Here is a 57,671-nt window from a genome sequence, read left to right as displayed (position 1 = left end):
AATTTATGATTTGGAACGTCTCACCGGAAGGGCGGGTTCTGGTACAGCGAATGCTAGAGATTTAGTAGCTTTGGCAGATTCCCTCTCACGTTTACCGGAATTATCCAACTTAGTAGTTGAAACGCGTTCTCCCTTCCTGAAAGCTTTGCAGAAAGTTCCAAGTGTGTTGGAAGAATTGGCACAAAAGTTACACGCGCATCTTGTAGAGTCGCCACCCATCCTAATTAAAGAAGGCGGATTAATTCGCCCCAGTGTAAATCCCTTGTTGGATGAGAGAAAGGCGACTGTAGAAGCAGACCAGCAATGGATTGCCAACTTGGAAGTTGATGAGAGAGCTAAGACAGGAATTTCGACACTGAAGGTAGGATTTAACAAAACCTTTGGTTATTATATCAGTATTTCCCGCAGCAAAGCTGACCAAGTACCCGCTAATTATATCCGCAAGCAAACCCTGACCAATGAGGAACGTTATATCACCCCTGATTTGAAGGAACGAGAAGCCCGGATTCTGACGGCGCGGGATGATTTAAATCAGTTAGAATATGAGATTTTTACGGCGTTGCGGGAAGAGGTAGCACAAGAGGCGGAAGTAATTCGCAATTTATCTCGTGCAGTGGCGGCGGCGGATGTGTTGTGTGGTTTGGCTGAGTTGGCGGTGCATCAAGGTTACTGTCGTCCTGAAATGTTGCCGGGAAGGGAGATAAATATTGTTGATGGGCGTCATCCGGTGGTGGAACAGTCTTTGCCTGCGGGGTTCTTTGTGCCGAATTCGACGCAATTGGGAAGAGAGGAAACGAACCGCAGAGGCGCAGAGGACGCAGAGGAGAAGGAGAAGAGTTTCCCTGCACCCGATTTGATTATTCTGACTGGACCAAATGCGAGTGGCAAAAGTTGTTATTTGCGGCAGGTGGGATTGATTCAGTTAATGGCACAGATTGGTAGTTTTGTACCAGCGAGGTTTGCTAGATTGGGAATATGCGATCGCATTTTCACCCGTGTCGGTGCAGTAGATGATTTAGCGACTGGTCAATCTACCTTCATGGTGGAAATGAATGAAACGGCGAATATTCTCAACCATGCTACATCTAGGTCGCTGGTATTATTAGATGAAATTGGCCGCGGGACAGCAACATTTGATGGTCTTTCCATAGCTTGGGCGGTGGCAGAATATATAGCAGTGGATATTCGGTCACGGACAATTTTTGCTACCCATTACCATGAATTGAATGAACTGGCTAGCATTATACCGAATGTGGCTAACTATCAGGTGACGGTGAAAGAATTACCCGACCAAATTATCTTTTTGCACCAAGTCCAACCAGGAGGTGCTGATAAGTCTTATGGAATTGAAGCGGGAAGATTGGCGGGTTTACCTGCTGTAGTTATTCAACGGGCAAAACAAGTCATGGGGCAAATTGAAAAACACAGTAAGATTGCGATGGGACTGCAAAATCTTGATGTTTAATTAAGTAATCAAGCGGACACAACACTTAGATATATTTAACTAGGTTTGAGAAAAATTATTCTTAGTCAAGACTTTGCTAATATTATCAAAACGTATTACACGGAACGCGTCATTTTATGCATAGTGTTGAAGCCGACGAAAACCGAGAGCATCGCATTAAAACAGAAATTATTGTAGATGCTGAAGACAAAGAAGATAGGGCTATGGGTTGGTACTATTACCTCGAAGAGACTCTAAATTTTCCCTTTCTGGCAAAATGGACTAAGAAGGGACGTAAATCAGCTTCCGCCGAGGAGAAACAAGTCGAAGTCCTGGGAATGGCCCCAGATGATGAGTGCTTAAAAGATATGTTTGTAGAAGTGGCTTATATTAATGGTAAAGATGATGATGTATATTCTGCAAGATTATCTGAAATAGCAGCCATTGACGCTGATAGTGAAACTCAAGAGGCGATCGCAGACTGGCTCTATTGGATTGCAAGAGAATATAAATTTTAAATTCTAGGATAAATACCGAATGACGCGGCAGGGATTACCGGCAGCGACAACATTCTCAGGTATATCTTTGACAACGACACTGCCGGCACCAATGGTTGTATTATCACCAATAGTTACACCTGGACAAATAATTGCACTGCCACCAATCCAGACATTATTACCAATGTTGATTGGAGCAGCTAATTCTCTGCCAGAAAGACGAATTTCTGGCTCTGTAGGATGATAAGCAGTATAAATTTGCACATAAGGAGCGCACAAGACATTTTCACCAATGTGAACTCTATTACAGTCTAAAATTACACAGCCAAAGTTCATATATAATTTGTCACCAGCGAAAATATTACTGCCATAGTCACAGTGAAATGGTGGCACAATTGCTATTTTTTCACCGATTCTGCCAAATAATTCTTGCAAAATTTGCTGCCGTTGCTCTTGCTGTTCTTCAGTCGTGGAATTATAACTTCGCAACAGACGACTAGCTCGTTTACCTTCGGCAGCTAATTCTGCATCTTCCGGCAGATATAATTCGCCTGCGAGCATTTTCTGTTTTTCAGTTTTTTCCATAACTAACTTATTTGAAGTGGCAGTAGAAAGGACTATTAACTAAAATATGGCATAAGTAGCTTTTCCCTGCCGTTTAGCTCGGTACATAGCAATATCAGCATCCCGTAGCAAAGTTGCAGGCTCCTCATGATTACTAAAATTCCAAGTAATACCAATGCTAGCTGTAGTAGATAATTGATATCCATTGAGGTTAACTGGCAATCGTAAGGAGTCTTGAATGCGTTTGGCAACATTGGTAGCATCGGTAATGTCTTTAATATCCTCCAAAAGAACAGTAAACTCATCACCACCAAATCGTGCTACAGTATCGCCCCCACGTAAACACGACTCTAAACGCCTAGCGATCGCGATTAAAAAATCATCCCCGATTCCATGCCCAAAGCGATCGTTAATCTCTTTAAAACCATCTAAATCCAAAAATAAAACTGCAAAATAATAATCGCTTCTGCGTTTACTACGTTCAATAGTTTGTCTGAGCCGATCTAAAAATAAAACACGATTCGGTAATGCTGTCAACCCATCATAAAACGCATTACGGATCAGTTGCGCCTCCGTCTGCTTGCGTTTGCTGATATCTTGAAAAATTAAAACCGCGCCAGTAATATTACCATCTTGATCGCGGATGGGTGAAACATTATCCCCAATTGCTATTTCTCTACCATCTTTTGTAATCAGTGTACAGTTTTCTGGTAAATTGAAAATTTCACCTGCTTCCATGACATCTGTGGCTAAATTTTCAATTGTTTCTCCTACATCTTTGTCAACTAAGTTAACAACTTCTACTAAATCTTTACCAAACGCTTCACTTTGCTTCCAACCAGTGATTCGTTCTGCGATGGGATTCATCATTTGAATAGAACCATTTGCATAGGTCACAATCACTGCACAGCCCATACTGTTAATAATTGTCGTCAGTCTTTGTTTCTCTTCGTATAATATCTTTTTGCTTTGATGTTTGTACAGAGCCATTTCAATCGCAAAATATAAATCTCTTTCAATCACTGGTTTGACTATGTAGCTAAAAGGCTCACTTAGCTGATTTTTATGTAATGTTTTATATTCCAAACACTCTGTTAGATATATTACAGGTACATGAAAGTGATTCTGGATAATATCTGCTACGTGTACACCGTCAATTTCCCCAGCTAGGCAGATATCAATTAATACTAAATGTGGATGAGTTTCTGCTACCTTTTTTATTGCCTCTTTACCAGACTTAGTTATTTCTGAAACGGAATAACCTAGTTTTTGTAAACTTTTTCTAATATTTGAGGTGATAATTTTTTCATCCTCAACAACTAGGATTTTGCGGGCGAGCATGTTAAAATAACCTGTTTGCTAAGGTTCAGATTTTTGCTGTCAGTGTCAACTCGATCGAAAAGTAATTATTTTATCATAAACAATATCTAAGTACTCTGTCTTCTTGCTTGATATCAATACTAAATTAACGAGTAAATAGCGTCATGTTATTAACCTCCGGTAATTTCTGTGCTTGTCAAAGCTAATTCTGATTAACCCATGTAGCTAATATCATGTTATTAACATCTAATTTAAATTACCATGTAATTACAAGCATTCAATAACTGATTTTAAAACGCATACAATAATTTTTCTTCGGAGAAGCATAAATACTAAGTATAGTATTTATGTAACAATTAATCAAGAATAAAATTTTATAAAATCACGGCAGCCTACTTTCATATCAGTTAAGAGAATTATAGAGTATGTTGTACGTAATATTATAATATACATTCACTCAATTGATATTAAAAATTAATCATTATCTGGAATTTAAGAGTTTAATATCACTTTATCTAGCAATAGTTTTTGTCTCAGTCTGGGTCTAAATTACCATCACAAACTGTCTTAAATCTTGAATGGTGAGTGAAATAGTATTACTTAGAACTATTCCTCTCTGCTGGTTAATTATTAACAAGAAAGAATTCAGGAGTCAGTAGCCAGAATTAACTTCGGAATCTCCAACGAGAGTGATTCTGAACCATTGGCACAGCTTTTATTGCTTTGCTCCTAAATTCTGACTTCTGAATTCTTGTTCAATCAAAAATCTTACGATCTGAAAATATGCAGTTTAAATGCTCATCAGCAGAACGCGGAATTTTTGAGTTTTTTGAACATGAGCCAATGCTGGGAGCAATGACAGGAAAGATTCTCTTTGTGAGATACTTCTACACTCCACCTAAACCCCTTTTTTGCTAGCTGATAGATATTGAAAAAACATATCGTGTGCCTTATAGATTGGACTTACTTTTAGTCAATTCAATGCTAATTTTGCCACTAAAGTCTGGAATAGGTGCAGCAGGTTTGCTGAGAGTGACTTGGACTTTTGTTACACAATCGCACTCTTGGAGGATAGAATCTGCGATCGTTGTTACCAATTTCTCCACCAAAGCAAATTTAGAGGTTTTGAGCAGATGTTGTATCAAGCTAATGACGCTGCGATAATCTAAAGTGTCTTCGATCGCGTCAGTCTTGGCCGCTGTGGAGATATCCAACCATAACCTCACATCCACCTCAAACCATTGTCCTAGCACCTGTTCTTCTGGTAGATACCCAGTGTAGCCATAGCCGCGAATTCCCGTTAAATGAATGCAGTCCATAAAAGTTTGAGAGCAAATTGGGCATTTTGTAGAAAGTTGAGCAAGTTTGCTTGGAGATTTTCTTTCCTCCAAACTCGCGTGGGGGTATTGGGTTCATCACCGCATTGATGGATTTTAAATTGAATTTCCCTAGACAAAATCTAAAATTTAAGATTGTTTTATCGCTATGTTTGATTTAATACCGATCGCTTATAGGAATGTTAATCAACTTTGGGCTTATATTTTAACAGAGACACTAAAGCGGTTGGGATTGACTTGTGCGATCATTTGCCCCGGATCGCGCTCTACACCCCTAGCGATCGCCTTTGCTCAACAAGTACCTGACATTGAAGCAATTTCCATTCTCGATGAACGTTCCGCCGCCTTTTTCGCTTTGGGACAAGCGAAAGCAACCGGACGCCCTGTGGTAGTTGTTTGTACTTCTGGGACAGCAGGGGCAAACTTTTATTCAGCAGTCATTGAAGCGAAAGAAAGTCGCGTACCACTGTTGCTATTGACCACCGATAGACCGCCAGAATTGCGAGATTGTCACTCTGGGCAAACTGTAGATCAGTTGAGATTATATGGAAACTACCCAAATTGGCAAACAGAGTTAGCCTTACCCTCAGCCGATTTGGGAATGCTAGCTTACCTGCGACAAACGGTAATTCATAGCTGGGAAAGGGCGCAAACTCCTACAAAAGGGCCAGTACATTTGAATATTCCCTTTCGCGATCCCTTAGCGCCCGTTCCTGATGGAACTGACTTGAGTTATTTGCGATCGCAGTTTCACCCAGAAGACTTTTTCGCAGGAATAGCAAACCCATTCCCCATTCCCCATGCCCAATGCCCAATTCCCAAAGAGTGGAAAGAATGCGATCGCGGTATCATCATCGCAGGTGTCGCCCAACCGTCGCAACCAGAGGAATATTGTAGAGCGATCGCGCGCCTTTCCCAAACTCTCAAATGGCCTGTGCTAGCAGAGGGACTTTCCCCAGTGAGAAATTATGCCGAACTCAACCCTTATTTGATTTCCACTTATGACTTGATTTTGCGAAATCAGCAACTAGCCAAGCAGTTAGCACCCGAAATAGTGATTCAGGTGGGTGAAATGCCTACTAGTAAAGAACTGCGTACCTGGATCGATGCAACCCAATCGCGACGCTGGGTAATTGATCCCAGCGATCAAAACCTCGACCCTTTGCATGGGAGGACGACGCATTTACGCATATCTGTAGAAGATATAAAAGCAGAAGAGATAAATTTATCTTTCTCCTCAGACTATGGAAAGCAATGGTGTGATGCAGAAACTAAAGTCAGGTTAGTTGTTGACCAGACGATGGGGAAAATAGATGAAATGATTGAGAGTAAAGCAGCTTGGTTAATTTCTCAGATTTTACCGCCAGGAACACCTCTGTTTATTGCCAATAGTATGCCTGTGCGGGATGTAGAATATTTCTGGAAACCGAATAATTTAGGAGTGCGATCGCACTTTAACCGGGGTGCAAATGGCATTGATGGCACATTATCCACAGCTTTAGGAATTGCCCATCGCCAGCAAAGTAGTGTGATGTTAACGGGAGATTTGGCACTGTTGCATGACACCAATGGTTTTTTAATCCGCAATAAGTTTGTGGGACATTTGACGATTGTATTAATTAACAATAATGGCGGTGGCATTTTTGAAATGTTACCCGTTGCCAAGTTCGACCCACCATTTGAAGAGTTTTTTGGCACTCCCCAGGATATTGATTTTGCTCAGTTGTGTGCAACTTATAATGTGCAGCATGAATTGATTACTTCTTGGCAACAGTTACAGCAAAGATTAAACCCACTACCAGATACAGGAATTCGGGTTTTGGAGTTGCGAACAAATCGCAAAGCTGATGCCAAGTGGCGACAGGATAAGTTACGTAATTTTGCCGCAGATATTACAATTTAATTATTTTATTCAGGGAACTCCAAGAAATAAATTATCCAATATTGTGGGGTGGGCATCTTGCCCGCCCTATGGACTGCACAAAAGTTAATTGAATATTTTTTTATTTGTCAGTCCCTAAACTATTTCACGACCCCTTCGGGGCGGGAGTAGGGAGTAGGGGAAGAAATTAGCCCTCGATTTAGGTTTAAAGCCTCGCCCCTTGTGGGCGATAAAATCCTTGTATCGCATATTGGTTGAAACCCCGCCCGATGAAAAGCTTTCTTAGTTTCCCTACTCCCCACTCCCTACTCCCCACTCCCTTTCACTTTGTTCGCTCTGCGTCTACCCTGTGGATTCTACTTTCAGCATCCTAAAATACAAAAAAAGGGATAAGCCCAAAAGCCTATCCCTCAAAAAATCAACTAATCAATCTATCAAGTTCCACTTGTCCAAGAGTTAATGTACTCAATTTGATCTGCTGTTAGGCTATCAATCGTGATCCCAATAGCCTGCAACTTTAACCGAGCAATTTCTTGATCGACTTCAACAGGAATTGAGTGCAAACCAGGGGCTAACTTACCCTTATTCTTCACCAAAAATTCACAAGCCAAAGCTTGGTTGGCAAAACTCATATCCATTACCGCGCTGGGGTGTCCTTCAGCCGCAGCTAGGTTAATCAAGCGTCCTTGTCCGAGAACGACAACTGATTTACCATTTTTCAACTTATACTCTTCAGTGAAAGGACGAACTTCTTTGATTTCCTTAGCATTAGCAGCCAAGTATTTCAAATCAAGTTCTAAGTCAAAGTGACCGGAGTTACAAACGATCGCACCGTCTTTCATGACATCGAAGTGTTCACCACGAACGACGTGCTTGTTACCAGTCACAGTGATAAAAATATCACCTTGGGGTGCAGCTTCAGCCATTGGCAGTACGCGGAAGCCATCCATTACGGCTTCAATTGCCTTGATGGGGTCGATTTCGGTAACGATGACGTTAGCACCCATCCCACGGGCGCGGAGGGCTGTGCCTTTACCACACCAGCCATAACCGACGACGACAATGTTTTTACCAGCCAACAAAATATTTGTGGCGCGGATAATGCCATCTAGGGTTGATTGCCCAGTACCATAGCGATTATCAAAGAAGTGCTTGGTGTCAGCATCGTTGACGTTGACTGCGGGGAAGGTGAGAACGCCTTCTCTAAACATGGCGCGTAACCGCACAATACCAGTGGTGGTTTCTTCCGTGCTACCAATCAAATCAGCAATTTGGTGTTGGCGTTCTTGTATCAGAGTTGCAACCACATCGCTACCGTCATCAACAATAATGTTGGGGCGGTGATCTAAAGCTATTTGGACGTGGCGGTTATAAGTTGCGTTATCTTCGCCTTTTTGAGCAAAGACGGGAATTTCGTGATCCAAGACGAGGCTAGCGGCTACGTCATCTTGGGTTGATAAAGGGTTGCTAGCAATTAAAAGCGCGTCTGCACCACCGGCTTTCAGAGCGATCGCCAAATGTGCTGTTTCGGTTGTAATGTGGGCGCAAGCTACAAGGCGTAAACCAGCAAAGGGTTTCTCGATAGCAAAGCGATCGCGGATTTGCCGCAAAACTGGCATTTCGCGTCCAGCCCATTCAATGCGCTGTCTTCCCAAGGCAGCTAGGCCGAGGTCTTTAACCTCGTGCTTTAATCGGGGAGAAGTTGCGGTCATCAAAAGTTACCTCAAAAAATTAAAAAAGCTACGTAAAATTTACGCACTCTACTAGGTTATTGTACTACTGCTGATTTTTGCTGGCAATTAGCAAATTACTAGTTAATAGTCTTCAAAACTAGCTTGACGTTTGATCATCTGAATGTCAACTTCCTTCGCAGGTTCTTCTTTTTTGTTTTATCTTTGTTAAGAGTAAGACTTTTATAACCTTCAACCCTGATTTTCAGCACTTTGTCATCTGTCTAAAGATAGAAGACAACTAAAAAAATACCGAAATTTCATCGTCTAAAAAGAAAACCTCAACTTTAGATAGGTACATCTACCCAAAGATATTGCAGAGGATAGTTATAGAAATAGTCACTAGTAGATTTTACTCAAGGAGGTGTTTGAGTGCGCTTTCAATTTTTGGCGTTGGCTTTGCCCGCCGTAGGCATCGCCAGTTCAATAGCCATAGGCGTTGTATCTGTGCCAAAAGCCACAGCCCAGATTCCTTTTTTACCGCAACTGCAAGCTCCCAGCAGTGTGAGTAATGATTCAGATAACAGAGTTGTTTCGGGCTGGATTTATTTAGATGGTCGTCGGTTATTTCAAATAGCGGCATCAAAAACCAACTTTCCTGAGCGTTCAGAAGATATTCAAAAGAAGTTGGAGAAAATTGGCCAAAATTACTTTCAATCACCAGCAACAACGCCAGTCAAAGTAGAAGTTCGGAAAGTCAACGAATTACCAGTAATTTATGTCAACGGTCAATATCTGATGACCGTTACTTCTGAAGATGCTGGACTCCGACAGGTAGATATATCAACATCGGCAAATCAAGTAGCCGAATCGTTACAAGAAGACTTGCAACAAGCAAAGCAAGAAAGGCAAACTCAATCTTTAATCGACCAAGGTAAAATTGCTGCGGGCATCGGATTGGCAATGATTGTCATGAGTTGGGGGGTATATAGCTGGCAGCAGCGTTCTCAAAAGGATTCAGAAAATCTCATTGCCTCCCAACCCCAAAGGGAACTCTTCAACTACCCAAAACCAGCAGATCAAGTAATTACAACACAACTAAATCAACAGCAAAAGAATCATCTGCAAGAAGTCAAAAGACGATTATTTCAGCTAAGTCAAGCCGGAATTTGGGGAGGTGGAAGCTTCTTTATTTTAGGTCTATTTCCCTATACACGAGGGTTTCAGGTAGGAATTCTCACAGCCGCCCAATTTCCTTTGCGATTAGGTATCGTCTTCCTGGGAACCTACGTAGCGATCCGTTTGACCTACGCCTTGATTGACCGCTTCGCCTCCACTCTAATTAGCAGTGGTGCTTTCCTCACCCCAGAAAGTTCTGCACGGCTGCAACTACGAGTTTCCACATTTTCTGGTGTGACTAAAAGTATCACTACTGCTATTTGGGTAGGAGTAGCCTTTTTGCTAGCGCTGGTATCCTTGGGGATAGATATCGTTCCCTTGCTAGCGGGTGCGAGTTTAGTTGGTGTTGCATTGTCTTTGGCATCGCAAAACTTAATTAAAGATGCGATTAACGGTTTCCTGATTATTTTAGAAGACCAGTATGCTTTAGGCGATGTGATTACTGTGGGAGACGTAGGAGGCTTAGTAGAAAATCTGAATCTGCGGATGACCCAAGTGCGGGATTCAGAAGGGCGCTTGATCACGATTCCCAATGGTGAAATTAAAATTGTTGCCAATCTTTCTAGTCGTTGGTCACGAGCCGATTTAACAATTCCCATCGCCTACCAAGCCGATACAGAAGAGGCTTTGAATTTGATTGCAACTATTGCTGATAAAATGAATCAAGAAATGCAATGGCAGCGTCAAATTTTGGAACCGCCGCAAGTTTTGGGAATAGATCAATTTGGCGATCGCGGTTTGATTATCCGTGTCTGGATTAAAACACAGCCCCTTAAACAATGGGATGTCGCACGAGAACTTCGCCGCCGCCTAAAAGTTGCCCTAGACGAAGCGGGAATTTCCATCTCTGTGCCTCAACAAGCAATTTGGGTCAATGACGATCAGTTATTAAATTTTCAAGGAAATGGCAAAGCTAATTAGAAATAGGGTACAAGCTCCCACCAAATCTACGATTTGGCGGTCAACAAGAAATTCGCGGGTTTGAATCCCCGACTGATAGCGACGCTCAAGGATTCGCTTTGCGCGTCGCTATCGAGCGTCTTGATTCTGAATTCTGAATTCTGAATTCTGACTTCTGAATTCTTCTTCAAAATAATTTTTTAGCCAAGATTACATAATCATCTAATGTATAGTGTAACTGATGCTTCTGAGCAAAATACTTTTGGAGTATTGGACTCATGTACAGTTGTTTTGGTAATTTTTCTCGAGCAAATTTACCAAATTCAGCAATGGGTAAAGGTGTTCTTGAACCTGTTGAGGTTAGATATTTATACCAGACTAACTCTAATCCCAATTCTGCCAGAAATTTATCCACTACATTTTTTTCCTGTTCTTGGTTTTCAACTTGGTGAATATCATAAATCTTGAATATTTTTTTATCTTGCACAATTAGCAGAATATAACCTGAATTTTTTAAGCTAGTGGCAAATATTTGCTTATAAGTATTATTAGCTTCAACTCTCTTGGCTTTATCTATAAAGAAGCAATGGGAAATTACGATAAAGTCGAAAAAGTCTTGGGGTAGATTATTTGATTGGCTTTTCCAAGTAAAAATATCAGTAGTAACAAAGCGGAAGAAAGTATTTATTGGCATTAGACGCGATTCTATATATCGTCGCCAAAGCTGAAGTCCGCGAAATTGGAAAGCATCTTGTTTTTCTAAAGAGTAGTAAGATATGTGCATTTGCGGGATATGAAAAAAATCGCTACTACTTTGGAGAAATAAAGCTAAACCATAAGCAACTGTTCCTGGCCCTGCTGCAATATCAAGGGTATTAACCTTACTTGGTAGTAAAGCATCCTGGTAAATGAGAAACCAAGCTAAATATATGCAATAGACATTCTCTAAAAAATACTTCATAAAGTAGACATGAGGAGTTAGACTAAAACGGTAGTCTGGATCTTGCCCAATTTTTAAGTTATTAATATCCTCAAGAGCGTCTTCTAGCTTAATAAATAACTGTTTTTCAGGAATCTTACTAAATTCTTCCTTCAGATATTCAACTAGATTTGATTCCAAATCATCAAATATACGTTCATCAATACCAGTAGATTGCAGTTTAGATTCATCGTGCTGTATTAAATTAAAAACCTTATAGATATATTTAACGAATTCCTCATCTGGGATTAATATGAGATTATCTTTTTGCTGGAATGCTTCTGTTAGTTGTTTACTTAAAGTTTCTGTTTGTCGTTTGTATTCTTGGGAATAACGTTCAAGTTGAAGTTTATCCCTAAATAGTTTTTCTAACCATGAGAATCTTGCGCCTGATTTTTGAATCTCTTGCAATAGTTGCACTGCACGTCGGATATCCCCCCGCTTTAAAGATAATTTGAACTGCTGACTTCGCCACCAATTTACGATAAGATTATTCATAACCAAATCCCTCTTTGCCTTCCATAATTTCTACACCTGGAAGCCGAGAAAGTAACTTTTCCTTAAATTTCATATAGCTTAATTGCTCATCTTCATACCACCAAGCGTATTTTTGCTTAATTTCTTCAGCTTCTTGGCGAGTTGATGCGATGAGAGAACGACTCTGGCTAGCATGAAAAGCTTGAATTACAACCCTATCGGCGATAGCTAGTTTATCAATAAAAGTAACTTCATCAGTTGCTAAAGTAGGAAGTAGAGGGGTAATAGTGATAGAAATTTTAGGAACAAAACCTTTGAAATAATCAATACTTTGTTTAATTTTTGTGATAGCATTTAGTCTAGCTTTAATACTTGGCGATCGCGGTTCAAAATCTTTTCTCACTAATTCACTCCCAGTCGGAATGCTCATATTAATTCGCAATCGCTTAAATCGTTGTAAATAATCAATATCTCTAGTAATAATTGGGCTACGAGTTTGAATTACCAAAGTTGGAGTTGGATAACCGTCAATCCCCATATCTAGCATTACTTCCAACAACCGACGAGTTAGGTGATGTTTAGACTCAAGTGGTTGATAAGGATCGGTAACGCTACTCATGTATATGCTAGGAGGAGTCTGGGGATTTTTTTCGTACCATTTTTTTAATTCTTTCGCTAAAATCTCAGCAGCATTTTCTTTAAAAATTACCCATTTTCCCCAATCTTGGCGCATTTGAGCATTAGGGGTAAATGCAGCAGCATAGCAATAACTACAACCGTATTGACATCCCCTATAAGGATTGAGAGTAAAATCATAATTCCCAATAAAACCAGTAGCTTTTGTTAAAAGTGATTTTGCATTTTGGGCATAAATATTGACATCTCCAAACTTTTCTCTGACTAATTTGGTAGGATTGCATTCGCAATAACCTTCATATTTTGGTTGTGCCATCTGAATCCTGATATTTATTGAGAGTGAATTAATGCACTCTACTTTTTATAATTCCCATTTTTCTTTTTAAATAGCTTCACCAAGGTATACGCTAGTGCGATAGACCATATAGACAAAACCATTCTCATCACGAAAGTGCTGATATAATTCTTGAAAATTGTTAATCAGCTGTTCGTATACCCAGCCTTCATGTGGGAGGTAAGAAACACTCTTGGCTCGTCCAATCAATCCAGTTAAATCTAATTGTTGCCTATAAGTAAAAGTATATTCCTGGATGTTAATAAAATGAGGAGTTACGAACAGTGGCTCTACCGACTCCATTCGAGATTCTGCTGGGTGATTATTAGATGCTTCGCGGACTAGTCGGCTATATTCTGTAGTTAAGGCATCTTCTTTATCTCGATTATTCCACACCACAGCCAAGCGTGCTGATGGTTTTAAAATACGGCGAAATTCCAATAAAGTTGGTTCGGGATTGAACCAGTGGAAAGCTTGAAAACAAGTAACTAAATCAACTGAATTATCAGGTAGTTGGGTAAATTCTGCTGTTCCATCACGAAACTCTATCAAAGGATGTGCTTGGGCAGCTTCTCGCATCGCTGCGTTTGGTTCTATGGCGATGACATTAACTTTGCGTTCAGCTAACAATCTTGAAGCAATTCCTGTACCTGCACCAATATCTGCTGCTACGAGTTGTGAATTTTCACCTAATCCTTCCAAGATAATATCAATTGCATCTCCGGGGTAACTTGGTCGATATTTTACATAATCCTCTGCTCTGTCAGAAAATCGGTTGAGTGGGTTTAAGGTATGTAAGGGAGTTGTTTCCGGATTAATTTGGTTCATGGGTTTTGATGTAAAAACTGGATTCCTATATATAAAGTAAATTACCGAGTATAGCGGTTCCTATTCAGATGTGGTACAACATTATATCGCAAGGTGTAGGGGCAATTCATGTAGACGCGGAGCGGCTTCCCGCAGGGTATTGCCCCTACGGGTGTACCTCACGTGAATGATAACCGCTATAAAACGTTTTAGATTAGTATTGCCAAGTTTTATGCTATCTAACAATCATAGTGGCGTTATCCAATAAGTAATGCCCCGAATAGCTTGTTTTTTAAAACCAAACAGGGATAAATTATCTTCAGATAAACCCACATAAGTCCAATGTGGAGTATCATTTTCTACAGTTTGAAACCAACCATTTTGATTCAGAGCTTTTCTTTGTTCTTTACTGCCTACGCGTAAATCAATAGCTAATCCCCAGAGATGTTGTGAAGTTCCGGGAGGTGCAACTAAACCAAGAATTTTTGTTTCTTTACCCTGTTGAACTTTTGCTAAAACTTGATCGTTAGCATATTTGTGCCAAAATCTTAAATTCGTGTTGAAAGTGCGGGTACAATCACCAGAACCATAACCAGATTTTAGCGGAATATTTTGCTGTATTCGCGCTTTATTTAAAGCATCAGCCGCCGATTTTTGCAAGTAACAGTCGTTAGTGCCATCAACATGACCCATTGTTAAAGTAGCTTGAAAATCTTGAGTTTCTTTTTCATTAGCGAAGATATCTTGTTGCGGCAGTTTAATCCCAATATCTTGATTTACAAAGACTGCACCATAAGTTCGTAGTAACGTATATTCATAAGTACCAGGCTGAGGAATTGTAGGTAATTTTCTAGCGATCGCAGATAAAAAACGCTGTTGATTATTTAATTTGGCATCAGGAATAAATGGTTCTGATGTTGTCTTTTTAGAGATATCTGTACAAGGCAATGAATCAGCACTCAAGCATCCGTTTAATGGTTGGGCATTTATAGCAACTTTGTGGCGGGTAATCTCATTACTAGCTACTAAGACAAAAATCATCAAGATAACTATCATGATGAAAGTTGCTTTTTTGATAGCTCTATTAATATTTATTTTATTACTGATGGTGAGTTTCATTCTTAAATAATTGCTTCTTGGTTGATTAAAAGGTAAAATCAATCGACTTATTAAAAATATTTCTTGTTTACTTTTATTTTAAAGTACAGACAAAATCTTGATGCTGAACATGGGTTTTTATGAAAAATCAATATTAAACAATGAGTTAATTTATGTGATATCCAACTACATGAACAATAACTGTGATAAACAAACCGGAACGTCGTCACAAAATTTAAAAAAAGATTATATTTTTTACCTAATACTCAAGTTTAAAAATAAAAACTGCCTTGATTTGAGTACTAGTAAGTTTGATAACTTTTTTAGCAGAAAGTTACATCCATGAAATCACTGGAACAGTTAAAATTGAAAAGAACTCTCAGCTTGCTGATCCTGTAAGTATGACCATGCACAATTCCGTTGAATTTCAAGACGCTTTTGATGTCATAGTCGTCGGTGCAGGTCACTCCGGTTGCGAAGCAGCTCTCGCCTCTGCACGCCTCGGTTGTCGTACCATGCTATTGACGCTCAACTTGGATAAAATTGCTTGGCAACCTTGTAACCCAGCAGTGGGTGGCCCGGCCAAATCTCAGTTGACTCATGAGGTAGACGCACTCGGCGGAGAAATTGGTAAAGTAGCAGACCGTACGTACCTGCAAAAACGTATCCTCAACTCTTCACGGGGGCCTGCTGTGTGGGCATTACGCGCCCAGACGGATAAGCGCGAATATGCAGCAGTGATGAAAAATATTGTTGAGAACCAAGAAAACTTGACAATCCGCGAAAGTATGGCAACAGACTTGGTGCTGGGTGCTAACGGTGAAGTCATTGGCGTTGAAACTTATTTTGGTGTGGGGTTCCAATGTAAAGCAGTTATCTTGACAACTGGCACTTTCCTGGGAGGCAAAATTTGGGTTGGCAATAAATCAATGGCAGCCGGACGGGCTGGGGAATTTGCAGCTGAAGGATTGACACAAACCTTAAATCTTCTGGGATTTGAAACCGGCAGACTTAAAACTGGAACTCCGGCACGGGTCGATAAGCGATCGGTAGATTATAGTAAAATGCTCATTCAGCCAGGGGATGAAGATGTGCGTTGGTTCAGTTTTGACCCCGATGTGTGGGTTGAACGGGAACAAATGCCTTGCTATATCACCCGCACCACCGCCGAAACCCATCGCCTAATTCGGGAAAATTTGCATCTGTCGCCCGTTTATGGTGGTTGGGTGGAAGCTAAAGGGCCACGTTATTGCCCAAGTATTGAAGATAAGATTGTCCGCTTTGCTGATAAAGAAAGCCATCAAATCTTTATTGAACCAGAAGGAAGGGATATACCCGAACTTTATATTCAAGGGTTTTCTACAGGTTTGCCAGAAAATCTGCAACTGCAAATGTTGCGGACTCTCCCCGGTTTGGAAAAATGTGTGATGCTGCGTCCGGCTTATGCAGTGGAATATGACTATTTACCAGCAACTCAGTGTTACCCCACATTGATGACTAAGAAAATTGCGGGACTGTTTTGTGCTGGGCAGATTAATGGCACTACAGGTTATGAAGAAGCCGCAGCTCAAGGGCTGGTGGCGGGAATTAACGCAGCTCGATTTGTTCGCTCTCAAGAAATGATTGTGTTTGCCCGTGAGCAAAGTTACATTGGGACGCTAGTTGATGACTTGTGTACAAAAGACCTGCGGGAACCTTACCGGATGCTTACCAGTAGGTCAGAGTACCGATTAATATTGCGTTCTGACAATGCCGACCAACGTCTGACACCCTTGGGACGGGAAATTGGTTTAATTGATGATCGCCGTTGGGATATGTTTATTGAAAAACAGGGTAATATTACCACAGAAAAACAAAGATTACAAGCTACACGCGTGAAAGAACATGATGAAATAGGAATAGCGATCGCATCTAATACCCAACAAGCAATTAAAGGTTCAATTACCCTGAACGACTTGCTGCGGCGTCCGGGATTCCATTATGTTGACCTCGACAGATTCGGATTGGGAAACCCCAACCTCAAGCGCGCTGAAAAAGAAGGCGCAGAAATTGACATTAAGTATTCTGGCTATCTCGCTAGGCAACAACATCAGATTGACCAAATTGCTAGGCAAGCGCACCGCCAGTTACCTCCTGATTTGGACTACACAACAATTGATACTCTTTCCAAAGAAGCACGGGAAAAGCTGACTCACGTAAAACCACTCACCCTTGGTCAAGCCGCACGTATAGGTGGTGTAAACCCAGCAGATATAAACGCTTTATTATTATATCTAGAATTGCGTAGAACCAAGAACCAGCAAGAGTTTCCAGCGTTAGCTTAACACCAACTTCATAAAGACTGAGTATAGTAGTAATGAGGGAGATTGGTATGATAGATGACATAACTCTTAGTAATGCCATCGTCAACAATCCCCAGATGAAAGTTGAGTTTAATACCAACGCTCAATCAACTCGTCTTAAGAGAATCGGGATTGGATGTTTCATCAAAGAAGGGAACAGAGAACAGTTTTTCTATTTCATGTTCCCTGTCCGGGAGTAAGAGACCACCTGTTTCCTGTTGTCGGTTCCCTATTCTCTCTTTAAGAATAATCCCAATTTCCAGGCAGTAGAGACGGCGTTTCCCCGTCCTAGCAACAACCCAGAACGTCTATGTTACAAGAAGCCAGCACCCGTCTCATAGTACCAGAACCATCAGAAGACTTAATCGCCAACGAGCCTTGGTCGATAGAAAACTATGCTGATGGCCTCATGGATGAACTCTTTGCCGATATCGACTACATTCTGGATGTTAGTGGTAATCTGCCTTCTCAAGCTGTTAGGCACTACTCTGTTGCTGGGGTTTCTGCCCAAGCTCAACGCCAGTCACCTCCAGGATATGTGCCTCTACAAACAGTTACAATACCGCAGATTATTGTACCAAACAGCCTAAATCAGTCAGATGCTCAAGATCAGCATAAGCAATTGAGTACCTTTGTATTTGAAAACGGCGCTGTGAGAGCAGTTAGTAGAAAGCGTCAGAAAATTAGGCCGGCTTGGGGCAAACTGCTGATGGTGGGAACAACTTTAGGCGTGGCGATCGCAGGTATGATTTACCTGGTGCAGTCTGGAGTTGTATATCTTTTAAATGCCAAATTGCCTGAATCAGCGCTTCTATTGACACAATCGCAGTCACATTTGCCTGTCAAAACAGAAATTGAGGCAGAGTTAGTTGACTATATGCTCCAATCACTAGCAGTCATAGATAAGCAAGGAGCAACACCCAATCAAAAATCTTTCAGTCGGGGATTCTCCAGTCAGGCAAATAGTAACCAAATAGCCCTTGGTAACGAGCAAACAACAGGTAATCTGCCAGCACTTCCACTTCTAGGTAACAATACATCATCAGCCTCCAACCGTTCTGGGAGTATTGTTGAGCGCATCTACGTTCCTGTTTATCAAGCGCCGTCGCCAATGCGCTACGCCCTTCCAGCCATTCCTGGGACTTCTACACTTTTACCACAAGTTGCCAGTGTATTACAGGGATCTCAACCTAATGTTGTGAACACTGCCCTAAATACAGTGCGGCAAGCTGCCAAGCCTGTAACCGTTAATATGTTAGCTGCCGCTGTACAAGCTGAATTCAAGCCTGTGGCCGGGAAAAATGCACCCATTACCGTGCGGCAGACACCTAAGCCTCTGCCTGCATTACCAGTAGTTCCATTACGTGATGCACTTGCCCCAGAGTCAGAACCAACCGTTACCCAGCAACAAGTATATCCGCAAACTGCGATCGCAGAGGCTCCGAGTAATACCTTAGAGGGATTGCTCGAGTTGGGCAATAAATCTGCCGCTTTGTTTAAAATTGATGGCGTGACTCGCCGCATCAATATGGGTGAAAGTATCGGTTCAAGCGGTTGGACACTAGTAGATGTCAGTAACGGCGAAGCAGTCATCCGGCGTAACGGCGAAGTGCGATCGATTTACGCAGGCCAGAAATTGTAAAAGTCTTTCAGTCAGCAAATCTTCTTAATATCTAGTCTCATAACCTCGACTTCTTTAAGGATACAATCCTTGAAGAAGTCGGGGGTCTTTTTGTTCACAACTCATTGGACATCTCCCAATACGGTTCGGTTAAGGTTTTTTGATGAAAATTATAGATCACAAAGACGCGATAAATCGCCGTCAAGACAAGGAACTGATTATTGTAGAGACGGCGATTTATCGCGTCTCTTGCCTTAACCGAACAGTATTGGGACATCTCCAGAAATTAAATATGCGTTACCCAGAACCCTTGTAGAGAAGTAGCACTGCTACGTCAAAACAATTCTTTTTCGGAGATGTCTATTTAGGATTGCTGTATCAGCAACTACTGGTCTGTCCCAAAAGTTTTGAGAGGTTAGTGGTGTTTAGATCCCCGACTTCTTGAAGAAGTCGGGGATCTAGCAGCCCAGTCAATACCGTTCGGTTAAGGTTTTTTGATGAAAATTATAAATCTCAAAGACGCGATAAATCGGCGTCTCTACAAAAGACTGATTATTGTAGAGACGCCGATTCATCGCGTCTCTTGCCTTAACCGAACAGTATTGGCAGCCCATTCAGAAGGCAGAAGTACGAAGGCAGGAGGCTCAGTTGGAACCCACGTTTAAAAACGTGGGATTGATCTTGGACGCTTTGTATCTCGTGGCACTTTCCGCTCGATACAATTCTTTTTTTTAACTGGGCAATAACCCAGAACTAAAGTTTTTATTAATACTTCTTTCCTTCTGCCTTCTGCCTTCTGCCCTCTGCCTTTCTTGTAAGTGAAAGGCAAAACGTCAAAGAGCTAGTCTAAAAGTCATTTTCAACTGTACAAGATTTTGGTTGGGGTGGCTTTTAATTCGGTGCAAATAAAGCGATAATTTACTCAAATCATCACTGGGTTGTTTCATGCTGCCAGTTATTGAAAAAATTGTATTACGTCAAATGGCTTCGGGCGATCGCCTGTTTCTCCAAGTTTACAAGTTCGTTGGCGCTAAACCTGGTAAAAAAGTTTACATCCAATCTAATCTACACGGTGCAGAAATTGCTGGTAATGCTGTTATTCACCAACTAATTGAGTTTTTATTAACAATAAATGATACAGATTTAACTGGAGAAATTTGGCTAGTTCCCGTTTGTAATCCAATGGGGACGAATGAGCGCGCTCATCATTTTTCCCCTGGACGTTACTGTATTTACGAAGCTAAGGACTGGAATCGCATATTTTGGGACTACGAAAAAGAAGCTGATGATTTAGTAGCTTTTACTAAATCTCAACTTCATATCGATCTAGAGGTCGTTCGACAAAATTATCTAACTATAATTAAGCAACAATTCGCAAAAATTTTAGAAAAAATTAATTCTCCTAATTCTGTTCCTTACACTGAGGTTTTTAGCTACAAACTACAAAATCTCAGTCTAGATGCAGACTACTTAATTGATTTACATAGTTCTACCAATCACGCTTTAGACTACCTTTATTACTTCCGAAATCGAGAAGATAGTGCAAAATACTTCCTGCTTGATTTCGGAATTTTACTTGATAAATATGATGGTGATGCTTTTGATGAAGCTTTTATCAAACCTTGGTTAGCATTGGAAGCTTGTTTTAAAAGCTTGGGTAGAGAAATCAAGTTTGATGTGGAAGCTTGGACATTAGAATTGGGAACAGGAATGCAAATGAACTCTGATTCAGTTGCTAAAGGAGTGCAGGGTGTAAAAAATTATTTAGCGCAAAAAGGTGTACTGCAAATTTCTAATTCATCGAATGATACGAAAAACCATGAGATGACTTTTGTATCCAGCCGCAACCGGAAAAAATATTATGCGATCGCAGGTGGGATGATTCAATCTAGAATTGAATTAGGTAGTAAAATTAAAGCTGGAGAAAAGCTGTATCAAATTCTCAGTTTTAATAAAGAAGGGAAGTTACCTACTGTAATTGATGTTTTAGCTCAACAAGATGGATTAGTTTATGATGTCGCAACTAATCAAGCTGTGAATGAAGGTGAATTTGTATTGGGAGTTATTAGTTAGTAATACCGTTTCTTTGTGAAGCTGCATATAGTATTTACCCTCCGGCTACGCCGTCCCCCCTTGTGAAGGTGGGACTGATTATGTGCATCTTCATACAGAATTGGTATAAGCTAAAATTGAGTTTAGAAGATATACAAGATGGGTTAGTATTAACTTGTCAATTAGAGATTCTGAATCCGTTCAAATCATATATGCCATGCAGTTTTGGAATTAAATCCAAAATCTAAAATCTAAAATCTAAAATTTTATATGTCCGACTTTAATTTTACTATTCCTGTTGTTCAAGAATTACTTGATTCAGAATTGTCTGAGCGATCGCCTGTTCCTTCTTTACAAGAGAAAATTCTCGCAATCCGCAACAGTCTACGCCCAGGACAGCAGCAAATGGCTGATTGGCAATCTGGGCCTTTGGCGATTTCTGCCGTCCCTGGTGCAGGGAAATCTACGGGTATGGCGGCGGCGGCGGCGATCGCGATCGCCCGTCAGTATGAGCGTTTATCCTTCCGTCGTCAGTTGGTAGTCGTTACCTTTACTCGCTCTGCTGCTGCCAATATTAAAGCGAAGATTCGCAAATTCTTACGAGATGATTTACATTTACCCCAGACGGGCTTTTTTGTCTATACCCTGCATGGTCTAGCGTTGAATATTGCCAACCGCCATTCTGATTTGTCGGGTTTGCAGTTGGAAAATGTCACATTAATTACACCAACCCAAAGTCACCGCTTTATCAGAACTGCTGTAGAACAATGGATTACAAATAATCCAGACCGATATTTGCGGTTATTAGAAGGTCATCAATTTGACGGAGAAGAGACAGAAAGGTTGCGTCGTCAATCGGTGCTGCGAACAGAAGTATTACCAGAATTAGCAAATACGGTAATTCATGAAGCAAAAAGTTCTGGAATCTCGCCAGAATTGTTACGAGAGTGGAGTAAGCAAACCACAGACGAATATGGAATTTTGAGTGTAGCGGCGGGATTGTACGAACAATATCAAAACTTAATGCGATCGCGTGACTTCATTGATTACGACGATATGATTTTAGCCGCACTGCGGGTTTTAGAAAATGACAGTGCCCGACGCGTTGAGCAAAATCAAGTATTCGCCGTCTTTGAAGATGAAGCCCAAGATTCTAGCCCTCTTCAGACACAGTTGTTGGAAATTTTGGCAAGTAATGCGGGAGATAATTCTTCACTCAATACAGACGCGATGAATCGCGTCTCTACTGCTGACTCTTGTACAGACGCGATTCATCGCGTCTCTCCTAACTCCCCACTCAATTTAGTCCGAGTTGGCGACCCCAACCAGGCGATTAACTCTACTTTCACCCCAGCCGATCCAATTTATTTTCGGCAATTTTGCGAAGAGTGCGATCGCATCGAGCGATTGGCAACGATGGATCAAGCCGGTCGCAGTACTAGAATTATCATTGAAGCTGCTAACTTTGCCCTCAAATGGATCAATAATCAGTGGTTAGCAGCAACCAACAACAAACAACAAACTCCTGACAACCGACAAGTACCATTTCGCTTGCAGACAATTCGCCCTGTGGAAGCTGGCGATCCGCAAACTAACGCCAACCCCGCAGCAGTAGGGCGAGGACTGGAACTTTATACACCCGATGATATTCATCACACCGTTAAATTGTTATCTCAAAGGGTGATTGAGTTATTTGGCGAAGATCCAACAAAAAATAGTGCAGCAATTTTAGTCAGAGAAAATCGTCAAGGAAGATGGTTAGCAGAGGCTCTGACATCTGTATGTAAAGAGCATAATATTACACTTTACGATGTGGGAGAACGCGATCGCCGTTCCCATGTTCCTCAAGAAATTTTGGCATTATTGCAATTTTGCGATCGCCCCCACTCCCCCGATTACCTCAAAGCCGCCCTAGAAGCATTAGTACAGCGCCAGTTAATTCCTACCCAAGACCTCAACGCCCTTGCTAGTCTTCCAGAAGAGTTTTTGTATCCTAGTCCCCTAGCAGCAACCCAGCCAGAAACGGTACAAAAAGCTGCGCGTTTGTGTCGTAGTTTACTCCGCGCTCGGTTGGAATTGCCCTTATACCAGCTAATTTCCTTTCTCGCCTTGACCTTAAATTATGACCAAGCAGAATTGGCAACTGCTGACAAACTCGCAGAACGCGTTAACCAGCAAATAGCTGGCAATAGTTCGATGGGGGGAATGCTTTCAGCTTTAAGTGAAATCGTTAGTTCCGAACGGTTTGAACCAGTGGAAACCGAGGATTCAGAAGAACGTTACACCCGTCGCGGCCAACTGACGATTATCACCATGCACAAAGCTAAAGGTTTAGATTGGGACTATGTATTTCTTCCCTTTCTCCACGAAAACTTGATTCCTGGGAGATTTTGGGTTCCTCCCCAAAGCCAATTTTTAGGCGATTTTACCTTATCAGAAGTAGCCCGCGCCCAAATTCGCGCTACTCTCCATGAAGAATCTGTGATACCGGATGTTAGTCAGGCATGGGAGGTGGCAAAAAACTTGAAAACATCTGAAGAGTATCGTTTGCTCTATGTTGCCATGACACGAGCCAAACTTCTATTATGGATGTCTGCGGCACAGAAAGCCCCCTTTACTTGGAGTAAACCGGACAATTTGCAAGAACAAGCGCCTTGTCCGGTGTTTCCAGCCTTAAAACGCCAGTTTCCAGAATGTGTGATGAATTTAGCGGTAATGAGCAAACAAGCCTGATGAAAACTGAGGTTAAATGAACTAGCCCTTTCAAGGTGACTGGTAAAATCTCTGTTTTTCTCTCTGCGCTCTCTGTGCCTCTGCGGTTTAAAAGTAATTTATTTAACCACAGAGACGCAGAGAACACAGAGTTAAGAAATTAAAGAGGAATGTTTTGAGCAAAATTTTACTCACCTTGAAAGGGCTAGTGCTAGAACTATCGAAGGTTTTGGCTTTTTCCCATTTCCTCACAACGTACTTTTGCCATTACAGATCGGATATATTCATTTTTACTATTGGTATAAGCCTCGCGATCGCTCCGAAAACTTGCCGCTAAATCGCGTTTTAGAACTTCGTAACGTCTCGCTTCTTCAGGATGCTTTCTCAGATAGTCGCAAAATAACTTGCGTTCCCAAAATTCGCTGTCAATCTCGACTATGTGAACATGATGAGTACGTTGCTTTCCGTATGGTGGCATTCCTTTAACAAAAAACATCCGTCCAGGACGCAGGTCTTCACGCCAATAAACGTATCCCAAAGATTCTAAAGCTGGAATAGCAGATTTTGCATCTACTAAGGAACGCACTCCCACCATGATGTCAATAACTGGTTTAGCTGCCATTCCTGGTACTGCGGTACTACCAATATGTTCAATTTCTACAACTAAGTCATTGCCTAATGCCTGCCAAATCTGCTCGGCTTCTTCTGTAAACAAAGTCGCCCAACATGGGTCATATTCAACTATATTGACCTCATCCATAAGTGAAGCTAATTTGATCTACAGCGATCGCCATTGCTTAAATCCTTTATTTAATTGCAGTTATAGCGATTTTCATAGTATATAATAATGGATCGTGTCGAATCAAAGCTAGACCATGCCTAAACTAAAGACTCGTAAAGCTGCGGCAAAGCGATTCCGTGCCACCGGTACCGGTAAAATCGTCCGTCGTAAAGCGTTCAAAAGCCACCTTTTAGAGCATAAAAGTTCTAACAAAAAGCGTAGCCTGCGTCAGAGTACCCTTGTACATGAACGCGATGAACTCAACGTGCGCTTGATGCTCCCATATTTGTAAGTATTTTAGGAAATAAGTTATGACTCGGGTAAAACGCGGTAATGTAGCTCGGAAGCGCCGCAATAAAATTCTCAAACTAGCTAAAGGTTTTCGTGGTTCCCATTCAACTCTGTTTAGAACCGCCAACCAACAAGTGATGAAGGCGCTACGGAGTGCCTACCGCGATCGCAAAAAGAAAAAGCGCGATTTTCGTCGCCTCTGGATCACCCGCATCAACGCTGCTTCCAGGCAACACGGCTTGAGTTACAGCCAGTTGATCGGTAACTTGAAAAAAGCTGATATCCAACTAAATCGTAAGATGTTGGCGCAATTAGCAGTCCTCGATCCAGCCAGCTTCGGCAAAGTTGCGGAATTAGCAATTCAAGCTAAAGGATAAAGGTGGCAAGGGATGTATAACAGATGTAGCAGATGGCAAGTAATTACTCGGTTACATCTGGTATTATCCGCCACTGTTTTTTTGATTTTTTGCTTTTCCATAGTGGGGACGGGATTAACTGCATCTGCTGCCGAAATGTCAGAAATTCAGCAGCGAGGCTATCTAACTGTTGCTGTTAAAGATAACTTACGTCCCTTGGGATTTAAAGATGGTAACGGGAATTTGCAAGGCTTAGAAATTGACTTAGCAAAGCGTTTGGCAGTTGACTTGGTTGGTAAAGCCGATAGTGTCAAATTTCAACCTGTAGCGAATCGCGATCGCCTGTCTGTAGTCTTAGACAAGAAAGTTGATTTTGCGATCGCTAGAGTCACAGCAACCGAATCACGCAGCCGCATAGTTAGTTTCAGTGTTCCCTACTATTTTGATGGCACTTTATTAGTTACAAAAGATACCTCTGTGCAGCAGTTGAGTGATTTGGCAAAACAAAAAATTGCCGTACTCAACAACTCTAGTACTATTGCTCAAGTGCGGTACTATCTGCCAAACGCCGAGTTAGTAGGAGTTAATTCTTATGAAGAAGCGCGAGAGAGAATAGAAAATAATGCTGCTGCTGCCTTTGCCGCAGATGCTAGCGTTTTGAGCGGTTGGGTGCAACAATATCCTCAATATCGGCTACTGCCAACCAAGCTATCAACTGAACCCTTGTCTATAGTAATGCCCAAAGGATTGCAATACGATGAGTTTAGACGAAACGTGAATCAAGCGATCGCTCGTTACTTAGAAAATGGTTGGCTCCAGCAACGCGCTCAATATTGGGGTTTACCGTAAATTGGTCATTAGTCATTGGTCATTAGTGAATAACACAAAGGACAAATGACAAATGACAAAGGACAAATAACAAACTTTATAATATTTGTATTTGCAGCAATGGATAACAGTCTAGCCGTTGTTTATCTCTCAATTTTGGTAGTTATACTCACAATTGCAGCCGTGAGTGTGTTTCGCCAGATTTTCAAAACTCGCAAGGTTGAAGGCTCTTTTGCCAGGTTGCGAAAGAAATTAGAGAAAGAAAAGGGTACGACTCAAGAATATTATGAGTTAGGCAGTATTTATTCAGAAAAAAAAATGTACTCTCAAGCGATCGCGCTATTTCAAAAAGCTCTCAAAGCTGCTGAAGAAGAGGAAGAAGAAAATATTGCCCCCATTTACAACGGGCTGGGGTATGTTTATTTTATCCAAGAGCAATATGACTTAGCAATTCGTCAGTATAAAGAAGCTCTCAAATCTAAACCAGACTATGTTACAGGATTGAACAATCTTGGTCACGCCTACGAGAAGAAAAAATTAACTACTCAGGCGTTGCAAACTTATGAAGAAGCACTCAAGTTGGCTCCAAATAACTCTATTGCGAAACGTCGTGCTGAATCTTTACGTCGGTTAGTTTCTGCGTAATTGATAAGCGTTCATAATTAGACCTCTTGCATAAATCAAACAATTTAAACCCCACCCTCAAGACCTCCCCGATGCTTTGGGGAGGTCTTGAGGGCGGGGTATTAGGGACTTTTGCAAGAAGTCTATTGAGCAGTTATGAATAGAGGATTATAGCCCAATACGGTTCAGTTAAGGATAATCGTAGGTTGGGTGGAACGAAGTGAAACCCAACAAACCTGCGAAAATGTTGGGTTTCGTTCCTCCACCCAACCTACGCATCTGAGGGGTTTTTGGCGCTAACTGAACCGTATTGGATTATAGCCTTGATTTCCCGTAAGGCGAATTCATGAATTGCCCCTGCATTTCGTACTTGATGCGTAAGTCGTAAATAGGAAAGTATATGAATATTTACTTTTAAACCTTACACATCAAAGTGATAACGGATAGCTCCAGTATTTGGATCATTGTTGACCTCAGCATACCCTATCTTCGTTGCTTCAAGAAGCAACTCTTTTAGATGCTCTGATTCTAGCTCAGTATACATAGCCGCTTGAGCAATGGAAAGTTGCCCATTATGTTCTTTTGCAGCCTTGAGCAACTTCTGCATTGGAGTATCTGTAGATAAAGCTTGTGGCTGTATCGCTTGTAATTGTTTAAGTTGGGGAATATCACCAATGTTCAACGTAATTGATTGATTGACACTGGGGGTTCCAGTACCCTGTAACCCACGCAGATAAAGATTTCGCTGGTCAACCATACCAGGAATGAGAGCCAAATCGATTAGTTGACCAATCCCAAAAAAACCAATTGTGAATAAATATATCAAACCACTAGTAATCTGTCCGGTGTAGAATCTTTGCCCACCACAGATACCAAAGAAGCACAAACACCAAAGAAGGTATGCGACACTTGAATTTGCTTGCTGCATGACAGTGTACTCCAATTTTCTATGAATACCTGTATACAGTGTTCCCAGGTTTGGATGTAAATCTAACAATTGATTAGACTGATGGGTTTTATAACTGGGGATGCTGTTAGAAAATTAATTTGGCTTTAGCCTCTTAATTTATCGGTTTTCAATCTTAGACTTGGAAATAGATAACTATAAGTCTTTTGTAAAAATGTAAAAGATGATTAAGCGGCTAAAGCGTTTTTTATGGCTATCTATTGCGATCATTTCCGTCATTTCTATCTCAATCGGATTAATGGAAACATTGATGGCTCAACAGCCTTCGATTTCCCATCCTCTGACTTCGCTAACTGAGTCAGAAATTAGTACAGCCGTTTCGGTTATCAAAAGAGAAAAAACTTTGAGCGAAATGGCAGCTTTTCCACTGATTGCTTTACAAGAACCAGATAAAGAAGAAGTTCTAAAATTTACGCCAGGTAAAGCTTTTGGGCGAAAAGCTTTTTTGGTAATCTATGAGCGATCGCAAAACAAAACATACGAGGGTATCGTAGACATCACAAGCAAAACTTTAAGTTCTTGGAAAGAAATACCCTCTGTTCAACCTGCGATCGTTAATTCAGAATATGAACTAGCAACTCAGGTAGTTAAAGCCGATCCCCAATGGCAAAAAGCAATGCAAAGGCGGGGAATTACTGATTTTGAACAAGTCAAAATTAGTTGGTGGGCACCAGGAATCCAGAATCAACAGGAAGAAGCAACAGGTAATCGTCTTTGTCGCGGCTTATCTTACTACAAAGGCAAAGCCTGGAACTATTACGGTAGTCCCATTGAAGGAGTCGTAGCAACAGTTAATTTGAACACAGGTAAAATCGCCAGTTTTATTGATAAAGGAAACGTACCTTTCTCTAAAGAAAATTGGAACTACGATGTCAAGTCCTTGGGCAAATTACTTTCACCATTGAAAGCATTGAAGATTGTACAACCTAATGGTACAAGTTTCCAGATTAAAGACAATGAAATTAGCTGGCAAGGTTGGAAATTTCGCTATTCAATGCATCCTCGTAATGGATTAATGCTGTACCAAGTAGCGTACAACGATGGGGAAAATATTCGACCAATTTTATATCGCGCTAGCCTCTCAGAAATGGTAGTACCTTATGGCGATCCTGAGCCTACTTGGTCATTTAGAAATGCCTTTGATGTTGGAGAATACAACTTAGGTTTACTAGCAAATACGATGGAGTTAGGTAAGGAAATTCCCGAAAATGGCTTGTTGCTAAATGCTGTATTTGCTAATGAGCAGGGAGAACCTTATAAAATGCCAGGGGTGATCGGTATCTACGAGCGCGATCGCGGAATGCTCTGGAAACATTATGAGTATAATACTCAGCGTAATGATGTGCGTCGCAGTCGAGAATTAGTCATGACGATGACGGTAGCTGTTGACAACTATGATTACAGCATCAATTGGATCTTTCATCAGGATGGGACTTTGGAAGTCCAAAATGAGTTAACAGGTATCGTATTGGCGCAGGGAACGGCTGCCCAAAAGCAATCTGAAGATAATTCTTATGGTCGGCTAATTGCTAAGAATATCTTTGGAGTAAATCACCAGCACTTTTTCAACTATCGCCTAGATTTCGATGTCGATGGTCAGGCTAATTCTGTGATGGAAATGAATGTGAAAGCTTTGCCGATGGATGAGAAAAATCCTTTAGGAAATGCGATCGCACTTTCAGAAACCCCACTAGCCAAAGAAACTTCTGCGGTGCGCGATTTGGATCTGAAAAGCAGTCGGGAATGGATGATTGTTAGTGCAGACAAGAAAAATCGGCTAGGGGCTGCACCGGGATATATGCTAATGCCTGGTGGAAACTCGATGTTTTTCCCAGTGGAAGGCTCAAAAATCCGTCAACGGGCAGAATTTGCGACTCATCACGTCTGGGTAACAAAATATAAACCTAGTGAACTCTATGCTGGGGGAGATTATCCCAACCAAACTCGACCAGGACAGGGTTTACCCAAATATATTGCAGACGATGAAGCCTTGATGGGTGAAGATATTGTGCTGTGGTACACGATGGGCGTAACTCATATTCCGCGATCGGAAGATTGGCCTGTGATGCCTGTTCACCAAGTTGGCTTTAAGCTAGTCCCTAGAGGATTTTTTAGCCGGAATCCAGCGATAAATTTACCTGAGTAAAATATTTGTTAGCTCAAGTTTTCTTCCTTCAGGTTTTTTGTCATGTCTAAAGGCAGTAACTTGAATGCTGATAAACTTGTATAGGTCAAATACAGGCACTTGTTAAAAGTAGGATATCTAATGAGCTTTCCAGAAATTAATATTCCCGGTGATGGCAAGCTGCACGCTCGCTTAATTACTTCCTTGGGTGAAATTGTAGTTCGTTTGGAAGAAGAGCGAACCCCCAACACCGTCAAAAATTTTGTCGGTCTAGCAACCGGAACAATCGACTGGAAAGACCCTAAAACTGGTGAATCTGGTAAGGGAACTCCAGCTTACGATGGGGTTCGCTTTCACCGCGTCATCCCTAATTTTATGATTCAGTGCGGCGATCCTCTGAGTCGTTATCTAGATACAGCCAACCGATGGGGTACTGGTGGCCCAGGATATCAATTTGAAGATGAGTTTCATCCTGAATTGAGACACACTGGTGCAGGTATCCTGTCGATGGCTAATGCCGGACGCGGTACTAATGGTTCGCAATGGTTCATTACAGAAGCACCAACGCCTCACCTTGACAACAAACACAGTGTTTTTGGTGAAGTTGTCCAAGGTCTAGATATAGTCAAGAAGATTGCTAATGTGCCTACGATTAGAGATCGTCCGAATCAAGAAGTGGTGTTACAAAAAGTAGAAATTTTTCGGCAGTAATTAACACCTCGGTTTGTAGTACACCTGTAGGGGCACGGCACTGCGTTGCGCGGGTTAAGAGCGTTGTACAAGTGGCGTTGGAGGCTTTGCATAACCCAACATCCTGATATCTGTTGGGTTGCACTCCGCTCCACCCAACCTACGTCTAATGCACAATTTTTTTGCTTGCCACGCCGCTACGGTGTATAAACAAGTCTGATTGCCAAATGAAGAGATGAGAACGTTACGCAGCAAAACTCTACCGCGATTGGTAATTTAAATTTGCAAAGCCTAACTGCGCTTTACAATTAAGTAGATACTGTAGCTAATTACTGCTGGAGGTACTTAAATATGCGGCAACTAAAATCCGCCAAGGAAATGCCTGGTAGCTTTGGCTTGCCCATCTTAGGCGAGACTTTAGAAATATTTCGGGATTTAGAACTGTATCTATGGCGACGATTCCAGCAGCATGGTTCAGTTTTTAAGACGAGCGTCATGGGATACAAACGTGCTTATTTAATCGGCCCTGATGCTAATCGGCTGGTGCTGGTAGAACAAGCGGAAAATATGTCGTCGCGGCTCGGGTGGTATTTCCTAGAATCAACATTTGGCAGCAATATTTTATTACAAGATGGGGAAGAACATCGGCTAACTCGTCGCTTGATGTATCCAGCATTTCACGGAAAAGCGATCGCTACATACTTCGATACCATTCAAAATATTGTGCAAGACTTCCTCAAAGATTGGGGAGAACAGAAAACCATTCCCTTAAATTCTAGTTTCCGCCAGCTTACCCTGATAGTTGCGACTCGCCTGTTCTTGGGAAGTCAGAACAAGACCGAAGTTGAGCAAACCAGTCTGTGGTTTACACAACTGATAGATAGCAGTCTAGCGATATTCAAATGGAATGTCCCTTTCACTTTATATGGTCGCGGTCAAAATGCTAGGGGTAAGTTAGTGGCTTTCTTGCGTCAAGTAATCGCCCAACGTCTGGAGCAAGGTAACTTAGAAGAATCAAAAGATGTTTTGGGATTGCTACTAGCGGCTGTTGATGAAGACGGCAATAAGTTGAGCGAAGCACAGGTAATCAACGAAGCATTATTATTGCTGTTTGCTGGACATGAAACTACAGCCTCTTTGCTGACTTGGGTAATATTTGAATTAGGTAATCACCCAGAATGGCGAGAACGGCTGCGCCAAGAACAATTAGCAGTTGTGGGAGATAATTCCCTTAACCTGTCCCATCTCAAACAACTTCCGCAGTTAACCAACGTACTAAAAGAAGTAGAACGGCTCTATCCGCCAGTGTATGCCTATAATCGTGGTGTCCTCAAGGATATTGAGTATGGAGGCTATCGCATCCCTGCTGGTTGGTTTGTGACTATTTCGCCAATGCTGACTCACCGTTTACCAGAACTGTACACCGATCCCGATCGCTTCGACCCCGATCGCTTTGCACCACCTCGCGAAGAAGATAAGAAACATCCTTTGGCACTAATGGGTTTTGGTTATGGTTCGCACAGTTGTTTAGGTATGGAATTTGCCCAAATGGAAATGAAAATTGTGCTTTCCACACTACTTCGTCATTACGACTGGACAGTAAAACCAGATTATTCTGCGATCGCTCCAGTTCGTCAGCCTTCTAAAGTTAAAGATACTCTACAAGCATATATTGAGCCTTTGAATAGCAAGCTAAGTTCCTGACATGATATAAAGACGAAAACCAAATCTATAACTAAGCTAGAAGCTCAATGGTCAATTTAATATATATATTAAGAAGTGCTACGCTACAGTTAGCAAGATTGAGAGGCAATTATGACCGGAAACGACTCATATACAGAGCAACTAAATTTATTTATGGGTATCATTAATTTTGAATTTTGAATTTTGAATTCGGAGCGTTCGCCCTTGGCGTCTCGTAGAGAAGCGACGTGACTGCCCTGATTCTGAACCTCAGCCCCACCATTGAACTAACAGATGAGCAGTTCTTCCAACTGTGTCAAAATAATCGAGATTTGCGACTTGAGCGCACAGCAGAGGGAGAATTAATTATCATGCCACCAACGGGATGGGGAATCGGAAATCGGAATAGTAAACTTACACAGCGTTTAGGTAATTGGACTGACGCTGATGGCACAGGTTTGGCTTTTGACTCCTCAACAAGTTTCAAACTCCCCAATGGTGCAAATCGCTCTCCTGATGCATCTTGGGTGAGTCAGGAGCGATTAGAAGCCCTAAATCCCGACCCCGACAGATTCCTACCGATCGCTCCAGATTTTGCGGTAGAATTACGCTCTGCTTTAGACAGATCAAAGACTGTGCAACAAAAAATGCAGGAGTACATTGAGAATGGTGTGCGTTTAGGTTGGCTGATTGATCGGCAGAACCAAAAGGTACAAATTTACCGCCCAGGAAAGAATGTCGAGGTTTTGCGATCACCTACCAGCTTATCAGGTGAGGATGTATTGCCTGGGTTTGTACTAGATTTAACACAGATTTTGAGTTAAGCGATCGCACTTTCAAACAAGCTTTAGCTCATGGAATGGTAGGATTTTTAGATGTTTGATAATATCTGTAAATTCCTCGCCGAAAACTTTTCCACCGACTTTGCTACCTGGCTGTTAGGAGAACCAATTTCCCTGACTGAGTTAAGTCCTTCTGAACTCTCGCTAGAACCCATTCGAGCCGATGCACTAATTTTATTGGAATCGGCAGAGCTAGTGCTTCACCTAGAGTTTCAGACTCAACCCGATGTTAATATCCCATTTCGCATGATTGATTATCGCTTGCGAGTGTATCGCCGCTTTCCCCAAAAGCAGATGCGTCAAGTCGTGATCTATCTTAAAGAAACAAGCTCAGAACTCGTGCAACAAAATACTTTTACCATTCCTGGTACTCGCCACGAGTTTGAGGTGATTCGACTATGGGAACAGCCGACAGAAGTATTTTTGCGCTATCCAGGTTTATTCCCATTAGCGGTGTTGGGTCAAACAGATGACCGTGCAAGTACATTACAGCAAGTAGCACAGGAAATTATCAGGATTCCTGACCAACGCTTGCAGAATAATGTCGCAGCTGCCACAGCAATTTTAGCTGGTCTAGTATTAGAGAAAGGGTTAATTCAAAGAGTATTACGGAGAGATAATATGCGCGAATCTGTAATTTATCAAGAGATTGAGGCTGAAGCTCAGGCAAAAGGTATCGCACAAGGTAGAGCCGAAGGTTTACAAGAGGGGATTCGGCAGGTTGCTGTGAATCTGCTCAAAAGCCAAATGCCTTTGGAGGAAGTGGCAAAATTGACTGGGTTATCAATTGAAGATGTACAGTTGTTGCAAACAGAGATAGAAAGTGAGTCAACATAACTTGTCATTCGTAATTATTACCCTGTGGATGAATCTGAGTGACTCTGAATAAAAACGAGAGCGATGTCTATGCCTACGCATCTTGTTCTCACCTCCGATCAAAAGGCGTAGGCGTAGCCCGTCGTAGACATTGCTCAATTTCACTCACTTCATATTTTGGGCAACTTTTAACTATAATTTGATAAAATTTTACAGTTAAAAAACAAAAAATTAATACTGACTTAATATTAAAAACACTGTCTGCAATAACCCGATAACAAAACCCAAAACACCACCTAAAGTCACAATCGCCTGCAATTCATTTTTCACAATTCCCTCAATGGCAGCTTCTAAATCAGCCGGGGAAGTTGATTTCACACGGTCAACTATCACTTCATCTATCGACAAAATTGGAATTACCTGGGCCACAATTGCTTCTAAATCTTTTTCCAAATACTTATCTAAAATTAGAGCCAATTCTTGACTCATCACTTCTAAAGAAGTACTGACAACTGGTGAAGTACTAAGGCGATTCAGCAGCACTACAGCAATATTTTCCCAATCAACAGAATCAGTTAATCCTTGTAAAAAATCGCTACCACTATTTTGCAGGTAATGACGGACACTTTCGCGGGTGGTCTTTCGGAGTTGGCGCACCGTCCCCATTGGTAAGTTTTGTAATGATAAATTTTGCAATAATTTCCGAATGCGATCGCGCGTTTGCAAATCTTGAATCAATTCCTGCAAGCGAGTATTGGTAGCCTCTTTTTCATCTAAGCAAAAAGTCCGTAGCCGTGTGAGAGTATTACGCAAGCCAAACAAATTTGCTACTACCCAATAAGTCCCACTGGTTTTTTCGCGGAAGCCTTCATCGATAATTTGAATCGTGCGATCGGTCAAAAAATCAACTATGGCTTGGCGTAGCATATCCGGCGGTAAAACTACTTGCAATAACCAGTCAGCCAGCCGCGTAGCTTGTTCTTCGCTTAGTTGAAATTCTAGCAATATCTGGTCAAAAATTTGATTGATTTGCGCTTCCAAAAAATCTTCCCGTCGCGCCAAAACCTTGAGTAATCGCGGCAAAGATTCCCCTAGTAAATCCCGCAAAATTCCCGCAACAACTTTGGCACTTTTCTGGTTTTTATCTGTTTTGATTTGTTCAATCGCCAGCTGCAACAACCAAAGAATTGCAGCTTGTACGCGTTCTGTTTGTAACAAACGCCGTGCCAGATTTTGTAATTCTTCTGGTGTCAACAGTGACCCCATGATTGTATTGGAAATGTTCTTAGCCAGACGTTCCTGGTTGCGGGGGATCAATCCAGGGGTGAAGGGTACTCTTCGTCCAGCAATATAAATTGCTCGGTAAGGACGGAACAACATTTTTATGGCTATATCATTTGTGAAATAGCCAATAATTCCACCCAGTACCGGGGGAGACACATAAAGCCAAAGATGAGACCAGTCCACAGGATTTTGGATTTTGGATTTTGGATTTTGGATTCTAGATTAGAAATTAGGGATTGGGGATTGGTAATTGGCGGTTATTTAGTTATGAGTTATTTTTCCACTAACTACTAACGATTTTCCATTAGCCATTACCTATTCCGCAGTCCCCAATCCAAAATTGCAAATCTAAAATCTAAAATTTGCTGACTACTAGCATTCCCATCATACCGTTCACAATGGGGTAGTGTGTGGCAACAGCAAAACCAACTTGACGAGCTAACTCTATTTGCTCTTTGCCAATGGGAAAGCGGTCTAGGCTGGGACTGATGTAGGCATATTCTTCTTTTAAACCCAAATAGTTGGCAACTGGCACCACGAAACCGTCCAGATACCACTGCTGAAAGGTACGTAGCTGAGGATTACTCGGTCGATGAAAGTCTAAAATTGCGGCTTTAGCTCCCGGCTTCAAAACACGGTATAACTCTTGGAGACTGCGGGGAATATCTTTAACATTTCTTAAACCATAGCCCATTGTTGCGGCATCAAATTGGTTGTCATCAAAGGGTAAATTTAGCACATCAGCTTCTACCCAGGCGATGCCTACGGCGGGCAAACCCAACGCAGGTTGAGGGTACTGCTTTTGAGAGCGTTCTTTAGCATTTTCGAGTAGGTTTGGGGAAAAATCCACTCCGTACACCTTTCCGGTTGCTCCCACGCGCCGCGCCAAACGCAAGGCTAAATCACCACTACCGCAACACAAATCTAATGCAGTATCTCCCGGTTTAGCTGCACTCCATTTTACTGCCATTTCCTTCCAGATTCGATGCTGTCCCAGACTCAACCAATCATTCAATTGGTCATAAACTGGAGCAATACGGTTAAAAATGGACTTAATTTCGTTACTCATTTAATATTGGGCATGGGGCATTGGGCATGGGGCATTGGTTTTTGACAAATGACAAATGACCAATGACTAATGACTACTAGTCAGAGCGATCGCTACTAGTTGTGCTGATAAATTAATTAGGGTTAATTCATCTTCTCGCAAAGTGCAGGGTTGTTTCCACTGTAGTGATAATACGCCCAAAAGTTCATTACGGTAGCTAATGGGAATCACTAAATGTGCCTGCACACCTGTATTTTGGTAGTGAGTAGCATCAACTAATTTAGTGTCTTTCAGTATATTTAAGGAAACTTGCATTTGCCCGGTGGCGATCGCTTCCTTTGTGAGTGGGTCTTGAGATAACCAATTATCTATTGTACCTGTATCGCTGTAACTTCCTTGAGTCGCAACCAGAGTATTTCCATCTGTAAGTTGTAGAATACAGCCATCTGCCCCAAAAGTCTCACTCACAGCCGTAGCAATTGGAGCAAGAGTTTCCTCTAAGCTAGAAGCTGCTTGAGTTACCTGTACCAAAACACTCAGCAACGCCATTTGAGCATGAGCGCGGCGTAATTCTTCTGTGCGTTGCTTGAGCAAGTCATAGGTTTCTGCTGCTCTTTGCACCACTGCCTTCAGTTCCCCTGGGTCCCAAGGCTTGGTAATATATTTGTAGACTTGCCCCGCATTAATGGCTTCTACCAAGTCTTCAATATCAGTAAATCCGGTGAGAATTATTCTTACCGTATCGGGAAACTGAGGTACAGTCTTGCTGAGAAACTCAGTTCCTTTCATTTCTGGCATTCGTTGATCGGAGATAATCACCGCTACCTCGCCTTCTGCGGCCAAAACTTGTAGGGCGTTTACTCCACTATCAGCTTTCAGAACATTAAAGTCGCGTCGAAATGTGCGATAAAGTAGATCGAGATTATCTGGCTCATCGTCAACTACTAAGATTTTCAGCTTTTTTGGTCGTTCGAGAGTCATAACTTGATACTGGACTTTATCAATTTCAACACTGGGATTATCCATAAGATATTTCCTTTAAATATTCACTCTCTTGTTATATTCCATACCAAGTTTAGTTGAGAATAGCCGAAAATTGCCAAGGGTTTATACGGAGTTATTTTGCATATTTTAAAACGATAAGAGTGAGCGCTACAGGGGAAATTTACTTGCCCACATATCCGAATTAGAAAAAATCGTAAAGTAAGAATCAACTAAATTCAGCTTAACTAGCTGTTTTCATTATGGATGAGGTAGGTTAAAAACCTCCTGATAGCGCAATACGCTTGGGTTAAGGGCTACTGGCAACAATTTTGGGTTTTCGAGACGCGATAATAAAACAAGACGCGATAAATCGCCGTCTCTACAAGTGTTTTGTTGCACATTCTGAACTGTATTGCCTTATAGCGTTTTCCGACAAGCGTGAGGTATACCCGTAGGGGCACTGCCCATTGGTGTCAACTTCAGCTGAAACTCCTTTAAAACCTCGTTTCCAGCCGGAGGCTGGAAATGCTGCTCAAAAGCGGCTCTGCCGCCAGCAAGAGAGGCGGAGCCTCTAAGAGAGTAAAAATACTAGTCCCCAATCCCCAGTCCCCAGTTATTCTTTCATTCAAGGCTGTGAAACTTGTTTCATCAGGACTGCCTCCAAGATAAGTTTCCAGAGATGAACTCAAGGCAGTAGGTCTGGGTAGTTCATAGATTAGAATAATACTTGCTCATGAGGTGTTAATTAACCTCTCAAGTTGAAGCTCGCACTCTGATTATGACTGATCTACCACCCAACGCTCAGAATCCCGAAGACAATGCTAATAACGATGTAGCACAAGAGTTACTGCGAAGGCTGAGGCAAAAACAAGGTAACTGGGTGGAATGGGGAACAGCGATCGCCTCGTTACTAAAAGCCGGTTACAATCCCCAAGACATTTTTGAGGCGACTGGATTTGAGCCAATTCAACAAAATCAGGTGGTTGTTGGTTCTCAAGTTTACAATTCTTTGGAAAAGTTTGGAGTATCGGAAGCAACGCGATCGCACTACACCACACGCGGTAGTGATGTTTTATACGAACTGCGTTTACTTACTCAAGAAGAACGCGCCGCCGCCGCCGAACTGATCTTCGTTCACAAGGTTGATGCCGATGAGGCACGGGAAATAGCAAAAGCCCTGAAAGAGTTCTCCTATTACCGCACTTTACCAGAAGGCTTTTCTGCCCATCCTGGGGATGCCGTTGCTCACCAAATTTGGAAACTGGCACGCCAAAATGCAGATTTACAACAGCGATCGCGCCTAATTGCCAAAGGGTTACGTTTTGCTCACACGCCGGGTGCAAGGCAAAGAATCGAACAACTACTGACTGATTTTACTACCGTTCCCCAGCGTCCAGCGCCAATTTTACCCTTTTACCGTTTAGAATTTGAAGAACAATTACCCCGAATCTTGCCCGTGGTAGGCGAGTTGCCATTGTCAAGACAAGACTTGCAAGCAGTGCCCATAGTCACAGAAATTGAACCATTTCGGATGGTCAAGTTTTCTGGAGAACAAGCTTGGGTACCCTTACCAGGTTGGCAAGTGCTTTTGGCGGCAGAAGATCCAGTAGTGATTTTAGCGAATAGCGATCGCTTCCCCATCCAAACCCAAAACCAAATAGGGCCAGTGGTAGTAGTAATAGATCGTGCCCAACGACAATGGGATGCCTCCAGCTACTTTGTTGTTGAAAATGGTGGTGAATTAGATTTTCAATGGTTTGAAACTGAGCCGGAAGTTCCTCTACTAGGACAAATTATTATCATCGTTCGCCCTAAGAAAATTCTGGATGAAGAATTAACTAAAGATTCCTGGCAAATTGACGAATAAATTCAATTTTCAATCCTGTTCGGTTAAGGAAAGAGAAGCGGTGAATCGCCGTCTTTGCGATCTATAATTTTCATCAAAAAACCTTAACCGAACCGTAATAAGCAACGTTATGATAATTAATGCATTAATCGAGCTTGGGTCTAATAATAAATAAGTTGGCACAAATAAACCTCGATACTACGGAGACGATTAACGAACTTTGGGGGTTTAAGTCCCCAGCAATACAGGCAGCCCGTTTTGGGTCGGGGTCTAAATCCCCGTCCCAAAACGTAATTGCGAATGGGCGAAAAAGCGAATTGCGAATTGTTTTAATCGCCTCTGGACAGCAGTCAAAAGCAATGATTTTTGACTGTTATTTAGGTGCTGCGTCCAACTAAAATCAGCCGTTGTACAAATTTCCATAAGGATAATTGAAGTGACTAGGACTAATTCAGACTTTCTTACCTCCAGTGATCCTGCGATCGCGGGGTTAATCAATGACGAACTACAGCGTCAGCGAGACCACTTGGAGTTGATTGCTAGCGAAAACTTTACCTCTGCTGCTGTATTAGCAGCTCAAGGTACGGTACTGACAAATAAATATGCCGAGGGTTTACCTGGTAAACGCTACTATGGCGGTTGTGAGTATATCGACAAAATCGAGCAACTAGCAATCAATCGTGCTAAACAGATATTTGGTGCGGCTCATGCCAATGTACAACCACATTCTGGCGCACAAGCCAATTTTGCCGTGTTCCTCTCGCTACTGGAACCAGGGGACAAAATTATGGGGATGGATTTGTCTCATGGGGGACATCTTACCCACGGTTCCCCTGTAAATTTCTCAGGTAAGTGGTTCCAAGTTAGCCACTACGGTGTTAGTCAACAAACAGAACAACTTGACTACGACCAAATTCGGGAGCTGGCGCTGAGGGAGCGTCCTAAGCTCTTGATTTGTGGTTATTCGGCTTATCCACGTATAATTGATTTTGAAAAGTTCCGTAGTATTGCTGATGAAATCGGCGCTTACTTACTTGCTGATATTGCTCATATTGCTGGTTTAGTTGCCAGTGGTCTTCATCCCGATCCCATTCCTCACTGTCATGTAGTAACAACAACTACACATAAAACTCTACGCGGGCCTAGAGGTGGTTTAATCTTGACTGGCGACGCAGAATTAGGTAAAAAGCTAGATAAATCTGTTTTTCCTGGCAGCCAAGGCGGGCCATTGGAACACGTCATTGCTGGTAAGGCAGTAGCTTTTGGAGAAGCCCTCAAACCTGAGTTTAAAACTTATTCTGCCCAAGTGATTGAAAATGCTCGTGCTTTAGCAGAACAACTGCAAAACCGTGGTTTAAAGTTAGTGTCTAATGGCACTGATAATCATTTAATCTTAGTAGATTTACGCTCTGTAAATCTAACTGGTAAGCAGGCAGATAACCTAGTTAGTAGCGTAAATATTACTGCTAACAAGAATACTATTCCTTTTGATCCGCAATCGCCATTTGTTACCAGTGGTCTGAGATTAGGTTCGCCAGCAATGACTACGCGAGGGTTAGGAGTCGCAGAATTTACCGAGATTGCAAATATTATTAGCGATCGCCTGCTTTCTCCAGATTCCGACGTAGTAACCCAAGATTGTCGGCAACGGGTAGCGGCATTATGCGATCGCTTCCCCTTATATCCTCACCTGGAAATTCCTGTACCAGCATTAGCATAATTGGGCATGGGGCAATTCAATTTTAGATTTTAGATTGACGATAGTGCAGCGTTAGCGAGTCCGCGAGCGTCTTTTAGATTGAAATTTAATCCAAAATCCAAAATCCAAAATCTAAAATCTAAAATTCTTAATCCCTGCTCCCCCCACTCCCCACTCCCCACTCCCTACTCCCCTTCCCCAATCCAATGAGTGCAGAAATTATTTGTGTTGGTACAGAACTGCTGCTAGGAGATATCCTCAACGGCAATGCTCAATATTTGGCGCAACAATTAGCGCAGCTAGGTATCCCTCATTACTATCAAACAGTGGTTGGGGATAATCCAGAACGGTTGAAGCAAGTAATAGAAATTGCTATTTCCAGAGCGCAAATTCTTATTTTCACTGGTGGACTTGGCCCAACACCAGATGATCTTACCTGCGAAGCGATCGCCGATTTTTTTAAAGTCCCATTGATAGAACGCTCTGACATTATCGAAGACATAACCCAAAAATTCGCCCAACGTGGTCGGGTTATGTCACCAAGTAACCGTAAACAAGCTTTGATTCCCCAAGGTGCAGAAATTCTCCCCAACCCCACTGGAACAGCACCCGGTATTATTTGGCAACCCCGTCCAGAAATCACAATTTTTACCTTTCCCGGTGTTCCCAGTGAAATGCATCCGATGTGGGAAGAAACAGCCGTACCATTTCTCAAAAGTCAAGGTTGGGGTAAAGAAATTATTCACAGTCGGAGTTTAAAGTTTTGGGGTATTGGTGAATCGGCTTTGGCGGAAAAAGTTGCTTCCTATTTGAAGTTGCCAAATCCCACAGTCGCCCCTTATGCAGGTAAAGGGGAAGTAAGATTGCGAGTTTCTGCTAAAGCCACTTCTGAAGCGGCCGCAGAAGAACTAATTGCGCCCATTGAAAAACAACTTAAAGAAATTGCCGGACTGGATTTTTACGGCGTTAATAATGATACTCTTGCTTCCGTAGTTGGTCAGTTATTGCGGGCATCAAAAGAAACGCTTTCGGTGGCAGAATCTTGCACTGGTGGCGGTTTAGGGCAAATGTTGACTGAGATTTCTGGGAGTTCTGATTACTTTTGGGGTGGAGTAATTTCTTATGACAATTCGGTGAAGGTTAGGCTACTGGGGGTTAACCAGGAAGATTTAGACAAATTCGGGGCGGTAAGTGCGATCGTTGCAGAGCAAATGGCAGTTGGGGTCAAAACCCGCCTTGCAACAACTTGGGGATTGAGTATCACTGGAATTGCTGGCCCAAATGGAGGGACAGATACTAAGCCGGTGGGTTTAGTTTACATTGGTTTAGCTGGGCCAAAGGATGAAGTGGCAAGTTTTGAGTATCAGTTTGGTGCTACGCGAGGTCGAACTTTAATTCGTTATGTGAGTGCGAATGCCGCTTTGGATAATCTGCGGCGGAAGTTGTTGAGTAGGTAGGTAACTTAAGAACGCGTATCCGCGTCTCTATCCTCCTACACATGACCCGATCGGGTTTTGCCATTACTGAGTAACAACATTCAATGGTTGCGAGACAGTATTCACAAGCACAAATTGGTCAGCAGTAAGAATAACATTTACGTATTCATAGCCTCCAACTAACTTTTGATTGGGTATGGCAATATCTACTGCATAACCTTCAGGATTTTCGTAGCATTCTACAATTGTTCCCAGTGTATTTTTAGGAATCATCTGGTCGGCAAAATCTGGTTGCACTTGTGCCAATGTTTTTATTTGATCGCAAAGTTTAGCTTTCATTATTATCTTCCTCTGGTTTGTTTACTTCTAGCCAGTTTGTGATTAGTCGGGGAATCTCTTTTCCATTATCAATCTGCCAGTAAGTTACAAGAGTTCCCTCTCTTTTATTTAATTAAATAATCCTGTTGATACCTCGACGGGAGCCAATGAACAGGATTTTTACAGATTCCCTATAGGAAAGTGGCAAAGAGTTGTTAGATTCAATGACATGCATTAAAACTGTGTGACTTATGTCCAAAGTTTTGGACATAATCATTTTACATTAAAAGTTATGAGCAAAATTCCCATCCTCCAACCAAATCACTCATACACTTTCAGAAGCTATTTTGAGATGTCATTCGAGCCAGAAGATATACTGGCTGAATTTGGCTATTCTTTAAAACGTTCCTCTCTCAATCTACAAAAGTCCAGCATTGAATTAGACAGACTCGCAAATCTCAAATCTAGAATTGAGGAGAGTTTGCCATATATTAGTTTGACTAGTGAAGCAGCTCGCAGAGAGTTACTAATTGCCCCAATTTTATTGGATGTTGTTCATTACACTCACGCCCAACTTAGAATCGAATATCCTCTTATAGTTACAGAACAATTAAAAGGTTCCCTTGACTATTATCTCCATGCAGACCATAAACTCTTAGTTGTAGAAGCTAAAAATGCTGATTTGGCAAGGGGTTTTACCCAGCTTGCTGTAGAACTGATTGCTATTGATGCATGGACTGATTCTCAAGAGGCCAATTTACAAGGGGCTGTTTCTACAGGAGATATTTGGCAATTTGGTCTATTGAATCGAGAAAGTAAACAAATAACTCAAAACCTGAATTTATATCGTGTTCCTGCTGACATAGACGACTTGCTTCGGATTTTGGTGGCGATACTGAGCTAAGAATGAAACACTATCACATTAATATTTTCTATAGTGAAGAAGATAAATGCTACATTGCTGATCAGCTGTTGCGTATTTAATTTGTATATGTGAGGCGGGCAAGATGCCCGCACTACAATAATTTTACGTTTTCGTGTTATACAATTTAGCTGCACATCAGCTTATTCCTAATCTGAAATACTGTTCAGCATTTGGTTTAACTGAAGAGGAAGCGCTTCGTGAAGTCTTGCAAGCAAAAGCAGCATGGTTAGATGCTGCCAAAGTGGAGGGAAAACTAATTCCTGAACCGAGATATCGTTCTGCAATTTAGCAGATAGCCTCATGATTATAAGGGAGGCGATCGCACTTGGTGTAGAGGTTGCGATCGCCTTTGATAAGAAACGTAACAATTCTCAGGTTATTTGATTTCAGCTAAATCAAATTTTAACTTTTTGTTAATCGTTTCTAAGACCTTAGCTTCTTCTGGCGTAATTACTCCGTCTAGATGAGCAATTTTTTGACATTGCGCTAGGAGAGGTACGGCGAAATCACTATTAATTTGCTCAAGTAAAGTTTCTAAAGATGGTGGAGATGTGATACCAGAAGCGATCGCATCGATTGATGCAGGACTAAGGTTGGCAGCCTGTAATCCTGGTAAAATATCTTCCCAAGATTTATCTAGATTACCCGCTAAGACAATGTGAACCAAAATCTGATCCATAATCTTTTCTTGAGAAATAGCGGCTTCGAGAAATTTTCCGCTCTCTAGTTGAGCATCTACTAGTGTTGCCTCTAAAGTTAATGGATTCTGCTTTGCTTCATAAAACTGACAAGCCGCATAACCTAATGCGTATATCATTACTGCATTTGAACTAGCACCAATGACGGCTCCCGCTACTGGCACAATTCTTAGTAAACCCAAACCGGCTTTGATTGCTGTTTTTCCACCCAGCCCTAAACCAAAAATTGCTACTGCTTCCCCTTTGCGATCGGAATCGTTTAAATCCATTCCATAGGCAGCAGCAATTTGATAGACTAACTCCACTGATAATGCAGATGTAGCAGCCCAATCAACAGCAAATGTTACGACAGCTTCTCCTGGTACAACACTACTAGCAAACCCTGTTATTCCCGCTAAAACAGCTTTTTCTAGCATAAGATAATGGGCAATTTCTGCTGGTTGTTCATTTGGGTGTTCTTGTTGTAACTTTCTGACAGCAGCCTCGGCTTTAACTAAATCAACCTGTTGAATTAAAGGATTTAACCAATCTTTATTTAGAGATTTTATTGCTACTTGCAATTGGGGATTATTACCAACAATTGTTAGTGCCTGCCCTACTATTTGTGTTCCCTGGAAAGCTGCACCGCCAATCGCATCACCAATATCTACAGCTGCTCCTGCAACAGCTTGCCCTGCTTGAACGGCAGCACGGCCAACGACTCTGGCTGTTCCTGAAACAGTTTGCCCTGCTTGAACGGCAGCACCTCCAATAGTTCCACTGATGCCTATAGCTGCTCCTGTGGCAGCTTGTCCACCTTGAACAGCAGCATCACCAACTACTTCGGCTGTTCCTGCTACTGCTTCAAACAATGAATCCCAAAAAGATGGTTTTTTTACAGTTAATTTATTATCTTTTTTCTTTTTATGGATGGCAATTGAAGATTCCACTTCAATATTTGTTTGAGGTGTTAATAGAGTTGAGTTTACTAATGCTTCTAACTCAATTTCTTGTTGCCAATCGGGAAAATCTTCACCTGTTACTCTACCGTATATTTTGACATTCTTAAAAGATTCGATGCCTAAATTCATTAATCCATCACAAATAAGCGGAACTACTAACTGTTGTACTGGAACTTCAATCGATTCCAGCATTATCTGTAGACAATTTTGTTTGAAACTAGTTTTTGGCATAATTATGGGTAAATTTAACCATTGATTTACCAGAGTGTTAATCGCATTTGTATCGCCCTGCTTGGCAAGTTCCAGAATGTCTAGCTGTATCATACTTAGTACTAGTGAGAATCTTACCGATAACCTAGTTCAATTATTCCCACCACTAACTCACAAGTAACATCTGATACAGTTACCTTATAACCATCAGCCATCTAACTCCTATCCATCAGCACAATTAATCACGGGATCGCTTGCTGTATTCTTCACAGTTTGTTACAAAAGTACAAAGAACTTCTAGAGACCCAAAACCACATGTTCGGCGGACTTACTGGTTTACAAGATCCTAAAGGCACAGATTGGGGAGAGCGGATGCTCAACACGGTCGCCAGCCAAACGATTCGCCACTTGTTTACGCAAAGCGAGTCAGTAGAAGTCTCTGTGCGCTGCTACCCCTCCAGCAAACTGTTGCAAGGCAGCATTGATAGCTTCAAAATGAGCGGTCGTGGCTTGGTGATTCGGAAAGATTTCGCGGTTGAGGAGATGTCTTTTGAAACTGATGCGGTGGCTATTGACTTCGGCTCGGTTTTAAGTGGCAAACTCAGCCTTAAACAACCGACTCAAGCGATCGCTCAAGTCATATTATCAGAAGCGGGCATCAACCAAGCCTTTAACGCGGAACTGGTGAAAAAGCGCTTGCTTAACCTCACCGTGCCATCACTGACGGCATTATCTGGCGGCGAACCAGTCTCCTTTACGGATGTTCAGATACAGCTATTACCTGAAAATCGCTTACAGCTTGTAGCAAAAGCCGATTTAAACAATGGCGAACTTGTACCCCTGAGCATGATCCTAGCTATAAGCATTGAAAGGCGGCGGCGAGTTTCTTTCAAAGATCCGAAAATCCAGCTTGACCAAGTGCCAGAAGCACAACGGGAAATCTCACAAACCTTGAGTGTGGCACTGGTAGAAATTTTAGATAATATGGTTGATTTGGATCGCTTTGACCTCGACGGAGTGAAAATGCGGCTCAACCGATTAGAAACTGAAGGTCAAAAACTTATTTTCAGTGGATATGCTGAAGTTGAACGTATTCCACATAGCAGTTGATATATCTTGTCACGCAAAAAAGCAAAGTTTTTCTGAGCGGCTTTGCGTGAAGCTTTATGCAAATTAAATACCGCCTAGATCATTCTAGACGGTACTTTAAATCTTTAAATTTTGAACGGAGTTAGTTATTGATTATTCCTAACTCCTAACTTCTAACTCCTAACTTCTAACTTCTAACTTCTAACTCCTAACTTCTAACTCCTAAATCTTTATCTTCCCACGCCTACATATTGGAATCCAGCGCGTATAAGTGTTTCAGGGTCGAGGAAGTTACGACCATCGATGATAACGGGATGAGCCATTAATTTTGCCATCTTCACATAGTCGAGAGTGCTAAACTGCTGCCATTCCGTGACCAGTACCAAAGCATCGCAGCCATCAGCTAGTCTTTCGGCATCAGTTTCTACTAACACCCCAGAAAGCCCATGACGCAGACCAGTTTGGGAAACAATGGGGTCGTAGGCTTTGACTTTAGCTCCCAGTCTATTTAGCTGCTCAATTAGGATGAGTGCTGGAGCGTCGCGCAAGTCGTCGGTATCTGGCTTGAAGGTGAGTCCAAGTAGTCCGACTGTTTTGCCTTTGAGAATTTTTAGAACTTGCTGGAGTTTTTCTAAAGCAATCAATCGCTGGCGTTCGTTGACACTGACAGCAGCTTTGAGTAATTGGGCTTCATAGCCATAATCATCAGCAGTGTGAATCAGAGCGGAGACATCTTTGGGGAAGCATGAACCACCCCAACCAATACCAGCTTGTAAAAACTTGTTGCCAATGCGGGAATCTAAACCAATACCTTTAGCTACTTGGGTAACATCAGCACCGACGCGATCGCAAATATTAGCGACTTCGTTAATAAAACTAATTTTAGTGGCTAAAAAGGCATTAGCGGCGTATTTAATCATCTCCGCCGAACTGAGGTCTGTTGCCAAAATTGGCACAGGGGGTAAAGATTGATCGGCAGCGAATTTACGTTCGACAATTGGGGAGTACAGTTGTTGCATCAAGGCTACTGCCCTTTGACTATTGCCCCCTAGTACAATGCGATCGGGGTTGAAGGTGTCGTAAACTGCCGAACCTTCGCGTAAAAACTCTGGATTGCTCACTACATCAAACTCAGCTGCAAACTCAGGTAATTTCTCATCACTCGACCCTCCACCGACGGTTACTGGGATTTTCTGACGCTCCGCAATCCCATCTAGAACAATCATCCGCACCCAGTCACCTGAGCCAATGGGTACTGTAGATTTATTCACTATCACCTTATAACCACCGTTGAGATTTTCCCCAATCCCACGGGCTACAGCTTCGACGTAACGAGTATCACTTTCACCTGTGGGTAAAGGTGGTGTTCCCACAGCAATAAACAGGATTTCTCCGTGGGCGACTCCGGCGGCGAGATCGGTGCTGAACTGAATTTTCTGCGATTGAATGGCAGAGTGCATAATTTCTGAGAGTCCCGGTTCAAAAATTGGAGACTGCCCAGACTTCATTAATTTAACTTTTTCTTCGTTGTTGTCTATGCAAATTACATCATGCCCAATATGAGCCAAACAAGCACCTGTAACCAAACCAACGTAACCAGTACCAATGACGCAAACACGCATTTTTTAACTCCTCACTTTTTTGGGCTTAGTTTTCAACAAGAAGTTCTCTAACAAAAATTTCTCAATTTGACACTTATACACTGGCAGGAAACTCAGCCACTAAGCGTATTAGTTATCGGGGATGAGCCTGCATGAAAAATCAGAGTGACACGAGATGCCACTCAGGTGATTGAATTATTGACATCGCTTTGAATGCGATCGCGAAAATCTTCTATTGTCAGTTTTAACCCGTCTTGCAGAGGAATGGTAGGTTCCCAATTTAACCAAGTTTTTGCCTTTGTGATATCAGGCTGACGACGCCGGGGATCGTCCGAAGGTAATGCCTCGAACTTAATCTGCGCGTCTGGATTGATCATATTTTGCACGGTTTGTGCTAATTGTAAAATCGTGTATTCACCAGGATTGCCCAAGTTAACTGGGCCAATGTAGTCGCTATTCATCAGGCGGATGAATCCTTCTACCAAATCGGAAACGTAGCAGAAACTACGAGTTTGCGAACCATCACCGTACACGGTTAAAGGATTACCCCGTAAGGCTTGAACGATAAAGTTGCTTACCACCCGACCATCGTTTTCTAACATTCTCGGCCCGTAGGTGTTGAATATCCGCACAACTCGAATATCAACTTTATTTTGCCTGTAGTAATCAAATGCTAAAGTCTCAGCAATTCTTTTACCTTCGTCGTAGCATGAACGTATCCCAATGGGATTGACGCTACCTCTATACTCTTCAGTTTGGGGATGAACTTCTGGATCTCCGTATACTTCACTAGTTGAAGCTAAGAAAAACCTCGCTTTCACGCGTTTTGCCAGCCCCAACATATTCAGTGTTCCCATCACGTTAGTTTTAACGGTTTTAACTGGGTTGTACTGGTAATGTACAGGTGAAGCTGGACAAGCTAAATGATAAATTTGATCCACTTCTAAGCGAATTGGTTCGGTTATGTCATGGCGGATTAGTTCAAAGTACGGATGACCTAACCATTTAAGAATGTTGCGTTTGTGACCAGTGTAAAAATTATCCAAGCATATTAATTCATGCCCAGCAGCCATTAATCGGTCGATGAGATGGGAACCAATAAACCCAGCACCGCCCGTTACCAAAATTCTCATAGTTTCCCAGTTACTTACAAATATTTTCAGTAGCTATTGCACTTGCTTTTAGATTACCCAGCTTGGGTACAAAAATACAAAACAATTGAAGAAGAATTCAGAAGTCAGAATTCAGGAGTCAGAATAAATCAGTCGGGCATTCAGACCCGCGACTGATAGCGTAGCGTAAAGCCTTCGGCATGGCTTCGCTTAGAGCGAGTCCGCGAGCGTCTTGAAGACCACCAAATTTTCAATTTGGTGGGGATCTTAAACCCGATTATTCATCTGCCAGTCGTACAAAATTCAGAATGAATTCTGACTCCTGACTCCTGAATTCTGTTCGATAAAAAGAACAAGGTTCAATCAAAAAGTTTGTTGAATCTACCTAGTTTTTTGCGGATGTAATTTTGTGATATTTTTACCTATTTCCTGAAGAATTTAATTAGCAAAGTAACAAACATTGTTATAAAATTGTTGTTTTTTAACCTGAGCTTTATCAAATCTTCAACAAAATAAAGCCTTTTTAAGATTATTAAGATTTTTAGTTGGATAGAAGTTAGTCGGGAGTGGGTTGACACCCCAAGCCACTCAAGTGAACTAAACTATAGCTGATATTATACAGCAGATGTAATGCTGGTAGCTGTATTAGAAGTAATTACATTAGTTTGAGTACGTTGCGGTTCTCCAAGCATGACTATGGAGCAAGTGAGTTGTCTGGCTAACTGAGTTGTGACATCGCTAATGGCTAACCCTCCAGGACTGGTACGATTACGTATAAAAGGTAAAACTACTAAATCATATAACCGCGCTGCCTGCAAAATTGCTTGGGCAACATTTTCGTGAGCGATGATTTGAATTTCGGGGGTATTGGCCAAAGCCAATTTTGATACCAATAGGGAAAGGTGCGATCGCCTCCAAGCAATTTTACTGGAACTAGTGCGGCGATCGCACACATTCAGCACAGTAATGTGGCTCTGATTTGCCTCTGCTAGCATCTGGGCAAATTGTACGGGCTGTAATGTTGGCGCTGTTAAATTTTCTATTGGTACTAGAATGCGCTGAATTTTTTTCGGTGATTCTACTAAACGTGTTACCGCCACTGGACAATGGGATGCCCAAAGCACGCCATCAATCACATTCCCAAATAAACGCGCTCGTAACCCAGTCCGTTTACCCCAACCCATAACAATTAAACTAGCCTTTTGTTCGCGAGCTGCTCTGCTAATTCCTTGAGCAAAGGCATCATCAATTCGCAGTACTGGTTCTGCGGCTACACCCAGGGCTAGACTTTGTGCCGTAGCTCTGGTCAATAACCACTCACTTCGTTGTAGAGACGTTTCTAACTGCGGTGCATCCATCTGAGCAGTAGCATTAGCGATCGCTAGCGGTATAATTTTCCCCTGAGACTGACGTGCTAATAACGCCGCCATTTCAATTAAATACTGCTGAGTCTGAGGATTATATACAGGTACGACTATAGTAAAAGCGCTATCTGTCTCTGGTGCATTTTGGTCAGGTAAGGGTGGTGTTGGATCTTCGGCTGGTGAAGAATTTAAACCAACAGCTATTCGACTGGTCAGCAACGGCCCCAAGGTTGATGTCACAAGCATTAAAACAATGACACTGTGTAATACTGCTAGTGGCAGCAATCCAGCCCGATATCCCACTAAGGTTGCTGCTAAGGTTGTACCAACCTGGGGAAGTGATAGCGACCACATCGTGAGTATTTCTTGCCACTTGTAGCGGTAAAGCAGTTTTGTCAACAAAGCTGCAATCAATTTACTGACAATCAAACCAACTATCATTAACAGCGTTAACTTGAGTGTGTCTAGGTTGTTCCCCAAGGCGGGTAGATCGATCAGTAACCCAAGGTCAACAAAGAAAATAGGAATGAATAGCACACTGCCAATAAATACCACCTTTTCTTTGACTGGGCCTGCACCTACAGCTTCATTCACCGCTAAACCCGCTAAAAAAGCACCAACAATTTTTTCTACTCCAATTAATTGAGCGCCCACGGCCGCTAGAAACACAGAAAGCAACACAAACAAAAACTTGTTTCCTTCATCGTCTCCAGACCGCTTAAAAAATTCTTTGCCGGCCCAATCAAAGCCGGTCACAACGGCTACAGAGTAAATAGTTAACCAACCCGACAAGGTGAGTAGTTTAGCAAAGCTAAATTCTCCAGCATGAGCGATCGCTACAGTTAGGGCTAATATCAGCACTGCACCAATGTCTGTAAAAATTGTCGCTCCAATGGTGACAGTAACAGCTTCGTTGTTTACCACTCCCAAACGGCTGATTATCGGATATGCCAAAAGGGTATAGGAAGCGAATAAAGACCCAATTAAAATTGAAGTGTTCCAGCCATAGCCGAAAATTAGCCCTAGTGAAGTTCCCATTACCAGAGGTACACTGAAAGTCAAGCTAGCAAACCCCAAGGCGCGACCTTTTCTTTGGCGGAACTTTTCGAGATCGATTTCTAGCCCTGCGACAAACAGCAAATAAATTAACCCAATGTCTGATAGTAGGTTAATCATTGGTGAGTCAGGCTGAAATAGATTCCAGCCTGATGGCCCAAGTACTAGCCCTGAGAAAACCAAACCCACTAATCCTGGTAATCTTAGCCGCTCAAACATGATGGGTATAACTAAGATGACCACCAACAAAATAGCAAAAGGAACAATGGGTTCCTTGCCAAGAACTTGGGAAGTTGGTTCCAGAACAAGAACTTGTGATAAGAGTTCCATAGATAGGAATTGAAGGGGCTATGGTAAAACTGCGATTACCTTGGGGCGATCGCCTGATTGATCTAAATGGAGAAGCCACCTGACGAAAAATCGAAAATCTTAACTTACACTAACTAGGTAATTGTCTCAGAATTAACTACCTACGGGTGGATTTGACTCAAAATGAACCGCAAGCGATCATAGTCGTCTTTAAGTAGCACACTTAAGCTACGTCCAGCTTTAATTAACCATTCTCGGTCAGCTTTACGTAACTGGTATACATCTCGAATCGCAGCTGCGGTCAAAGACTCTATAGGCGCACCATTGATACAAAGTAGTGTCCGTAAAAAATTTAGTTCTTCAGTAAATTTAATGATCGCTTCTGGTTCACATCGATAAACAGCTTGATGAATTTGCGGGGGACGCGGTGGAAGATACTGATATACTCTTTGGTTATAACTTTGATTTTGTGAAGATAGTTCAAATCCCACGATCGCAGCCCGAAATTCTGTGCGGAGCATAGCAAATATTTGCGGTTGTTCCTCTCGTAAATCTTGCAAGGACAACCCCAACGCCCTCGCCCGGTGTACGGAATCTATGGGCATCGTTGTGGCATAGTACACTACAGCATAAATTTGATTGCCAGATTCTTCATCCACAGAACAGACCCAACTACCAAAGGGTGGCATGGAGGGAAAGCTTAAATCTTCCGGTTCCAAACACTGAGCTAAAAATTCCGTACTAGTAGTCTCAATCACCTCCGCAATGTGGTTGGGATGGCGATCGCCACTGGCAAACTGTGGTAAAGGGAGGCGCATAACAGTGCTGAGTTAGGAGTTAAGAGTTATGAGTTAGGAGTTGAGGAATCATAACTCCTAACTTCTGACTCCTAACTAATTTTATTTGGCTTTTTTACGTCCGGCTGTGGTTTCTACGAGTTCCAATTCGCTCAGGCGGAAGGTAACTAATTTATCCCAGTTACCACCTTCAAATAATACAGCTACTTTGCCATCACTCAGCCGTTGCACGAGTCCTTCGTAGCGATAATAGGTATCTGCGGGATTGTTGACGCGAACAGTTGCTCCAGGCAGAATCATGTTTTTAGCCTCGCTTGTTTCCTTCTAATAGCTTAATACTTGTTAATAGTCATTGGTCACTCAATTTTAGATTTTGGATTTTGGATTTTAGATTTTAGATTATCCCCATGCACGCCACTTGCTCTACTTGGGGGAACCCCAAGACCGCAGTGGCTTATTAATGCAGGGGCTTGAATCTAAAATTTTAGATTTTGGATTTTAGATTTATGCCATGAATAAATTCAGGGGCTTGAAACCTTTTTAAATTTTGGATTTTGAATCTTTAATCCAAAATCCAAAATTTAAAATCTAAAATTCGGTCATTGGTTCTTACAAATGACAAATGACCAATGACAAATGACGAATCAATAATACTTCTGCCTTTGTCGAAAATTTGCTACTGATTCTACTATTCCCAGGGAAATGAAGTTAGTCAGCATAGCAGAACGCCCATAACTCATCCAGGGTAGGGGAATTCCTGCCACAGGCGCTAAACCAACAGTCATACCAACGTTCACAATCACCTGAAACACGATCATCGACAAAACGCCAATAGCCAACAATGAACCAAAGTTGTCTTTGGCGGTTTGGGCAACATGCAGTAGACGCCAGCAAATTAAACAGAAAACAAATAACACTACCAAACAACCAATAAAACCGAATTCTTCGCCTACTGCGGAGAAAATAAAATCTGTATGTTGTTCAGGGACGAAATTTAGTTGTGTCATTGGCCCCTTGAACAAACCCCATCCCCAAACTTCACCAGCACCAATAGCAATACGAGATTGAATTAGGTGATACCCAGCACCGAGAGGATCGTGATCGGGGTCCATAAATACAGTTAACCGATTTTTTTGATACGGCTTCAAAATATGGTTCCAAGCGAAAACACCTAACTCGCCACCCACTATATTAAGAATCCACGCACTGATCGCGCCAAAACCAAATCGTCGCCAGGGAAGAGTTTGCCAGCCCACAATCGCCATCGCCACTGACCAAATTAGCCCTAATGGGCCAAAAGATAGTTCTTTGAGTAAAACTATCGGCTCTGCGAATGGCCAAGATATACTAAACAAAATGGCGGCAACCACTGGAGAAATCATCAGAATTAACCAACCGGGGTTAGCATTTGCCCAATAAAGCATTCCTAAGACGATCGCACCAAATACCATTGATGTTGCTAAATCTGGCTGTAAAAATACTAATCCCCAAGGTATGGCGGTGATTGCTAGAACGCGGAAAACACTTTCCAGGCTAGAAGCAGTGTTCCTGTGTAACAAAGCTGCTAAGGTGATGATCATACCGATTTTGGCAAATTCTGAGGGTTGCACGTTAAAGCCAGCGAAATTAATCCATCGCTGCGCCCCTTTGGCGCTAGTACCAGCAATCATCACGGCAATTAAACTGAAGTTCGTTAATGAGTATGTTACCCAGTGCCACTGCATCAAGAGTTCGTAACGAATACGAGATAAAAATAGGGCTATAAGCACACCAATACCCGCTACCAACCAGTGCCACCACCAGTCAGTTACCGGCTGCTTCAATTCCGTACTGAGAATCATAGTGCCGCCAAAGATACTGATAGCAATAGGCAAACAAAGTAGTAGCCAATCTACAGACTGCCAGGGTTTAACCCAAGACTTCCAGCGAATTTTGGGGAGCGATCGTTTTAACAACATTGTGTCAGTTTAGACTTTGATTGTTGGGGACTGGGGATTGGGGACTGGGGATTGGGGATTGGGGATTGGGGATTGGGGATTGGGGACTGGGGATTGGGGATTGGGGATTGATTATTTCTCCCTCATCTTCCTCATCCTCCCCTGCTCCCTGCTCCCTGCTCCCTGCCCCCTGCCCCTCTGCTTCCTCATACCCCATACCCAATCCCTAGTATTCCCAAGCTATAGCCCAGGAAGTAGATAGAAATTAAAATTAATTTATGTCAAAGCGGCAACTGATACTTTACCAGCAATGGTAAGAGCGATCGCTGTTAATGCTTTTGCCGAAGCTGAATCTGGCTCACCAACAACTATTGGTACACCACTGTCACCACCAACTCGTGTGGAAATCTCTAGTGGTACGCACCCTAACAATGGCACTCCCAATTCTGTGGCTGTTTTGGAGCCACCACCAGAACCAAAGATGTCATATTGCTTATCTGGTTGATCGGGAGGGATAAAATAGCTCATATTTTCCACAATCCCCAATACCGGAACATTCATTTGCTGGAACATCCGCAATCCCTTGCGAGAATCTAACAGAGCTACAGTTTGTGGCGTGGTGACAATTACTGCCCCTGCCATTGGTACTGCTTGAGTTAAAGTTAACTGAGCATCTCCGGTTCCCGGTGGCATATCTACAATTAAATAATCCAGTTCTCCCCATTCAACTTGATAGAGAAACTGGCGAATTACACCATTGAGCATAGGCCCTCGCCAAATTACTGGTTGATCTCGGTCAATCAAAAACCCCATCGAAACTAGTTTGACGCCGTGATTAAAAGCAGGTTCCAGAATGTCACCTGTTTCAGTGGAACGCACCACGATTTGGGCATCAGATAGACCCAGCATGGTGGGGTCATTGGGGCCATAGATATCAGCATCTAGCAAACCAACTTTCGCCCCAGTTTGAGCTAGAGCCACTGCGACATTCACCGCCACCGTACTTTTACCAACGCCACCTTTGCCACTGGAAACAGCAATGATATTTTTCACCCCAGAAATGCCAGTGCGGTCAGGTAAACTTTTTTGCTGCGGTGTTTCTGCCGTTACTTCTATGCTTACATCTGTAACGCCTGGGAGTTTTTTGACAGCTTTCTGACAGTCTTCGACAATAAATTCACGTAAAGGACAGGCGGGAGTGGTTAACACTAAAGTGAAACTAACTTTACCACCCTCAATTGTGACGTTGCGAATCATATTCAGTTCTACCAGACTTTTACGGAGTTCTGGATCTTCTACTGGTCGCAAAACTTCTAAGACAGAGCGGGAATCGAGGACATCGTACATAAAAATTCAAAATTCAAAATGAATAAATACAATTGTCGGGAACGTCTTAGCTATTAACTGGATGCTTTCTTCAGTAAGGTCAGCTTAGCGTTAGGGACTTCCAAATAAAAAAATATTCAATTAACTCTTGTAGGGTGGGCGACACGAGAGCCTTCTAGACTGGGCGGGCAAGATGCCCACCCCACAATATTGGATAATTTATTTCTTGGAGTTCCCTTATCACTGTCAACTGCCGTAATAAAACTTAGCAAATAGCATTATTACCTAATAGGATCTTAACTTTCTTTGGGCATTGGGCATTGGGCATTGGGCATTGAAAAGAGGCGGAGGGTCAGGGTGCGGAGGGCGGAGGGGAAAATTCTTCTCCCTCGTCCCCAATCCCCAATCCCCAGTCCCCAGTCCCCAGTCCCCAGTCCCCAGTCCCCAGTCCCTAATCCCCAGTCCCTAAAAATCAAAACAACTGTCATTAAGGGATTTTTTCTTACCGGATACTGCTGGTAATGCCGTCTTTTCTACAGCCTCGACTAAAGACCGTGCAACACGGTCTGCGTAAGGACGGGATAAAGACCAAATCAAGGGCGATAACCAACCGCGTAGCGTTACAGAATAAGACAAACAAGTACCACAAACCGTTGACTCTACTTGGTAAGTTACCCGTTCTTCTATTCCCGGAATCGCCATCACTCGGATACTCAGCATCTCTTTAGGATTGACGCGTTCCACAAAAATTCTGATGGGAATTGGCGAAAAGCGTGTTACAGCTTGGAAAATTAATCCTGGTTTGGGTACTAATCCGTAGGGTACATTAGTACTCTTAAGTTGTGGATGCCAGGAAACGTCTGTTAAGTCAACCACTTTTTGCCACAGTTCATCTACAGAAGCAGAACTAATCTCTCGATATGTCCACACCAGAGAAGCGCAAAAACGACGACGTTTGCGGTGGATGAATTTGGATAACCAACCTTGCATTTTCCTAATCCTCCTCCCTAGACACTTTCTGGTAACTCTGGTATTGTGTGCAACTACGCTCAACTCCTAAATTAAAACTTTCTCAAAAATGTCCTAAACATAGCAAGCCTCGATTCGGTACAGACCCTAACAGTCAAGATCAGCAATATGCCAAGAAAGTTTTGAGTAGGACAGTCAAACCCTTGATACCTCAAGCTTAAGACTAAAATCTAGTCTTTATACCAAAATATTCCAATTAAGAATTTCAAAAAAAACTAATTCAATACACAAGACTATACGCATTTGAGGGAAAATAACTAAATAACTCTAGTGATGCCCATCAATCGTATAAATGCTTAACCAGTAAGAAAAAAGCGGGTTGGGCAAATAGAGGTAGATTGTTGGTGCGTGTTTCCCCCAAATTTTAAAATGAAAAATTTGTGGCTTTCTGGAAATTGTAATTTAGGTTCGGGAATCTATGTTGACCAACTCGCAAACACCAACTGTAGAAGCAGTATCATCCAAGTCTTTGCCAGCAGCTGACGCTCAAACTAGGGTCAGTCAGTTTATGAAACAACTGCAAGACGAAATTACTGAATCATTAGCAAAACTAGATGGTGTAGCTAAGTTTCATGAAGATAGTTGGGAACGCCCAGAAGGAGGGGGAGGGCGATCGCGCGTGCTGCGAGATGGTGCAATATTTGAACAAGCAGGTGTAAACTTTTCTGAAGTTTGGGGTTCCCATTTGCCAGCCTCAATTTTAGCCCAACGCCCGGAAGCAGCAGGGCATGGGTTTTATGCCACGGGCACTTCAATGGTGTTACATCCTCAAAATCCTTACGTGCCCACAGTTCATCTAAATTATCGC

The 57,671-nt window shown here is 42.2% G+C and carries 51 protein-coding genes (2 of these 51 running past the window's edge); 27 read left to right on the top strand and 24 right to left on the bottom strand.

What is annotated here, in order from left to right; genetic code table 11:
* Positions 1 to 1,465, top strand: the 3' portion of a protein-coding gene (gene mutS, locus V7K76_RS34400; RefSeq protein WP_334777004.1) for a DNA mismatch repair protein MutS. The gene continues 1,148 nt to the left of window position 1, outside the view; the window shows 1,465 of its 2,613 coding nt (coding positions 1,149–2,613); its start codon lies beyond the left edge, outside the window; it ends in the stop codon at positions 1,463 to 1,465.
* 116 nt (positions 1,466 to 1,581) lie between these two features.
* Positions 1,582 to 1,962 carry a calcium-binding protein gene (locus tag V7K76_RS34395; protein ID WP_334777003.1) on the top strand — a complete coding sequence of 127 codons (381 nt, stop codon included), beginning with the start codon at positions 1,582 to 1,584 and terminating at the stop codon, positions 1,960 to 1,962.
* A 3-nt stretch (positions 1,963 to 1,965) separates the two neighbouring features.
* Here the strand turns inward: V7K76_RS34395 and V7K76_RS34390 are convergent, their stop codons facing one another.
* The 3 genes from V7K76_RS34390 to folB form a co-directional block, all read right to left on the bottom strand.
* Complete coding sequence (locus V7K76_RS34390; protein WP_334777002.1) at positions 1,966 to 2,526, bottom strand: sugar O-acetyltransferase; 561 nt, start codon at positions 2,524 to 2,526, stop codon at positions 1,966 to 1,968.
* 39 nt (positions 2,527 to 2,565) lie between these two features.
* Positions 2,566 to 3,846, bottom strand: a complete 1,281-nt coding sequence (locus V7K76_RS34385) for a GGDEF domain-containing response regulator (RefSeq protein ID WP_334777001.1) — start codon at positions 3,844 to 3,846, stop codon at positions 2,566 to 2,568.
* A 929-nt stretch (positions 3,847 to 4,775) separates the two neighbouring features.
* Positions 4,776 to 5,144: a dihydroneopterin aldolase gene (gene folB / locus V7K76_RS34380; RefSeq protein WP_334777000.1), complete on the bottom strand. Its 369-nt coding sequence runs from the start codon at positions 5,142 to 5,144 to the stop codon at positions 4,776 to 4,778.
* 166 nt (positions 5,145 to 5,310) lie between these two features.
* Between folB and menD the strand changes: the two genes are divergently transcribed.
* Positions 5,311 to 7,065, top strand: a complete 1,755-nt coding sequence (gene menD / locus V7K76_RS34375) for a 2-succinyl-5-enolpyruvyl-6-hydroxy-3-cyclohexene-1-carboxylic-acid synthase (protein ID WP_334776999.1) — start codon at positions 5,311 to 5,313, stop codon at positions 7,063 to 7,065.
* 413 nt (positions 7,066 to 7,478) lie between these two features.
* Here menD and ahcY read toward each other — a convergent pair whose 3' ends face one another.
* On the bottom strand, positions 7,479 to 8,756 hold the full coding sequence (gene ahcY / locus V7K76_RS34370; protein ID WP_334776998.1) for an adenosylhomocysteinase: 1,278 nt from the start codon (positions 8,754 to 8,756) through the stop codon (positions 7,479 to 7,481).
* A gap of 390 nt (positions 8,757 to 9,146) precedes the next feature.
* Between ahcY and V7K76_RS34365 the strand changes: the two genes are divergently transcribed.
* The gene (locus V7K76_RS34365) at positions 9,147 to 10,814 is read left to right on the top strand and encodes a mechanosensitive ion channel family protein (protein WP_334776997.1); all 1,668 of its coding nucleotides are present in this window, start codon (positions 9,147 to 9,149) and stop codon (positions 10,812 to 10,814) included.
* A 166-nt stretch (positions 10,815 to 10,980) separates the two neighbouring features.
* On the opposite strand, the gene V7K76_RS34360 is transcribed toward V7K76_RS34365, so the two are convergent.
* From V7K76_RS34360 to V7K76_RS34345, 4 genes are all read right to left on the bottom strand, one after another.
* Complete coding sequence (locus V7K76_RS34360; protein ID WP_334776996.1) at positions 10,981 to 12,270, bottom strand: photosystem II assembly protein; 1,290 nt, start codon at positions 12,268 to 12,270, stop codon at positions 10,981 to 10,983.
* Positions 12,263 to 13,201, bottom strand: coding sequence for an SPL family radical SAM protein (locus V7K76_RS34355; RefSeq protein WP_334776995.1), 939 nt, complete (start codon positions 13,199 to 13,201; stop codon positions 12,263 to 12,265). Before V7K76_RS34355 ends, V7K76_RS34360 begins: the two co-directional genes overlap by 8 nt.
* A 66-nt stretch (positions 13,202 to 13,267) precedes the next feature.
* Positions 13,268 to 14,047 carry a class I SAM-dependent methyltransferase gene (locus tag V7K76_RS34350; RefSeq protein WP_334776994.1) on the bottom strand — a complete coding sequence of 260 codons (780 nt, stop codon included), beginning with the start codon at positions 14,045 to 14,047 and terminating at the stop codon, positions 13,268 to 13,270.
* Positions 14,048 to 14,272: 225 nt separating this feature from the next.
* Entirely contained in the window at positions 14,273 to 15,145 is an 873-nt protein-coding gene (locus V7K76_RS34345; protein ID WP_334776993.1) for a D-alanyl-D-alanine carboxypeptidase family protein, read from the bottom strand.
* Positions 15,146 to 15,525: 380 nt separating this feature from the next.
* Here V7K76_RS34345 and mnmG point away from each other — a divergent pair, with 380 nt between their 5' ends.
* From mnmG to V7K76_RS34310, 7 genes are all read left to right on the top strand, one after another.
* A complete protein-coding gene (mnmG, locus tag V7K76_RS34340) occupies positions 15,526 to 17,448 on the top strand; it encodes a tRNA uridine-5-carboxymethylaminomethyl(34) synthesis enzyme MnmG (protein ID WP_334777025.1) in 1,923 nt (640 codons plus the stop codon).
* A gap of 47 nt (positions 17,449 to 17,495) precedes the next feature.
* Positions 17,496 to 17,666: a hypothetical protein gene (locus V7K76_RS34335; RefSeq protein ID WP_334776992.1), complete on the top strand. Its 171-nt coding sequence runs from the start codon at positions 17,496 to 17,498 to the stop codon at positions 17,664 to 17,666.
* A 110-nt stretch (positions 17,667 to 17,776) separates the two neighbouring features.
* On the top strand, positions 17,777 to 19,108 hold the full coding sequence (locus tag V7K76_RS34330) for a hypothetical protein (protein WP_334776991.1): 1,332 nt from the start codon (positions 17,777 to 17,779) through the stop codon (positions 19,106 to 19,108).
* A gap of 142 nt (positions 19,109 to 19,250) precedes the next feature.
* The gene (locus tag V7K76_RS34325) at positions 19,251 to 19,403 is read left to right on the top strand and encodes a hypothetical protein (protein WP_334776990.1); all 153 of its coding nucleotides are present in this window, start codon (positions 19,251 to 19,253) and stop codon (positions 19,401 to 19,403) included.
* 181 nt (positions 19,404 to 19,584) lie between these two features.
* On the top strand, positions 19,585 to 19,752 hold the full coding sequence (locus tag V7K76_RS34320) for a hypothetical protein (RefSeq protein WP_334776989.1): 168 nt from the start codon (positions 19,585 to 19,587) through the stop codon (positions 19,750 to 19,752).
* Positions 19,753 to 20,032: 280 nt separating this feature from the next.
* Positions 20,033 to 21,160, top strand: a complete 1,128-nt coding sequence (locus V7K76_RS34315; protein ID WP_334776988.1) for a succinylglutamate desuccinylase/aspartoacylase family protein — start codon at positions 20,033 to 20,035, stop codon at positions 21,158 to 21,160.
* A gap of 249 nt (positions 21,161 to 21,409) precedes the next feature.
* Positions 21,410 to 23,872 carry an ATP-dependent helicase gene (locus V7K76_RS34310; RefSeq protein WP_334776987.1) on the top strand — a complete coding sequence of 821 codons (2,463 nt, stop codon included), beginning with the start codon at positions 21,410 to 21,412 and terminating at the stop codon, positions 23,870 to 23,872.
* A gap of 196 nt (positions 23,873 to 24,068) precedes the next feature.
* Here V7K76_RS34310 and V7K76_RS34305 read toward each other — a convergent pair whose 3' ends face one another.
* On the bottom strand, positions 24,069 to 24,611 hold the full coding sequence (locus V7K76_RS34305; protein WP_334950420.1) for a GrpB family protein: 543 nt from the start codon (positions 24,609 to 24,611) through the stop codon (positions 24,069 to 24,071).
* A gap of 115 nt (positions 24,612 to 24,726) precedes the next feature.
* Here V7K76_RS34305 and rpmI point away from each other — a divergent pair, with 115 nt between their 5' ends.
* The 4 genes from rpmI to V7K76_RS34285 all read left to right on the top strand — a co-directional run bounded on the left by rpmI (position 24,727) and on the right by V7K76_RS34285 (position 26,752).
* Positions 24,727 to 24,924, top strand: coding sequence for a 50S ribosomal protein L35 (gene rpmI / locus V7K76_RS34300; protein ID WP_292760699.1), 198 nt, complete (start codon positions 24,727 to 24,729; stop codon positions 24,922 to 24,924).
* A gap of 19 nt (positions 24,925 to 24,943) precedes the next feature.
* The gene (gene rplT, locus V7K76_RS34295; protein ID WP_179065135.1) at positions 24,944 to 25,300 is read left to right on the top strand and encodes a 50S ribosomal protein L20; all 357 of its coding nucleotides are present in this window, start codon (positions 24,944 to 24,946) and stop codon (positions 25,298 to 25,300) included.
* A gap of 12 nt (positions 25,301 to 25,312) precedes the next feature.
* Positions 25,313 to 26,128, top strand: a complete 816-nt coding sequence (locus tag V7K76_RS34290) for a transporter substrate-binding domain-containing protein (protein ID WP_334776985.1) — start codon at positions 25,313 to 25,315, stop codon at positions 26,126 to 26,128.
* 99 nt (positions 26,129 to 26,227) lie between these two features.
* Positions 26,228 to 26,752, top strand: a complete 525-nt coding sequence (locus tag V7K76_RS34285; RefSeq protein WP_334777024.1) for a tetratricopeptide repeat protein — start codon at positions 26,228 to 26,230, stop codon at positions 26,750 to 26,752.
* Positions 26,753 to 27,152: 400 nt separating this feature from the next.
* Here the strand turns inward: V7K76_RS34285 and V7K76_RS34280 are convergent, their stop codons facing one another.
* Positions 27,153 to 27,659: an NINE protein gene (locus V7K76_RS34280; RefSeq protein ID WP_334776984.1), complete on the bottom strand. Its 507-nt coding sequence runs from the start codon at positions 27,657 to 27,659 to the stop codon at positions 27,153 to 27,155.
* Between the two features lie 202 nt (positions 27,660 to 27,861).
* Between V7K76_RS34280 and V7K76_RS34275 the strand changes: the two genes are divergently transcribed.
* The 5 genes from V7K76_RS34275 (at position 27,862) to V7K76_RS34255 (ending at position 33,875) form a co-directional block, all read left to right on the top strand.
* Entirely contained in the window at positions 27,862 to 29,844 is a 1,983-nt protein-coding gene (locus V7K76_RS34275) for a primary-amine oxidase (protein WP_334950423.1), read from the top strand.
* Positions 29,845 to 29,964: 120 nt separating this feature from the next.
* Positions 29,965 to 30,534, top strand: coding sequence for a peptidylprolyl isomerase (locus V7K76_RS34270; protein WP_334776982.1), 570 nt, complete (start codon positions 29,965 to 29,967; stop codon positions 30,532 to 30,534).
* Positions 30,535 to 30,864: 330 nt separating this feature from the next.
* A complete protein-coding gene (locus V7K76_RS34265) occupies positions 30,865 to 32,217 on the top strand; it encodes a cytochrome P450 (RefSeq protein WP_334950426.1) in 1,353 nt (450 codons plus the stop codon).
* A gap of 227 nt (positions 32,218 to 32,444) precedes the next feature.
* Positions 32,445 to 33,020: a Uma2 family endonuclease gene (locus V7K76_RS34260; protein WP_334950428.1), complete on the top strand. Its 576-nt coding sequence runs from the start codon at positions 32,445 to 32,447 to the stop codon at positions 33,018 to 33,020.
* A gap of 51 nt (positions 33,021 to 33,071) precedes the next feature.
* Positions 33,072 to 33,875 carry an Rpn family recombination-promoting nuclease/putative transposase gene (locus V7K76_RS34255; RefSeq protein ID WP_334950430.1) on the top strand — a complete coding sequence of 268 codons (804 nt, stop codon included), beginning with the start codon at positions 33,072 to 33,074 and terminating at the stop codon, positions 33,873 to 33,875.
* Positions 33,876 to 34,085: 210 nt separating this feature from the next.
* Here V7K76_RS34255 and V7K76_RS34250 read toward each other — a convergent pair whose 3' ends face one another.
* From V7K76_RS34250 to V7K76_RS34240, 3 genes are all read right to left on the bottom strand, one after another.
* On the bottom strand, positions 34,086 to 35,321 hold the full coding sequence (locus tag V7K76_RS34250; protein ID WP_334776978.1) for a DUF445 domain-containing protein: 1,236 nt from the start codon (positions 35,319 to 35,321) through the stop codon (positions 34,086 to 34,088).
* Positions 35,322 to 35,493: 172 nt separating this feature from the next.
* A complete protein-coding gene (gene ubiE / locus V7K76_RS34245; protein WP_334776976.1) occupies positions 35,494 to 36,207 on the bottom strand; it encodes a bifunctional demethylmenaquinone methyltransferase/2-methoxy-6-polyprenyl-1,4-benzoquinol methylase UbiE in 714 nt (237 codons plus the stop codon).
* Between the two features lie 66 nt (positions 36,208 to 36,273).
* Complete coding sequence (locus V7K76_RS34240) at positions 36,274 to 37,212, bottom strand: response regulator (protein WP_334776974.1); 939 nt, start codon at positions 37,210 to 37,212, stop codon at positions 36,274 to 36,276.
* A 736-nt stretch (positions 37,213 to 37,948) separates the two neighbouring features.
* Between V7K76_RS34240 and V7K76_RS34235 the strand changes: the two genes are divergently transcribed.
* From V7K76_RS34235 to V7K76_RS34225, 3 genes are all read left to right on the top strand, one after another.
* On the top strand, positions 37,949 to 39,037 hold the full coding sequence (locus V7K76_RS34235) for a RuBisCO accumulation factor 1 (protein ID WP_334776972.1): 1,089 nt from the start codon (positions 37,949 to 37,951) through the stop codon (positions 39,035 to 39,037).
* A gap of 415 nt (positions 39,038 to 39,452) precedes the next feature.
* A complete protein-coding gene (gene glyA / locus V7K76_RS34230; RefSeq protein WP_334776971.1) occupies positions 39,453 to 40,736 on the top strand; it encodes a serine hydroxymethyltransferase in 1,284 nt (427 codons plus the stop codon).
* Positions 40,737 to 40,921: 185 nt separating this feature from the next.
* Complete coding sequence (locus V7K76_RS34225; protein WP_334776970.1) at positions 40,922 to 42,172, top strand: competence/damage-inducible protein A; 1,251 nt, start codon at positions 40,922 to 40,924, stop codon at positions 42,170 to 42,172.
* Positions 42,173 to 42,235: 63 nt separating this feature from the next.
* On the opposite strand, the gene V7K76_RS34220 is transcribed toward V7K76_RS34225, so the two are convergent.
* Positions 42,236 to 42,490: a hypothetical protein gene (locus tag V7K76_RS34220; protein ID WP_334776969.1), complete on the bottom strand. Its 255-nt coding sequence runs from the start codon at positions 42,488 to 42,490 to the stop codon at positions 42,236 to 42,238.
* Between the two features lie 271 nt (positions 42,491 to 42,761).
* Here V7K76_RS34220 and V7K76_RS34215 point away from each other — a divergent pair, with 271 nt between their 5' ends.
* Entirely contained in the window at positions 42,762 to 43,373 is a 612-nt protein-coding gene (locus tag V7K76_RS34215) for a hypothetical protein (RefSeq protein WP_334776968.1), read from the top strand.
* A gap of 133 nt (positions 43,374 to 43,506) precedes the next feature.
* On the top strand, positions 43,507 to 43,683 hold the full coding sequence (locus V7K76_RS34210; RefSeq protein WP_334776966.1) for a type II toxin-antitoxin system HicB family antitoxin: 177 nt from the start codon (positions 43,507 to 43,509) through the stop codon (positions 43,681 to 43,683).
* Between the two features lie 87 nt (positions 43,684 to 43,770).
* Here the strand turns inward: V7K76_RS34210 and V7K76_RS34205 are convergent, their stop codons facing one another.
* On the bottom strand, positions 43,771 to 45,357 hold the full coding sequence (locus V7K76_RS34205) for a hypothetical protein (RefSeq protein WP_334776965.1): 1,587 nt from the start codon (positions 45,355 to 45,357) through the stop codon (positions 43,771 to 43,773).
* A 201-nt stretch (positions 45,358 to 45,558) separates the two neighbouring features.
* Between V7K76_RS34205 and V7K76_RS34200 the strand changes: the two genes are divergently transcribed.
* On the top strand, positions 45,559 to 46,353 hold the full coding sequence (locus V7K76_RS34200; RefSeq protein ID WP_334776964.1) for an LmeA family phospholipid-binding protein: 795 nt from the start codon (positions 45,559 to 45,561) through the stop codon (positions 46,351 to 46,353).
* Between the two features lie 209 nt (positions 46,354 to 46,562).
* Here the strand turns inward: V7K76_RS34200 and V7K76_RS34195 are convergent, their stop codons facing one another.
* The 9 genes from V7K76_RS34195 to V7K76_RS34155 form a co-directional block, all read right to left on the bottom strand.
* Positions 46,563 to 47,954, bottom strand: coding sequence for a UDP-glucose dehydrogenase family protein (locus tag V7K76_RS34195; protein WP_334776963.1), 1,392 nt, complete (start codon positions 47,952 to 47,954; stop codon positions 46,563 to 46,565).
* 161 nt (positions 47,955 to 48,115) lie between these two features.
* Positions 48,116 to 49,066 carry a UDP-glucuronic acid decarboxylase family protein gene (locus V7K76_RS34190; RefSeq protein WP_334776962.1) on the bottom strand — a complete coding sequence of 317 codons (951 nt, stop codon included), beginning with the start codon at positions 49,064 to 49,066 and terminating at the stop codon, positions 48,116 to 48,118.
* Positions 49,067 to 49,659: 593 nt separating this feature from the next.
* Positions 49,660 to 51,795, bottom strand: a complete 2,136-nt coding sequence (locus V7K76_RS34185) for a cation:proton antiporter domain-containing protein (RefSeq protein ID WP_334776960.1) — start codon at positions 51,793 to 51,795, stop codon at positions 49,660 to 49,662.
* Between the two features lie 140 nt (positions 51,796 to 51,935).
* Positions 51,936 to 52,592 carry an HAS-barrel domain-containing protein gene (locus V7K76_RS34180; protein ID WP_334776959.1) on the bottom strand — a complete coding sequence of 219 codons (657 nt, stop codon included), beginning with the start codon at positions 52,590 to 52,592 and terminating at the stop codon, positions 51,936 to 51,938.
* Between the two features lie 81 nt (positions 52,593 to 52,673).
* On the bottom strand, positions 52,674 to 52,871 hold the full coding sequence (locus V7K76_RS34175) for an NAD(P)H dehydrogenase subunit NdhS (RefSeq protein ID WP_179066960.1): 198 nt from the start codon (positions 52,869 to 52,871) through the stop codon (positions 52,674 to 52,676).
* A 344-nt stretch (positions 52,872 to 53,215) separates the two neighbouring features.
* On the bottom strand, positions 53,216 to 54,529 hold the full coding sequence (rodA, locus tag V7K76_RS34170; RefSeq protein ID WP_334776958.1) for a rod shape-determining protein RodA: 1,314 nt from the start codon (positions 54,527 to 54,529) through the stop codon (positions 53,216 to 53,218).
* Between the two features lie 4 nt (positions 54,530 to 54,533).
* Positions 54,534 to 54,725: a hypothetical protein gene (locus tag V7K76_RS34165; protein ID WP_335030426.1), complete on the bottom strand. Its 192-nt coding sequence runs from the start codon at positions 54,723 to 54,725 to the stop codon at positions 54,534 to 54,536.
* Between the two features lie 59 nt (positions 54,726 to 54,784).
* Positions 54,785 to 55,855, bottom strand: coding sequence for an Mrp/NBP35 family ATP-binding protein (locus V7K76_RS34160; RefSeq protein WP_334776957.1), 1,071 nt, complete (start codon positions 55,853 to 55,855; stop codon positions 54,785 to 54,787).
* A 444-nt stretch (positions 55,856 to 56,299) separates the two neighbouring features.
* Positions 56,300 to 56,824 (bottom strand): SRPBCC family protein, encoded by a 525-nt coding sequence (locus tag V7K76_RS34155; protein WP_334776954.1) that lies wholly within the window; start codon positions 56,822 to 56,824, stop codon positions 56,300 to 56,302.
* A gap of 457 nt (positions 56,825 to 57,281) precedes the next feature.
* On the opposite strand from V7K76_RS34155, the gene hemF reads away from it, so the two are divergent.
* A protein-coding gene (gene hemF, locus V7K76_RS34150) for an oxygen-dependent coproporphyrinogen oxidase (protein ID WP_334776953.1) crosses the window boundary here: on the top strand, positions 57,282 to 57,671 show its 5' end (the start). 645 nt of this gene lie beyond the right edge of the window; 390 of the gene's 1,035 nt are visible here — the first part of the coding sequence; it begins with the start codon at positions 57,282 to 57,284; the stop codon falls past the right edge of the window.

Source organism: Nostoc sp., assembly GCF_036917975.1.
In the GTDB taxonomy this organism is placed as follows: Bacteria; Cyanobacteriota; Cyanobacteriia; order Cyanobacteriales; family Nostocaceae; genus Nostoc.
The sequence above is the reverse complement of the archived record's forward strand: the minus strand, read 5'-3'. Positions and strand labels throughout refer to the sequence as shown.

Bases quoted from the DNA above. Each gene is read 5' to 3' on its own strand.
- V7K76_RS34385 (WP_334777001.1), bottom strand. From the start codon at position 3,846: ATGCTCGCCCGCAAAATCCTAGTTGTTGAGGATGAAAAAATTATCACC.
- V7K76_RS34285 (WP_334777024.1), top strand. From the start codon at position 26,228: ATGGATAACAGTCTAGCCGTTGTTTATCTCTCAATTTTGGTAGTTATA.
- V7K76_RS34395 (WP_334777003.1), top strand. From the start codon at position 1,582: ATGCATAGTGTTGAAGCCGACGAAAACCGAGAGCATCGCATTAAAACA.
- mnmG (WP_334777025.1), top strand. From the start codon at position 15,526: ATGACCATGCACAATTCCGTTGAATTTCAAGACGCTTTTGATGTCATA.
- V7K76_RS34265 (WP_334950426.1), top strand. From the start codon at position 30,865: ATGCGGCAACTAAAATCCGCCAAGGAAATGCCTGGTAGCTTTGGCTTG.
- V7K76_RS34220 (WP_334776969.1), bottom strand. From the start codon at position 42,490: ATGAAAGCTAAACTTTGCGATCAAATAAAAACATTGGCACAAGTGCAA.
- V7K76_RS34330 (WP_334776991.1), top strand. From the start codon at position 17,777: ATGTTACAAGAAGCCAGCACCCGTCTCATAGTACCAGAACCATCAGAA.
- V7K76_RS34350 (WP_334776994.1), bottom strand. From the start codon at position 14,047: ATGAACCAAATTAATCCGGAAACAACTCCCTTACATACCTTAAACCCA.
- rodA (WP_334776958.1), bottom strand. From the start codon at position 54,529: ATGTTGTTAAAACGATCGCTCCCCAAAATTCGCTGGAAGTCTTGGGTT.
- rpmI (WP_292760699.1), top strand. From the start codon at position 24,727: ATGCCTAAACTAAAGACTCGTAAAGCTGCGGCAAAGCGATTCCGTGCC.
- V7K76_RS34360 (WP_334776996.1), bottom strand. From the start codon at position 12,270: ATGAATAATCTTATCGTAAATTGGTGGCGAAGTCAGCAGTTCAAATTA.
- V7K76_RS34255 (WP_334950430.1), top strand. From the start codon at position 33,072: ATGTTTGATAATATCTGTAAATTCCTCGCCGAAAACTTTTCCACCGAC.
- folB (WP_334777000.1), bottom strand. From the start codon at position 5,144: ATGGACTGCATTCATTTAACGGGAATTCGCGGCTATGGCTACACTGGG.
- rplT (WP_179065135.1), top strand. From the start codon at position 24,944: ATGACTCGGGTAAAACGCGGTAATGTAGCTCGGAAGCGCCGCAATAAA.
- V7K76_RS34205 (WP_334776965.1), bottom strand. From the start codon at position 45,357: ATGATACAGCTAGACATTCTGGAACTTGCCAAGCAGGGCGATACAAAT.
- V7K76_RS34175 (WP_179066960.1), bottom strand. From the start codon at position 52,871: ATGATTCTGCCTGGAGCAACTGTTCGCGTCAACAATCCCGCAGATACC.
- V7K76_RS34165 (WP_335030426.1), bottom strand. From the start codon at position 54,725: ATGGGGTATGAGGAAGCAGAGGGGCAGGGGGCAGGGAGCAGGGAGCAG.
- V7K76_RS34240 (WP_334776974.1), bottom strand. From the start codon at position 37,212: ATGGATAATCCCAGTGTTGAAATTGATAAAGTCCAGTATCAAGTTATG.
- V7K76_RS34200 (WP_334776964.1), top strand. From the start codon at position 45,559: ATGTTCGGCGGACTTACTGGTTTACAAGATCCTAAAGGCACAGATTGG.
- V7K76_RS34355 (WP_334776995.1), bottom strand. From the start codon at position 13,201: ATGGCACAACCAAAATATGAAGGTTATTGCGAATGCAATCCTACCAAA.
- V7K76_RS34390 (WP_334777002.1), bottom strand. From the start codon at position 2,526: ATGGAAAAAACTGAAAAACAGAAAATGCTCGCAGGCGAATTATATCTG.
- V7K76_RS34335 (WP_334776992.1), top strand. From the start codon at position 17,496: ATGATAGATGACATAACTCTTAGTAATGCCATCGTCAACAATCCCCAG.
- V7K76_RS34290 (WP_334776985.1), top strand. From the start codon at position 25,313: ATGTATAACAGATGTAGCAGATGGCAAGTAATTACTCGGTTACATCTG.
- V7K76_RS34235 (WP_334776972.1), top strand. From the start codon at position 37,949: ATGACTGATCTACCACCCAACGCTCAGAATCCCGAAGACAATGCTAAT.
- V7K76_RS34345 (WP_334776993.1), bottom strand. From the start codon at position 15,145: ATGAAACTCACCATCAGTAATAAAATAAATATTAATAGAGCTATCAAA.
- V7K76_RS34225 (WP_334776970.1), top strand. From the start codon at position 40,922: ATGAGTGCAGAAATTATTTGTGTTGGTACAGAACTGCTGCTAGGAGAT.
- ubiE (WP_334776976.1), bottom strand. From the start codon at position 36,207: ATGAGTAACGAAATTAAGTCCATTTTTAACCGTATTGCTCCAGTTTAT.
- V7K76_RS34280 (WP_334776984.1), bottom strand. From the start codon at position 27,659: ATGCAGCAAGCAAATTCAAGTGTCGCATACCTTCTTTGGTGTTTGTGC.
- menD (WP_334776999.1), top strand. From the start codon at position 5,311: ATGTTTGATTTAATACCGATCGCTTATAGGAATGTTAATCAACTTTGG.
- V7K76_RS34185 (WP_334776960.1), bottom strand. From the start codon at position 51,795: ATGGAACTCTTATCACAAGTTCTTGTTCTGGAACCAACTTCCCAAGTT.
- V7K76_RS34190 (WP_334776962.1), bottom strand. From the start codon at position 49,066: ATGAGAATTTTGGTAACGGGCGGTGCTGGGTTTATTGGTTCCCATCTC.
- ahcY (WP_334776998.1), bottom strand. From the start codon at position 8,756: ATGACCGCAACTTCTCCCCGATTAAAGCACGAGGTTAAAGACCTCGGC.
- V7K76_RS34325 (WP_334776990.1), top strand. From the start codon at position 19,251: ATGAAAATTATAGATCACAAAGACGCGATAAATCGCCGTCAAGACAAG.
- V7K76_RS34305 (WP_334950420.1), bottom strand. From the start codon at position 24,611: ATGGATGAGGTCAATATAGTTGAATATGACCCATGTTGGGCGACTTTG.
- V7K76_RS34180 (WP_334776959.1), bottom strand. From the start codon at position 52,592: ATGCGCCTCCCTTTACCACAGTTTGCCAGTGGCGATCGCCATCCCAAC.
- V7K76_RS34320 (WP_334776989.1), top strand. From the start codon at position 19,585: ATGAAAATTATAAATCTCAAAGACGCGATAAATCGGCGTCTCTACAAA.
- V7K76_RS34315 (WP_334776988.1), top strand. From the start codon at position 20,033: ATGCTGCCAGTTATTGAAAAAATTGTATTACGTCAAATGGCTTCGGGC.
- V7K76_RS34310 (WP_334776987.1), top strand. From the start codon at position 21,410: ATGTCCGACTTTAATTTTACTATTCCTGTTGTTCAAGAATTACTTGAT.
- V7K76_RS34275 (WP_334950423.1), top strand. From the start codon at position 27,862: ATGATTAAGCGGCTAAAGCGTTTTTTATGGCTATCTATTGCGATCATT.
- V7K76_RS34160 (WP_334776957.1), bottom strand. From the start codon at position 55,855: ATGTACGATGTCCTCGATTCCCGCTCTGTCTTAGAAGTTTTGCGACCA.
- V7K76_RS34155 (WP_334776954.1), bottom strand. From the start codon at position 56,824: ATGCAAGGTTGGTTATCCAAATTCATCCACCGCAAACGTCGTCGTTTT.
- V7K76_RS34270 (WP_334776982.1), top strand. From the start codon at position 29,965: ATGAGCTTTCCAGAAATTAATATTCCCGGTGATGGCAAGCTGCACGCT.
- V7K76_RS34215 (WP_334776968.1), top strand. From the start codon at position 42,762: ATGAGCAAAATTCCCATCCTCCAACCAAATCACTCATACACTTTCAGA.
- V7K76_RS34195 (WP_334776963.1), bottom strand. From the start codon at position 47,954: ATGCGTGTTTGCGTCATTGGTACTGGTTACGTTGGTTTGGTTACAGGT.